Genomic DNA, 57,155 nt, shown 5'->3' on the forward strand with positions numbered 1-57,155 from the left:
GCGGGGTTCTGCGGCTCGCCGTCGCCGGCGTCCGCGCCGCCCCCGGCCTCGGGGCGGTCCTGCACGGTCACCATCGCCGGCCGGAGGACCCGGTCGGAGATCCGGTAGCCCCGGCGCAGCACCGTCGACAGCACGGTGACCGTGGGGCCGGAGCCTTCGGCCGGCTCGTGCTGCACGGCCTCGTGCAGCTGCGGGTCGAAGGACTCGCCCTCGGCCCCGAACGGCTCGAGGCCGAGCTTCGTCAGCACCGCCGTGACCTTGTCGGCCGCGGCCTTGAACGCCCCCGTGAGGTCGCCGTGCTGCTCGGCGCGCTCGAAGTCGTCGAGCACCACCAGCAGGTCACCCGCGAAGGAGACCTTCGCGTCGACCCTGGCCTGCTCGCGGTCGCGGTCGGCCCGGCGCCGGTAGTTCGCGTACTCGGCGCTGACCCGCTGCAGGTCCGCGGTGCGCTCGGCGGCCTCGGACCGCAGCTTCTCGACCTCCGGGTCCTCCCCGTCGGCCGGGCCCGCGACCTGCTCGCCGTCCCCGGCCGGGGCCGCCGCGTCGGCGGCCCCGGTCGTGGTGGCGTCGGTGCGGACCTCGCCGGTCTCCGGGTCCACCTTGCGGCGGTCGGAGAACGTCACCGGCTCCTCCTGCTTCTGCTCGTCTGCCATGTCGACCGTCCTGTCGTGGAGTGGATGGCCGCCGGCCGTCACTTGTCGCCCTTGGCGTCCTTGTCGTCGTCCACGATCTCGGCGTCGACGACGTCGTCCTGCTGCTGACCGGCGGAACCGGACGCACCGGCGTCTCCGGCCGCACCCGCGGCGCCCTCGGCGCCGGGCTGGGCGTACAGGGCGGACCCCATCTTCTGGGACTCGGTGGCGAGCTTCTCCATGGAGGACTTGACGGCCTCGTGGTCGGTGCCCTTCAGCGCCTCCTGGGCCTCGCCCAGCGCGGCGTTGACCGAGTCCTTGACCTCGGACGGGAGCTTCTCGTCGTTCTCCTTGACGAACTTCTCCGTCTGGTAGACGAGGGTCTCCGCCTGGTTGCGGGTCTCGGCCTCCTCACGACGCTTCGCGTCTTCCTCGGCGTGCGCCTCGGCCTCCTTGACCATGCGGTCGATGTCGTCCTTGGACAGCGCCGAGCCGCCGGTGATCGTCATCTCCTGGCTCTTGCCGGTACCCATGTCCTTCGCGGACACGTTGACGATGCCGTTGGCGTCGATGTCGAAGGACACCTCGATCTGCGGGACGCCGCGCGGGGCCGGCGCGATGCCGGTCAGCTCGAACATGCCGAGCTTCTTGTTGTACGCGGCGATCTCGCGCTCGCCCTGGAAGACCTGGATCTGCACCGACGGCTGGTTGTCGTCCGCGGTGGAGAAGATCTCCGAGCGCTTGGTCGGGATCGTGGTGTTCTTCTCGATCAGCTTGGTCATGACTCCGCCCTTGGTCTCGATGCCCAGGGACAGCGGGGTGACGTCGAGCAGCAGGACGTCCTTGACCTCACCGCGCAGCACACCGGCCTGCAGGGCGGCGCCGGCGGCGACGACCTCGTCCGGGTTGACGCCCTTGTTGGGCTCCTTGCCGCCGGTCAGCTCCTTGACGAGCTCGGTCACGGCCGGCATCCGGGTGGAGCCGCCGACGAGCACGACGTGGTCGATCTGGTTCACCGAGATGCCGGCGTCCTTGATGACCTGGTTGAACGGCTGGCGGGTGCGGTCCAGGAGGTCCTGGGTGATCCGCTGGAACTCCGCGCGGGACAGCGTCTCGTCCAGGAACAGCGGGTTCTTGTCCGAGTCGACCGTGATGTAGGGCAGGTTGATGCTGGTCGAGGACGAGCTGGACAGCTCGATCTTCGCCTTCTCCGCGGCCTCGCGCAGCCGCTGCATCGCCATCTTGTCCTTGGTCAGGTCGATGCCCTGCGAGGACTTGAACTTGTCGACGAGCCAGGTGACGATCCGCTCGTCCCAGTCGTCGCCACCGAGGTGGTTGTCGCCGTTGGTCGCCTTGACCTCGACGACGCCCTCGGCGATCTCGAGCAGGGACACGTCGAACGTGCCGCCACCGAGGTCGAAGACCAGGATGGTCTGCTCCTTGTCGCCCTTGTCCAGGCCGTAGGCCAGCGCGGCCGCGGTCGGCTCGTTGACGATGCGGAGCACGTTCAGGCCGGCGATCTGGCCGGCCTCCTTCGTCGCCTGACGCTGCGCGTCCTCGAAGTACGCCGGCACCGTGATGACGGCGTCGGTGACCTCGTCGCCCAGGTAGGCCTCGGCGTCCCGCTTCAGCTTCTGCAGGACGCGGGCGCTGATCTCCTGCGCGGCGTAGGTCTTGCCGTCGATCTCCGGGGTCTTCCAGTCGGTGCCGATGTGGCGCTTGACCGAGCGGAAGGTGCGGTCCGAGTTGGTGACGGCCTGGTTCTTCGCGGACTGACCGGTGAGGACCTCGCCGTTGCGTGCGAACGCGACGATCGACGGAGTGGTGCGGGCACCCTCCGAGTTCGCGATCACCGTCGGCTCGCCACCCTCGAGGACGGCGACGACGGAGTTGGTGGTCCCGAGGTCGATACCGACCGTACGAGCCATGGTGACTGCCTCCGTGGATGTGGGGGTATGAGTGCGTCCGGCTCAAGTTGTACCAGGCCGGGGAGCAGCTCGCGCATCGCCCTTGAGTGGGTCCTGCTCAACTTGCTCTCGTGGCGGTCAACGAGCACCCCCGCAGACTTGTTCCCGGCCGACTCAACTTTTCTCCGGCCGGTTCCCGCCGGCACGCGACGTCGCGCCCCCGGGCCCCGGTTCGCGGCTGCGACGGGTTCGGCCGGACGCCCCACGGCGGCCCGGCCGGCCGCCTACCGTGCCCGCCCGTGAGTCCCGGGAGCACCGCGACCGGCACGCCGTCCCGGCCCCCGAGGAGCCGCACCGATGATCGACTGGACCCGCGCCACCGTCCTGTCCGCCGCCGAGTTCGACGTCGCCCGCGACCTGCTCGACCTCGGCCGCAACCCCGCGGTCCTGGAGCTGCTCGGCCCCGGGGCCACCGACGTCGAGCGGGCCCGGGTCGTGCGGGAGTGCCGCGACTCGCTGGCCGCGCGCGGCCTGTTCACCGGCACCGCCTTCGACGAGGGCCTGGTCGACGACCTGCGCACCGTCGTCGCCCCGGAGTTCCAGCACGACCTCGTCGTCGCGCCGCCCGCCTGGCAGCGGGCGGTCGTCGCGCGGCGCGCCGGGCGGGCCGTGCTCGCCACCCGCATCGACGACGACGTCGCGCTGGTCCGCGTCCGCCCCGACGACGCGGCGGCGGTGCTCGTCGCGCTGCTCGGCGAGGTGGTCCCCGGCCCCGGCGCGACGGCGCGCATCCCCGCCGCGGTGCTGTCGGAGGCCGCCGGGCTCGCCGGCGGCGACGCGGACCGGCTCGTGCACGAGCTGCTGCGGCGCGGGTGCACCGCCGCGGAGGCCGCGCTGGTCCGGCGGATGGGGCACCTGGACGGCATCGCCCAGCTCGGGGCCGGGCGCAAGGGGCCGGACCCGTGCCGGGCGCCGGGTGTCCTGCTGGTCCACGCCACCCCCGAGGGCTGCTACCTCGCGCGCACACCGACCCCGGACGTCGTCGGCGGCCCGCTGCCCGCCGACGCCGTGGTGCACGCCGGGCCGGCCGACGCGGCACGCCTGGTCCGCGAGCTGGACCGGCTCGCGGACGCGGCCCGGTGCCGTCGCGCACCGGTCGGCGCGCACCGGGCGTGGTGACCCGGCTCAGGACAGGACGACGGTCCCCCGCGGCACCTGCCCCGCCGACGCGGGCGGCACCGTGTCGGGGGCCGCGACCCGCACCGGCAGCGAGCCGGGCACGACGCGGTCGTCGGCGTCGCGGTACTCCAGCTCCCCGTCCGGCCCCAGCTCGGTGACGTAGCCGTGCCGGGCGAGCTGGTCGTCGTCGAGCTCGGTCAGCGGCTCGGCCCGCACGGCGGACACGTCGTACTCGGGCCAGACGACGTCGGGGTAGGCGTCGTGCAGGTCGGCGAGCAGGCCGACGAACACCTGCTGCCAGCGCACGGGCATCGACTGGGCCAGCGACCGCGGGACGACGAGGTGGTCCGGGCAGGCTCCGCCCGGGGCGACGGTGTCCAGGTAGTCCGAGAGCGGGGAGCGCATGGCGCCCATGATGGGGCCTGCACCCCGCTCAGGCGGGGTTCGGCGTGGTCCCCGGCCGGGTGGCGAGCGGGACGAGGTCCCCGAAGTCCCACGGCACCGGCTGCACGCGGACCGGGAAGTTCCGGTTCGGCGCCTCGACCATCCTGCCGTCGCCGAGGTACATCGTGACGTGGTAGATCGTCGCCGGGTCCGTGGTGTCGTGGGCGTAGAACAGGAAGTCGCCCGGCTGCGCGTCGCGGACCGGCAGGTGCCCGCCGGAGTTGTACTGGTCGCGCGAGACCCGCGGGATCGTCAGGCCTGCGGCCTCGTAGGCGCGCATGAGCAGCCCGGAGCAGTCGTAGGAGTCGGGGCCGGTCGCGCCCCACACGTAGGGCTTGCCCAGCTCGCCCAGCGCGAACCCGATCGCCGCCCCGGCGACGCCCGGGGGCAGCGCACCGGTGGTGCCGGGCGCGCAGCCGGTCGGGTTGGCGACGTCGCCGATGTTCTCGACCAGCGCCGCGGCCAGGCCCTCCCACTTGGCGTAGGCCAGCGGGAACGCCGAGCGCTGCACCTCCTGCGCGGCGACGGTGACCGGCAGGGACTCCCACCCCTGGATCTCCGTCAGCCGCTCGTAGAAGATCCGGCTGCTGTAGGCGGGGTCGGTGACCTGGGCGGGGGTGCCCCACCCCTGCGACGGCCGCTGCTGGAACAGCCCGAGGGAGTCCCGGTCGCCGTAGTCGATGTTGCGGAGGGTCGACTCCTGCATCGCGGTGGCCAGCGCGACCAGCCACGCCTTGGGCGGCAGCTGCATGTCCTTGGCGACGGAGATGATCGCCGCGGCGTTCTGCTTCTGCTCGTCCGACAGCGTCTCGAAGGTGGCTCCCCCGCCGCCCCGGCCGACCGTCGCGGTGGAGATGCCGGTGTCGCACCAGGCCGCGTTCGAGCGGCCGCCGCCCAGGTTCGGGCTGAACGCGAGGAAGCCGACGGTCAGGAACAGCACCAGCGCCATGCCGATGGCGACGAACGGCAGCAGCAGCCGCAGGGGGCGCAGCGCGCGGGTGAGCGGGGTGCTCATGCGCGGTCGTAGCGGGACACCTTCCAGCCCGCCTCGGTGTCGACGACCAGGACCTTCAGGGTCAGCGTGTCGGTCGGCACGGTCGCCTCGACGCTCTTCGGCGCGACCCGCGTCGCGGTGGCGGGCCCGGTGACCCGGGAGGCGGGCACGTTCGCCGGGTCGACGCCGGCGAGCACCCCGAGGAACTCGTCGGTCGTGTACGGGCGCAGGCCGGCGACCCACTGCTGCGCGGTGCCGCCCTCGGGGTGGTTCACCCAGGCCGACGCCCACACCCGCGCGGTCTCCAGCGCCGCCCGCGGGGCCTGCGCCACCGGCAGGGACTCCGGGGTCAGCTCGGGCACCGGGGGCAGCAGCGTCGGCGTCGGCGTCGCGGCCACGCCGGACGAGCCGCCGTCCCAGCGGTTGCCGCCGGTGGTCCCACCGTCGACGAGACCGCCACCGGCGGTCCCGCTCGCGTTGCCGAGCGAGACCAGGCCGAACACGAGACCGCCCAGGACCAGCACCGTGACGGCGAGGCGGGCCGGTGAGCGCAGCGGCCACTGCCAGATGGCGCGGTAGGCGCCGGCCCGGCCGCGGGAGGACCTAATCGGCACGGTCGCCCCAGACGTCGCCGCCGGTGCGGGCCGCCCGCGGGCGGTAGATCTTGTAGACGGGCACCCCGTCGACCAGCTCCGGGGTCACCGGGGACGGGTCGCCGGGGCGGCGCGGGCCGGTGTCGTCGCGCCGGTAGATCGAGCGGTCGTCGACCTCGCCGGGGTCCACCCGCGGGGCGAACCCCGTGTCCGGGCGCCCGGAGGCCCCGACCGGGAGCGCCCCGCGGCGCGGCTCGGCGATCCGGGCGGCCTCCGGCGCGACCGGGGCGACGGTGCGCCGGCGCGGCAGCCGGGCGCCCGGCCCGGCGACGGTCTCGGCCTCGGGGCGGGCGGCGTCGGTGTCGCCGGGGCCGCCGGGGGTGCCGCGCTCGGACCACCAGCGGGACTGGCGCTCGGCGGCCGGGTCCGGGCCGCGCATCCGGTTCCACACCCGCGACACGGGGCCGTCGCCGATGCCGGGGACGATCCCGCCGAACTGCTCGCGGGTGAGCGTCACCATCGAGACCAGCCGCCGGAACGGCCGCGCCACGGCCCACAGCACGAGCGTCACCACGCCGGTGACCAGCAGCGCGAGCCACAGGTCGACCCCGGAGCCGGGGGCGAACAGCGACACGACGAGCAGCGCGTGCAACCCGGCCAGCGCCCCGACGACCAGCGTGTTCACCACGGCGGCCCCGCCGACCCGCAGGATCGCCGGGACGACGTCGGGTTTCAGCAGCGCGACGACGGCGATGGCGGGCGCCGTCACCACCATCAGCCGGATGATCAGCAGCGCGACCAGCACCAGCACCTTGGACAGGAGCTGGAACAGCGCGATGCACGCGGCCTGGATCAGCGCGAGGGTGCCGGCGCCGATCCGGCTGCCGGACGCGCCGGTGAAGTAGGAGTAGCGGTCGCCCATCCGGTCCGCGAGCGCGGAGTACTCGGACTTCTTGCGCTCGGCCGTCTCGCTCGTGTCCTCGCCGCGGTCGACCTCGTCGATGGTGAACGCCTGCGCCCGCAGCAGGTCACGGCCCAGCTCCCGGGCCTGCGGGACGTCCGGTGCGCCGAAGGTGCCGCGCAGCCAGTTCTGGTAGGCGACCTGGTCGACGAGCACCGTCGGCAGGGTGTCGCGGGTGCCCAGGCCGACCTGGCCGAGGAAGCCCTCCTGCATCTGCGTGACGCCGTCGAGCAGCAGGTCGTCCGCGGCCCGCGACCAGTCCACCGGGGCCAGGTACGCGGCCGAGCCCAGCATGAGCGCGAGCACGGCGATGCCGGTGCGCTGGGCCTGGCGGGCGAGCTCGCCGCGCATCGCGAGCAGCAGCACGATGATCGCGAACCCGAGCAGGGCGAGCCCCACCCAGGTGGTGAACACCGTCTCGTACATCGCCCGGGTCGCGGTGGTGATGACCTGGTCGAGCGGTTCGAACAGGGCCCCGCCGTCGGCGATGAGGTAGTGCGCCCAGTTGACGCCGCCGACGGTCAGCTTGGCGACGTTGAAGACCTGGTTGCCCAGCCAGGTGTCGGTGGTGACCGACGGGTTCAGCACGCCCGACGCGGCGCAGCCCAGGTCGTAGTTGTGCCAGACGAGCCCGGCGTAGCCGACCTCCTCGTAGACCGACCCGGCCTCGCCGTGCAGTGCCGACGGCCGGTCGAGCGACCCGACCAGACCGGTGCCCGGGCGGTCGGGCTCGGGCGGGGTCTTGCAGTCCAGGGCCTGCGCCATCGCCGGGGTGCCGAGCAGCAGCGCGCCGCCCGCGACGGCGGTGACCAGCAGGACCGCCGTCGGGCGGCGACGGCGGCGGGTCGTCTCCGGGGTGTCGGGCCGGCGGGCCCGGCGCGCCCGGCGCACCGAGACGACGACGGCCGCGAGCAGCACGCCCAGCACGACCCAGGGCCCGGCACCGCCGGTGGGGTCGGCGCCCGCCGTCACCGTCCGTCCCCGTCGGGGGGCGGGACCGGGGGGTGGCCGTTCGCGGAGCCGTCCACGGGGGCGGAGCCGTTCACCGGGGCGGAGCCGTTCACCGGGGCGGGTTCGTCGACCACCCAGTCGTCGTCGAGCTCGTCGAGCAGGTCGAGCTGCTCGTCGTCGTAGAGCTCCGCACGCCCGACGGCGGCGTCGGTCGCCGCGACGGACACGACCTGCACCCCACCGGCGCGGATCCCGCCGGACAGCACCGGGTCGTCGTCGCCGGGGCCGATCCGGGTGTCGGTGGTCAGGTCGATCTCGTCGCCGTCGAGGTCGGGCAGGGCCACGGGCACCGGCTCGCGCCGGGCCGGCAGCGGGCTCGGCTCGTCCGGGGCGGTCATCTCCGGGTGCCCGGGCGCGGTGAGCGCCGGGCCGCCGGACCGCGGGGCGGCGACGCGGGCGGCGTCGGGGTTGGTGTCGAGCGCCTCGCGGACGTGCTCCAGGTGCGGGGCCTCGAGGTCGATGCGGACCTTCTCGACGCCGCCGTGGCCGTCGGCGAACACGAACTGGCGGGGCGCGTCGTCGGGCCGGTCGTCGTGGCGGGGGCGCGGGGACAGCGTCCCGAGCATCTCCTCGTAGCCGACGTCGGTCGGCACGCGCAGCAGCCGCAGCGCCTCGGACTGCGCCTCCTCGTCGTCGGTCCGCCCGACGAACACCGCGTTGACCAGCGACGCGAACCCCGACACCCGCAGCAGGTCGCCCGCCAGCTGGGAGGCGAACAGGGCGCGGACGTTGAACTTGCGGGAGTCGCGCGCCAGCCGGTCGATGAGCACCTTGCCGGTGGGCACCTGGGACAGGAAGTGCGTCTCGTCGAGCGCGACGCCCTTGCGCAGGTTGCGGTCGGCGTCGTAGATCGTGCGCTGGGTCAGCCAGGACGCCAGGTTCAGCAGCTCGACGCCGAGCGACTCGTTGTCGGTCCACTCCTCGCGCGGGCTGCCCGGACGCGGCAGCGACAGCCCCTGCATGGTGAGCACGGTGAGCCGGTAGTCGCGGTCGGCGTGCCAGGGGTCGGCGCGGGTCTCGTCCGGGAACAGCAGCGCGGCCTGCGGGAGCTCGCGGCGCTCGTCGAGGAAGTCGGCGACGACGCCCGCGTGGTCCTCGCCCTCGGCCGCGTTGCGGCGCAGCGCGTCGATCACCATGCCGGGGTGGCGGTCCGGGGAGCCGCCGACCTCGCGTACGGCGCGCAGCAGCACGATCCGGGTGTGCGGCTGGCGGGCGATCTCGTACGGCAGCAGCCCGGACAGCACGTCGAGCACGAGCCGGCGACGGGTGGCCGCGGCCAGCGAGCGCTCCCGCTTCCAGGCGCGCTCGGGGTCCTCGTCGTCGGCGAAGTGCTCCGGGCGCGGCTCGGCCACCACCCGGTACGGGTTGAGGATGCCGGGGTCGGCGCGCAGCAGGTTGATGTGGCGGGAGAACGGCGCGAGCTCCGGCAGCCGGGTCAGCTCGGCCAGCGGGCCGGACGGGTCGAGCACCGTCCAGCGGGCGCCCGCGCGCAGCGTCTTGTAGACCACGAGCCCGGTGAGGAACGACTTGCCCGACCCGAGCCCGCCGACGATCGCGGTCAGGCCGGACGCGCGCCGCACCTCCTGCGCGAGCCACGGGTCCCACGCGACCGGGCGCCGGGTCGCGGTGCAGGTCTCGCCGAGCATGATCCCGCGCCGGTCGCCGACGGACGCCGTGGCGGCCGGCACCGCGGCCGCGGCCCAGGTGACCGACCCGCGGCGCCGGTACGCCGTCGACGCGAGCGGCTCGCCGGGGATGAACTCGCGCGCGTAGCGGTACTGGGCCTCGGGGTGCTCGATCTGCACCTTGGGCCGGTACAGGTCGACGACCTGCTGCGCGCGGGTGGTGGCCTCGGCCTCGTCGCGGCCGGAGACGGCGATCCGCCACCAGCCGTAGAGCCGGGTGTTGAGCTGGGTGAGCCCGGTGGTGAGCTCGTCCTCGACCTCCAGCACCCGGTCGGCCTGGCGCGCCAGCGACATCGGCGGGTCGAGGTCGTGGTCGTGGGTGTAGTGCCGGATCTGGCTGCGCACCTTGCCCATCTGGCGCTGCAGCTCACCGGTGACGTCCTCCGGGCGGCGCACGTAGATCCGCGCGGACCACTCCACGGGGAACGGCAGCCGGTCGGAGTGCTGCATCCACGGGTCGTCGATCTCGGGGATGCGCAGGCCCTCCATGAGCCCGACCGACAGCACGGCGACGTTGCGGGTGACGGTCTGGCTGCGCATCCGCCCGACGACCTGCACGGTCGGCGCGTACGGCTCCTGGTGCAGGTCCACGCCCTCGGTGAAGGCGGCGAGGTCCTCCGGCTCCCAGGTCGACACCCCGCGCGGCACCGACGACAGCCCCCGCGGTGCGGGCAGCCCGAGCGCCACCGAGCGGTGCATGAGCCAGGCCATGTCCTCCGCCCCGGCCGGGACGGCGTCGAGCCCGGACCCGGCGACGAGCACGTCGAGGTGGTTGACCTCGGACTCCAGCGCGGCCAGCTCGGCCCGCACCGCCGAGGGCACGATCCGGTCCAGGACGGGTGCGGCGCGCTCCACCCAGCGGTCCAGCAGCCCGCGCCCGGAGACCTCGATGCCGAGGAAGACCTCCTTGTCCGCCATCGACAGGCCCATGAGGTGGCGCTGCTCGCCCTCCAGGAAGCCGTCCCAGCCCAGCGCGCCGGGCACGTCGGGCATCCGGCCGATCGCGTTCTGGTCGAACGACTCGGCCCACATGTGCACCGGGTAGGGCCGGGTGGTGACGCGCAGGTGCAGCCAGCGGCCCTGCAGCTCGCCGAGCTGCGCGGCGATCTGGCGGATCAGCACCTCGCGCTGGTTGTCGCTGCGGAAGCTCCAGGCCTGCGCCGCGAGCCGGTACCAGGCCATGACCTGGCCGTTCGTCCGCGTGAGGTGCCCGTCGATCGAGCGCAGCGCGATCGACGGCGTGTAGTCCGACCCACCCTCGCCGGCCCGGGCCCGGCGGCGCCGCGTCGAGGTGCGGGGGGTGCGCTCAGGTGCGGCCACGGTGGCCACTCCTGCGCCACGGATCGGGGTGGCTGGACCGCGCGGGCGTGCTCACGCCGCGTCCGCGCGAGGCGCCGCGGCCCCGCCGGAACCGTCCGGGACGCGGTGCGCTGCCGGGCTCGGGCAGCGGCGGCACGACCCGCCGCGGTGCGGGGCCGGCCGCGTCCTGCGGGGGCACGGGGACCGACACCACGGGCGTGCCGTCCGCGACGACGGCGGTGGGCAGCGCGGTGCGGCGCGGGGTCCCGAGCGCCCGGGCCGGTCGCGACGACGGCGTGCCCGGCCGGGCGCGGGTCGCGTGCACCCGGACGTGCCCGGCACGCACCGAGCCGCCCCCGGCGCGCCGTCCGGCCCGCGGACCGGTCACCTCGGCCCAGAACTGGCCGAGCACCTGGCCGAGCGGACGCTCGTAGTCGATCTTCTTGCCGAGGACGCGGGTGACCGCGACCGTGCCGACCAGCGCCCAGGCCACGGAGAAGAAGTCCAGGCCGATGCCGAGCCGGCGCTGGACGAACATGATCAGCATCATGACGAGGAGCCCCACGCCGTAGCTGACGTAGCGGGCGCGCCAGGGGAAGGTGGCGCGCGGCGGACCGAGCCAGACGGCGTCGACGCGGTAGACCTCGTCGTCCGTGCGAACGAGCACGGATCAGCCCGGGGTCACGAGCAGGTTGGCCAGTGCCTGTCCGATCGCGGGACCGCTGCCGGTCACCGCGATGCCCAGTGCGATGAGGCCCACGAGCAGGCCGATGCTGCGCCGGGCCACGCCGGCGTTGTCACCACGGCCGCCGATCCACAGCAGGATGACGGCGATCGCGAGCAGGATCAGCGGCACGATGTTGTTCGTGATCCAGTCGCGGAGGTTGACCGTGGTCAGCTGCCCGCCCTGGGCGAGCACCAGCTGGATCGCCTCGAACGAGGTCTTCACAGCTCCTCCTTGCGGCAGTCCGCTTGTCCCGGTCGCTCCCGCAGGCGAGTAGACCACGAGACCCGTACGGGATCCTAGAGCCTGCACCACTCGGCCCACGCGTGCGCCACGCTGGGCGACCGTTCCGACACGGTCGGCCCACCCGATCCGGCGTGACTCCGGTCTCGCCCCGGACACACCCCTGGCCCGGAATGTCATGGTGAGCGCTGGCTACTGTTCGGTAACAAGCCTGCCCGACCACGGGCCGGACCGGACGTGGTGCGGTCGGGCGCACTACCCTTCGCCCGACCGTCGTCGCGTCCCACCACCACAGCGCGACGACGTCGTCCGAGGAGGCACCGCGATGGAGAGGCCCGCCCGGTCCCGGCGGCACGGTTCGCCGTGCCCGCACGGCCGCGCGTCCGCCGCCCCGGTGCCCCGCCGGACCGGTTCCCCGATCCCCGTCCCGACCCGACACGGCAGCACCGCGCTACGGCAGGGACCGCCGGGTGTTCTACAGGGAGGTTCCTCCACATGACCTGGGTGCAGTACACGCTCGGCACCGTCACCGTGCTCTCGGCGATCGTCGCGGTCGTCCTCGTCGCGCTGACGGTGACCCGGATGGTGCGGATCATCCGACTCGGCGAGTCCGACCCGACGCGCACGGGCCCGTTCGGGCCGCGGTTCGCGACGATGCTCAAGGAGACCCTGGGTCACACCAGGATGCTCAAGTGGACGAAGGTCGGCATCGTCCACTGGCTGGTGATGGTCGGCTTCGGCGGGCTGTTCCTGGCGCTGGTCGAGGCGTTCGTCGAGGTGTGGAACCCGACGTTCCACCTGCCGGTCATCGGCCAGTGGTCGGTGTACTCGCTGTTCGTCGAGATCCTCGGCGTCGGCACCGTCGTCGGCATCGCGGCGCTGATCGTGATCCGCCAGGCGAACAACCCCCGCCTGCAGGGCCGCATGTCGCGGTTCTACGGCTCCAACATGGGCCGCGCGTACTTCGTCGAGGCCATCGTGTTCCTCGAGGGCCTGGGCATCCTGGTCGTGCGCGGCGCGAAGATCTCCCTCGGCGCGTTCGACGTGCCGACCTGGTCCGCGCCGGTCTCCGCGGCGCTGTCGGCGGTGCTGCCCGCCTCGACCACCCTGGTCAGCGTGTTCGCCGCGGTGAAGGTGCTGTCGGCGACGGTCTGGCTGATCGTCATCGCGCTCACCCCGACGATGGGCGTGGCCTGGCACCGCTTCACCGCGTTCCCGAACATCTACTTCAAGCGCAACGACGACGGCTACAAGGCCCTCGGCGCGACCCGGCCGATGATGTCGAACGGCAAGCCGCTCGACCTGGAGGAGGCCGACCCCGACACCGACACCTTCGGCGTCGGCAAGGTCGAGGACTTCACCTGGAAGGGCCTGCTGGACTTCACGACCTGCACCGAGTGCGGCCGCTGCCAGTCCCAGTGCCCGGCGTGGAACACCGAGAAGCCGCTGAGCCCGAAGCTGCTGGTCAACGCGCTGCGCGACCACGCCTACGAGAAGGCGCCCTACCTGCTCGCCGGCGGCAGCCGCGACATGGCGGGCGACGAGGTCGGCATCACCGGCGAGGGCGCCGAGGAGCGGCTCAAGACCATCCCGGTCGACGCCCTGGAGGCCGCCGGTCGCCCGCTGGTCGGCGGCGAGGACGTCATGGGCGTCATCGACCCGGACATCCTGTGGTCCTGCACCACCTGCGGCGCCTGCGTCGAGCAGTGCCCGGTCGACATCGAGCACGTCGACCACATCATCGACATGCGCCGCTACCAGGTCCTCATCGAGACCGAGTTCCCCACCGAGCTCAACTCGCTGTTCAAGAACCTGGAGAACAAGGGCAACCCCTGGGGCCAGAACGCCAAGGACCGCCTCGAGTGGACCAAGGGCCTGGACTTCGAGGTCCCGGTCGTCGAGGGCGAGCTCGACGCCGACACCGAGTACCTGTTCTGGGTCGGCTGCGCCGGCGCGTTCGACGACGGCCAGAAGAAGACCATCCGCTCCACCGCGGAGCTGCTGCACCGGGCCGGGGTGAACTTCGCCGTCCTCGGGTCGGGCGAGACCTGCACCGGTGACCCGGCGCGCCGCTCCGGCAACGAGTTCGTGTTCCAGATGCTGGCCCAGGAGAACGTCGAGACGCTCAACACCGTCTTCTCCGGGCGCGAGGCCGGCACCCGCAAGATCGTCACGACCTGCCCGCACTGCCTCAACACCCTGGGCCGGGAGTACCCCCAGCTCGACGGGCACTACGAGGTCGTGCACCACACCCAGCTGCTGAACAAGCTGGTGCGGGAGAAGAAGCTGGTCCCGGTGTCCGCGCCGTCCGCCGACGCCGCCCCGGTCACTTACCACGACCCGTGCTACCTGGGCCGCCACAACGAGGTCTACGAGGACCCGCGGGCCCTGGTCAGCGCGGCCGGCGCGACGCTCTCGGAGATGCCGCGCCACGCCGAGCGGTCGATGTGCTGCGGTGCCGGTGGCGCCCGGATGTGGATGGAGGAGCGCATCGGCAAGCGCATCAACTTCACCCGCGCCGAGGAGGCCGCCGAGACCCTCACCAAGGCCGGGGGCGGCTCGGAGCCGTCCGGGACGCTGGCGGTCGGCTGCCCGTTCTGCCGCACGATGATGACCGACGGCGTCAACCAGACCGCCGGTGAGGCCGTCCAGGTCCAGGACGTCTCGCAGATGCTGCTGGCCGCGGTGAAGCGGGGCGACCCGGCGCCGGAGCCGGCCGCCGAGGAGACGACCGCCGAGGACGCGCCGACCACCGACACCCCGGCCGTCGCGACCGACGGCGCCGAGGTCGCCGCCGAGTCGGCGAAGCAGGAGCCGGCCGGCTCGGACGGGGCGTCGAGCACCGGCACCCCGGCGTCGTCGGGCAACGGCGCGGGCAACGGGTCGAGCAACGGGTCGTCGCCGGAGCAGGCGTCCTCGGAGCGCACCAACGAGAACTGACCCACCGACGACGACGGCCGGGCACCCGCGCAGGGGCCCGGCCGTCGTCGTGTGCGGGGGTGCTCAGCAGGGTGTGAAGGCGCTGACCTGGTAGGTCGTGGTGGCGGTGCGGGTCAGCGTCACCCGGCCCAGCTGCGGGGCCGCCGCCCCCCAGGCCGAGCTGCAGGCGTCGACGACGGTGGTGCCGCCGACCGCGACGTCCGGGTCGGGGCGGCGGTCCGGCTCGGTCACCGCCGCACCGGCGGGCATCCGCCCGTGCAGGACGCCGACGGCGTCCTCACAGGTCGCGGCACCGGTCGCGGCCTGCAGCTGGGCCAGCGCGGCGGGCTGGGCGAGCCGGCAGACCCGCGACGGGTTCGGCGACGCGACGCCGGTGTCGAGCGAGACGAGCGCGAGCTGCGGCCGCGCGACGCCGAGGTCGGTCCGGAACTGCGCGCCGGCCCGGGCGTCGTCGCGGGCCTGCTCCTGGCGGATCTCGGTGGACCGGAACGTCCAGCCGACCCCGGACACGACGAGCAGCACCGCGCCGACGGCCAGGAGCTTCCACCGCGGCAGCAGCAGCGCCCCGGCGACGACCACCCCGACCGACAGCGCGAGCGCCCACGACCAGGGGTTCTGCCGGGTCGCGTCGACCAGCGCGCCGACGAGCACCACGCCGGCGACGTGCGGCGCCCACCCCTGCAGCAGCCGGTCGAGCCGCAGCAGCGCGAGCAGCACGAGCGTGCCGAACCCGAGTCCGACGGGGACCCACCAGCGGTCCGGGTCGTCCAGGAACGGCAGGAGCAGCAGTGCGGCGCCGGCCAGGCCGAGCGCGGTGGCGCCGCGCACGCTGCGCGGGCGCAGGCGCCGCCAGGGCGCCCACGGGTCGCGCCCGCCGGGGTCCGGGTCGCCCGGTCCCGGCGCGACCGGCCCGGACGGCGACGACGCCGGTCCGGGCGGGGGTGCCGCGGGCCGGGCGACGGGGACGAGCTCACCGCCGGGGGACGGCGCCGGGTCCACGGTCCCCTCGACCACCCGGGGCGGCTCGTCGCCGCCGGGGCGCGGGGCGGCGGGGCGGACGCCGCGGTCGGGCCGCCCGCCACGGCGACGGCCGGTGGCCCACGGGTCCGGGGAGCTGCGGTCGTCGTCCATCGCGCCCCAGGGTAGCGACGCCGTCACCCCCGCAGGGCGCTCCCGCTCAGGCCCGCCGGGTGTCGGTGCGGTGGAAGTTGCGGAACGCGCGCGACGGCGTCGGGCCCCGCTGGCCCTGGTAGCGCGAGCCGACGCCCTCGGTCCCGTAGGGCCGCTCGGCCGGGCTGGACAGGCGGAACAGGCAGAGCTGACCGATCTTCATGCCCGGCCACAGGGTGATCGGGAGGTTCGCGACGTTGGACAGCTCGAGCGTGATGTGCCCGGTGAAGCCGGGGTCGATGAACCCGGCGGTGGAGTGGGTCAGCAGGCCCAGCCGGCCGAGCGAGCTCTTGCCCTCCAGCCGTCCGGCCAGGTCGTCGGGCAGCCCGACGCGCTCGAACGTCGAGCCGAGCACGAACTCCCCCGGGTGCAGGACGAACGACTCGCCGTCCGGCGTCTCGACCGGGGTCGTCAGCTCGTCCTGCTGCTGGGCCGGGTCGATGTGGGTGTAGCGCGAGTTCTGGAACACCCGGAAGAAGCGGTCGAGCCGGACGTCCACGCTGGACGGCTGGAGCATCTCGACGTCCCACGGGTCGAGCACGAGCCGGCCGGACTCGATCTCCTTGCGCAGGTCGCCGTCGGAGAGCAGCACGCGGACACCCTATCCAGCGGGCCGGGTCACGCCTCGGACGACTCCTCCGAGTCCGACCCGACCTCGGTCGTGGAGTGCCGGCCGCCGCCGGAGAGGTCGTCGGGCAGCTGGGGGGAGCGGGTCAGCCCGAACATCCAGGCGATGGCCTGCTCGGCGCGCGCGGCCTCGAACCCGTCGGACGCGGCGCCGCGGCGGCCGTGGTCGCTGTCGAGGACCTGGGCGACGGCGGCGGCCGCGTCGTGCGCGGCGATGCTGCGGATCGAGTCGCCCGGCTGCGGCACGTTCGGGCCGTCGACGAGCACCGCGAGGGTGCCCAGGCCGGGGGCGTCGACGACGAGCTCGTGGTCGTCGCTGACCAGCACGGTCGCCGCCGCGAGCACGGCCAGCTGGTCCGGCATCGACGACTCCGCGACGACGGTGACCCGCGGGTGCGCGCCGAGCGAGCGGGCCGGCTCGTCCGCGGCGAGCGGGCCCAGCACGACGACCTCGATCCGCGGGTAGCGCTCGAGCAGGTCCGCCACCCCGCGCAGCACCGGCGCCGACGACGGCCGCGCCAGGTCGACCACGATCAGCCTGCGGTGCTCGTCCTGCACCCGCTGCAGGGCCGCGACGCAGCCGGAGTGCTGCGGGACCGGCAGCGAGTTGATCGTGTCGCCGATGGTCAGCACGTTCGGGCCGAGCGGGCTGCCGAGCGCGGAGCCGCTGGTCGTCAGGAACAGCGACGCGAGCTGCCCGATCACCCGGCGGTGCGCCTCCTGCGGGAACGGGCACAGCAGGTCGTCGGTCCCCATCCCGGCCTGCATGTGCACGATCGGGATCCGCCGCCAGAACGCGACGGTCGCGGCGACGGCGGCGGCCATCCCGCCGCCGTGCACCAGCACCGCGGACGGGTCCTGGTCGACGAGCAGCTGGTCGAGCCGGGTGAGCAGGGCCGCCGCGACGTCGGCGACGCCGTTCCCGACGTCGAGCGGCAGCAGGATCGTGATGTCGGTCGGCACTCCGAGCGCCTCGAACGCCTCGTGGACGGCCATCGGGTCCGGCCCGGTCGCGACGGTGACGCCACGGATGCGGTCGGCCGCGGCGACGGCACCGGCGACCGGGGCGAGGCGGGCGACCTCGGGACGGCTGCCCGCGATGAGCAGGATGTCGTGCTCGTGGTCCGGGGGGAACCCGGACGCGTCGCCCGTGAGCGGGTCGAACACCGTCATGGCCGTCGCCTTCCGGTCGGAGTCTGACCGACACGGAGAGTGTGTGGGGTGGTGGTGCGAAGGTCGAGCGCCGCGCGCCCGGTGGTCGGATCGTGCGACGACCGGAGGGGCGAGTCCCGTGACAGGTCCGCGGAGCGTGGTGCTAGGGTGATCGCAGCACGTGCGGATGTAGTTCAATGGTAGAACATCAGCTTCCCAAGCTGAATACGCGGGTTCGATTCCCGTCATCCGCTCAGAATACGAAGGCCCAGGTCAGCGGCGGGTTTCGCCGCCGCGCCCGGGCCTTCGTCGTATCCGGGAACGGATGCCCGCGCCCACCGGCGGACCCCACGACGAGCGGTCACCCCAGGACGACGTCGAAGCGCTCCGGGGGCATCACGCCGTCGAGGTAGTGGGTCTCGGCCGCTGCCCAGCGCGCCTCCCAGACGGGGTCGTGGTCGTCGCCGTCGCGGGTCGCGAGCCGGCGCCGGCGGACGTCACCGGGTGCGGTCAGCAGGACACGCAGGTCGAGCAGGTCGTGCAGCTCGGGACGGCAGGCGTAGGCGCCCTCCAGCACGACGACCGGGGCCGCCCGGGCGGTCGTGGCCGTCGTCGCGACGGGGGCCCGGTCGTCGTCCCAGCGTTCGTCGTCCCAGTCGAAGGCGTGCCAGGAGGCGGCGCCGCCGGCCCGCAGCCGGGTGAGCACGCTGCGCTGCGCGCGCCAGTCGGTGACCCGGTCCACGCTCTCCGGCGCGCTCCGCCGGTCCCAGGTCCGCGCGCTGCCGCCGCGGTAGAAGTCGTCGCCCTCGATCACCGTCACCACGGCGGGCCCGCCGAGCCGCGTCGCGACCGCGGCGGCGAGCGTCGACTTCCCGGACCCGCTGCGCCCGTCCAGCCCGACGACGAACGACCGGCGGCCGGCTGCCACCGGCACCGCGGGCAGCCGGTCGAGCAGGACGGCGGGCACCGTTCCCCGGCCCGAGCCGCCGGTCACGACGGGGACCCGGCCCCGCCGGCCCCGCCGACGGTGCGGGCCGGCGGGCGGCCGGTCAGGAGTCGACGTCCTCGATCCGCGCACCGTCGGCGGCACGCTGCACGGCCTCGCAGCCCTTGTGCGCGGCGGACTTCGTCGGGTAGCCCTGTCCGGAGGCGACGACCTCGCCGTTGCCCGCCTTCAGCCGGAACCGGAACTTCCCCGCCTGGTCCTCGTAGACCTCGAACTTGCCGGCCATGTCGCCCTCCCTGAACTGCGTCGATCGTCGGACAGGGGCGGACCGTAGCGGCTCCGCGGGGTGCGCACGGGGTGGGCACGCCCCCTGACGGGTGACGCGCGCGCCGGTTCCGGACCTTCGTCGCGCCCGGGGAGCATCCGGGCGGAGTCAGAGCGCGCGCGGCGTCTCGCGACGGCCGACCCACCACGCGCCGGCCCCGGCGGCGGTGAGCAGCGGGACCAGCACCAGCACGGCGGGTCCGGCGAACACCGCGGCCACCCCGAGGCCGATCAGCGCGACGCCCGCGCCCAGCCCGCTGGACACCGCCAGCGCCGTCGCCCGCTCCCCGACCGGCTCACCGGCCACCCAGGACAGCGTGCGGGCCACCCCGGCGACGAACACCGCGAGCACGATCCCCGCGACCACCGCGGCCGTCGGCAGCGCGGCACCCGCCGCGAGCACGATCGGGATCGCGAGCCCGGTCAGCACGGCGGAGAGCAGGACGCGCAGGGACCGCCGCAGCGGCAGGACGTGGGGTGTCACGTCTCCCCATTGTGCACGGTGTGACCTGCGGTTCCGATGTAATCTGCACGACCCCTAGTAGAGCTTCGCGGCGTAGCCGGAGCCGTAGTACTGCTCGATCTTCTCCAGCGGCTCGTCGGGCCGCGCGAGCCGCTTCGCGAGCTGCGCGGTGGACGGCAGCGCGTCCGGGGCGGGCCAGCTCGCCGTCGCCCACAGCTCGGAGCGCAGGAACGCCTTGGGGCAGTGGAAGTAGACCTGGTCGATCGTGACCTCGCAGGCGAGCAGCGGGCGGCGGCCCTTCACCGCGAGCTCGTCGAAGTACGGCGCGTCGCGCACCAGCCGGGCCCGGCCGTTGATGCGCAGGGTGTCGTTCCGCCCGGGGACGAGCAGGATCAGCCCGACGTGCGGGTTCTCCAGCACGTTGCGCCAGCCGTCGACGCGGCCGTTGCCGGGACGCTCGGGCACCGCGACCGTCCGGTCGTCGAGGACGTGGACGAACCCGGCCGGGTCGCCCTTGGGCGAGACGTCGCAGGTCCCGTCGGCGCCGGACGTCGCCAGCAGCAGGAACCGCGACGCGGCCAGCCAGGCCCGGTGCACGTCGACGAGATGGTCGCGCTCCTTCGCCAGCGCCGGGGCGATCGGTTGCCCGGTGATCTCCTGCAGCTCGGCGAGGCTGTCGATCGCGGTGCCGTGCGCGGTGGAGGTCATGGGGTTCACGGTAGGCGTGCGCGGGCCGCGGGTCAGGGGTTTCCGGTCACGGACGGCGGACGACGGGCAGGCGCCGGGTGGGGAGGTCGGGCGCGAACCGATGCCCCGGCGGGCGCGGGTCCGGGCCCGCCGGGGTCCCGGCCCGTGCGGGCGGGGCCGTCGCCGGGGTCGGGTGGCTCGCGATGAGACCGATGCGGGCGTACCCGAACAGGAGCGCTGCGCTGAGTCCCTGGACCGCCGCCCAGACGGGGCCGTTCTCACCGGCGACCCAGTTGTTGAGCCCGTGCAGCACGGCCGGCAACGCGATCCCGATCCCGGCCAGCGCGAGCCACGGTCCGGCGTCGCGGTAGCGCGACGCCAGTCCGAGGAAGTAGCCGGACAGGCCGGCCCAGCATGCGTGGACGATCGGGCCGGTCAGCAGCCGCCAGGCGAGGGTGAGTCCGGAGTCGGCGTCGTGGATGGCGAAGGCGTTGGCGTAGCCGACCGCCTCGACGGCGCCGAACACCAGTCCGCTGGTCGCTCCGAGGAACAGGAACTCGCGGGGGACATCACTTTCCAGGCCCGGCGGCGGACGAGGAGCACGATCGACGGGAGCAGGATGTCGTCGCTGCCGGTGGTCGGCAGCGTCGTGGCCAGCGGCGGGACCGCGATCAGCGCGACGAACACCCACGTCGTCGTCGACCGGAACCACGGGTGCCGCGTCCACGCCCGCCACGGGAACAGCACAGCCACGTCGGGCAGCGCGGCGCGCGGCCGCGGCCCGTACGCCGCGCTCACCGGTGCACCGTCGATCCCTGCGGGCCCTCGGTGGCCGAGAGCTTCTTGGCGAAGCAGTCGTCCGCGCCGAGGCCCTGCGCGTCGCACCAGGCGTTGGCCCCGGCCGCGGTGGTGAAGGGCTGGGCGACGACCACGACCCAGTAGTCGCCGTTGCGGAACACCGGCCAGTCGCCGGACCACAGCAGGGCCGCGCCCGGGTACCGCGCCGCCAGGCCGCGGTAGTGGTCGAGGATGGCCGGCTCGTCGTAGGTGACGCCGCCGTCGCTGGTCCCGGCGCGCTTGGACGACAGCTGCGGCACCCAGTAGCCGGTGGTCGCGGCGACCCGGGCGCTGTCCGCGGCGACCTGCTCGGCGAGCGACGCGGCGGCGGTCGGGATGTAGGTGGGTACCCAGCTCGTCGGCGGGACGACGACCGGGGCCGCGGCCGGCGCGACGACGACCGGGACGGCCGCCGGGGCCGGTGCCGCCGACGCGCTGGCCTGCAGCAGGCCGGGACGCAGCACGAGCAGCGCGGCACCCGCCAGGATCGCGGTCACGAGCACCAGCGAGGCCACCATCCAGGGCGTCCGCGACGGCGTCGCCGGGGCGGGGCCCCAGCTGGCGGGTGCCGCCCACGGCGGCGGGTACGCCGGGGCGGCGGCCACGTGCGGCCGCGGCGGCGCGGGCGGGGCGGGCGACAGGGACCGGCCGTCGGCGCGGCCGGCGACCGCCCCGGCCCGCTGCCGCGCGAGGACCGGCGGGCGCTGCTGCCCGCACCGGACGCAGAAGTGCAGCGAGCCCAGCAGCTCCGCCCCGCACCGGCACCGCTCGACCATGACGACCCTCCCCGACGACGCGCGGCCGGTCGCTCCGGCCGTGACGTGCGGTCCATCGGGCGCACCACCCTGTCGTTAACGACGATCCTGCTCCGAACGGCGCAGTTCATCTCTTCTGTGGAGTGGGCGAAACGGCGCAGCCCGCCGGGCCGACAGCCGTACGTCGCGGGCGCACCGGGTGCCCGCCGTCGTCGGGGACGTGAGGACATGACCAGCACCGCGGAGCGGAACAGCAGTGGACCGGAGCAGCCGTGGTGGGACGCGCCGGACGTCCCGGCCGGGCTGCGTCCCGCGTACGGCCCGGTGCCGCCCGCGTACGGCCCCGTCCCCACCGGACACGGCCCGGTGCCCGCCGGGTACGGCCCGGCCGGGTGGCCGGCCGCGCCGCGCACCGGCCCGCGTCGCGGGTGGGTCGTGCTCGGGCTGGTCGGGGCGGTGCTGGCCGTCGCGCTGCTGGGCTCGGCGCTGTCGGCGAAGGGGACGATGGACGTCACCGGCACCGTGTCGGTGACCAGCACCTACCCGACGCTGGGCCCGTTCACCGCGTGCGAGGGCCGCGGCCTGTACAGCTGGCTGCACGACGGGACGAGGGTGACCGTCCGCGACGCCGACGGCGCGGTGGTCGGCACCGGGTCGCTCGGGGTCGGCGTGTCCGGCGCGGCGACCGGCTACTACGGCCTGTCCGACACCTGCACCTTCTCCTTCACCGTCGACGCCGTCCCCGCCCGGGGCGACACCTTCCGGATCGCGGTGGGCACCGCCGACGGGACGGGCGTGCTGTTCAGCAGGACCGAGCTGGAGAACGGCGGGGCCCACCTCACCTACTGACCGAGGACCGGCACCATCCCCGGCTCCCGCCCGGTGGCGGCGAGCGCGAGGGCGGTGTCGTCGTCCCACCCGGCGACGGCGTCGCGCCCGGCCGGCCGGGCCACGGTCTCGCGCACCAGGGCGAGCCCCGACGCCGGCGGGGCGGGGACATCGGGCAGCGCGACGGTCATGTCCAGGTGGTGCACCGCGACCTCGACGACCCAGGTGCCGACGAAGTCGGCCACCTCCAGCACGTGGCCCTGGAACTCCAGCCGGTACGGCGCGTCGAGGTCGGCCACCAGGCGGCGCAGGCCGCGCACGGTCCTCGCGACGTGCGCGAGCTGCCCGGACGGGCGGGCGTAGGCGGCGGCGACGGCCCGGGCGAAACGCTCGTGCGCCCATCCGGGCTGTGCCGCGCCCGGCGGCGGGGCGCTCCAGTAGGTCGCGAGGTCGACGTCGGCGGGTCGGACGGTGCGGGCCGGGAACCCGGCGAGCATCTCGACCAGCCCCAGGTGCAGGTGGGCGAGGACGTCGGCGGCGAGCCGGCCGTGGCAGCGGCTGCGGGCGTGCAGCGTGGTGTCGTCGAGGTGGCGCAGCAGCGCGGACAGCCCGTCGAGGGTGTCGGCGAACGCGGCCCGCGCGACGGGCAGGGGCAGCGGGGCCGCCGTCACGGCAGCGCGGCGAGCACCGTCGCCGCGGTGCGCGACGCCGGCGGCTCCCCGGCCGCGGCCATCTGCTCGGCCACCCGGACCAGCTCGGTGTTGACCGGGGTGGGGATCCGGTGCGCCGCGCCGAGGGCGGTGATCTCGCCGTTGAGGTAGCGGGCCTCGATCGAGCCGGTCCCGCGGGACAGGCTCTGCCACGACGACGACCCCCGCCGCGTCGCGCCCGCGACCGGCCGCTCGGTGAGGATCCCCTCGCGGCGCACGCGGTCGTCGTCGCCGGTGCGGGGCGTGATCCCGGCGGCGGCGAGCGCGGCCTCGCCCTCGGCCGTCGCGGCGTCGAGCAGGCGGCGGGCGTCGGGGTCGTCGAGCCCGCAGATCGCGTCGACGGCGTTCCCGAGGTTGGTCAGCAGCTTGCCGTACTTCGCGGCCATGACCTCCGGGTCGGGCCGGGAGGAGAACCCGGCCGCGGTCAGGTCGGCGGCGATCGCCTCGCTGGTCGCGTCGGTGCCGGTGGGGAAGCGGCCGACGTCGAGCACGCCCGGCACCGGCGACGACGACGCCACGACGACGCCCGGCTCGTAGTGCTCGGCGGGCAGGATGACCAGCATCGCCTGCACCCGGTCGGTGCGGCGGGCGGCGAGGCGCTCGTTCGCGACGCCGTTCTGCGCGCAGGCGACGGTGATGCCGGGCGCCGCCTTGAGCAGCGCGGCCAGCGGTGGCGGGGTGTCCTGCGACTTCACGGCGAGGATCGCGACGTCGTCGGGGGTGGGCCGGGCCTCGCCGACCGTGCCGACGGCCGGGACCCGGTGCGTGTGCGACCCGTCGGGGGTGTCGAGCCGCAGCCCGCGCTCCCGGATCGCGTCGAGGTGCGCGCCGCGGGCGACGAGGACGACGTCGCGTCCCGCCCCGTGCAGCCGTGCCCCGATCGTCCCGCCGACGGCCCCTGCCCCGATCACCACGTAGCGCACGCCCACGATCCTCGCTCAGCCGTCGTGCCGGCGCAGCACCGTGGCGGGGGCCCTGCGCCGCCACGCCTCCTCGACGAGCTCGGCGAGCTGCTGCGGGTCGACCCGGTCGAGGTCGACGAGGACCGACCCGTGGCCGTCGTAGTGGGCGGTGGTGAAGAACGCCGGGTCGCCGGAGGCGAGCAGCGCCTCCTTCTCCGCGAGCGAGCACATCAGCACCAGCCCGCCCTCGGCCTCGGTGCGCAGCCGGGCGAACCCCCTGCCGCGCACCTTCAGCGCCGGGGTCCGGTACCAGGTCGACTCCTCGACCTCGGGCAGCGCCGATCCGATCCGCACGACGTCGCTCCAGTCCGGCACGGGGACAGGATGCGCGCCGGCGGCGGATCAGGCCAGGTGCTCGGCCAGGAACCGGTCGACGGCGGCCCGGCCGTCCGCGACGTCCGCGGGCGCCTTCCAGCGCTCCACCAGCTCGGCGCCGGGCGCGAGCTCGGCGAGGCGGCGCGACACCGGCTCGGGGTGGAAGGCGTCGCCGCCCATCAGGACCTGCCACGGCGTCGTCATGTGGGCCAGCGCCCCGTCGGGCACGGAGTAGAGCATCCCGCCGCCGCCCCACATGTTCGCGCGGTAGGAGGCCCAGTCCTCGCCGGACGCCTCGGGGTGGTCGGCCTCGATGCCGGCCCGCCACTCGTCGAACTTCTCCTCGAACATCGCCTGGTTGTCCGCGCGGCCGATCGGCTGCAGGGCGACGGCGGCCCGGACCCGCTGCGGGGCGGTGGCCAGTAGGTTCGCGATGTAGGCGCCGCCGATGCACATGCCGACGACCGCGCACCCGTCGACGCCGAGGTGGTCGAGCAGGGCGAGCTGGTCGGCGGTGTGGACGTCCCAGCCGTCGGTGCCGCGCACCTCGGCGACCGAGGACCCGGCGTTGCGCTGGTCCATCGCGATCACCCGGTACCGCTGCGCGAGGTGGGCGACCGGGTCCCAGGGCGCGTTGCCCCAGGCGGCGATCTCGGACCGCATCCCGCCGGGGGCGATCAGCAGGACCGGGGCACCGTCGCCGTGCTCCTCGAAGTGCAGCGTGACACCGGGACGCTCGAACCAGGCCATGCGGCGGAACCTAGGTCACCCGCGGGGGTGTGCGCTTCTCCGGACGGCGGCGAGCCAGGATCGAGGTGCCGTAGACGACGAGCACGAGCCCCAGCACCAGCAGCCAGGCGAAGCCGGGGCGGACGGTGTCGTCGAGCAGCGTGATGCCGACCATCCCCGGCACCACGACCTGCACGACCATGTAGATCGCGGTGACCGTGGCGACGTCGCCGAGCTGCAGCGCCCGGGCGTAGTTGTAGAGCCCGGTGACGGCCATGCCGAGCAGGATGTAGACCAGCGGCTCGCGGATCAGGCCGGCGAGGTCGACCCCCTCGGCGATGTGCATCGCCCGGATGCAGACGGCGCCGCCGCCCAGCCCGAGACCGGCGAGCACCGCCGACGGCCACGGCTTGGTCGCGCTCGTCGTCCACAGCGTCACGGCCATGACCACGACGAGGGCGGCGACCAGTACGGCGACCGTGGTGCCGTGGCCGGAGAGGGCCTGCTTGCGCTCGGTCCCGGCGCTGGCGGCGACGAGCGCGAGCCCGACCATGCTCGACGCGATCGCCAGCCGGTGCACCGGGCGCAGCCACTCGCCGCGGAAGTAGCGGGCGTAGAGGGCGGTCATCGCGATCGCCCCGGCGAGGGTCGCCTGCACCGCGAAGATCGGGATGAACTGCAGCGCGACGACCATGCAGAGCCACGTCACGATGTCCATCCCGATCCCGCCGACGAAGCGGGGCCGGGCGAGCACGGCGCTGGTCCGGCCGCCCTGGCGGGCGGCGTCGGCCTGCAGGATCGCGGCGACGGTGCTGCACAGCATGGCCAGCACCGCGAAGATCATCCCGATCAGCACGGGCGGTCCCCGGTCACGGCGCGGACGGCACGCGGGAAGATCGGCACCGCCCGATTGTCACCTATGGCTACCGGGTGCCGGCGGCGCGGGCGTCCGAGGGCGCGGGGCGCTGCTCGGGCAGGGCGGCCGCCGGGGCCGGGATCTCGAAGAAGCCGCTCATCAGCCCGCCGGTCGGGGTCTCCGCGCGCGCGGCGGCCGCGGCCCAGGGGGAGGAGACGTCGCGGGTCGCGCGGCGCTCGGCGAGCAGGGCCCGCGGGCGCTCGGTGAGGACCAGGACGCCGACCGTGAGGGCCACCCCGACCAGCAGCGGCCCGCCGACCACCAGGATCGGCCAGCCCACCACGACGTACGCGAGCACCAGCGCCACCGTCGCCATACCGATGACCGCCCCCGCCAACCGCGTCACCACGCGCTCCCCTCGCACCGTTCCGTCACTGTGGGTACGCAGTGTTTTACCACGTCGGAGGGGGTGCGCCCGGGCGACGCGACGCGGTGGCGGTCACACCTTCGGGCGCGCGGGTGTCACATTCCGGTCCGGGGCCGAGCCGGCGTGGGGGCTCCCGTGTCCACGCCGGCCCGGCGGTCCGAATCATCCCGCTCCGGTGTCCGGAGGGGACGGGGTGGGGGTCACCCGACGCTGTCGTCGCAGCGCAGAGCGTGATCGGCGCGCGGGGACGACCGCCGGGCGACGGTCACGCGGGCGTCCCGGTAGCCGTCGCCGGCGGGGCCGGGACGGTGGTGGTCGTGTCCGCGGGCGGGGTCGTGCCCGCCGGCGGCGTGGTGGTCCCCGCCGGGGGCGTGGTCGTGCCGGCCGGCGGGGTGGTGGTCCCCGCCGGGGGCGTGGTCGTGCCGGCCGGCGGCGTGGTGGTGCCTGCCGGGGGCGCCGTCACCGGGCCGCCCTCCTTCGCCGGCGGCGTCGCCGCGGGCGGGGTCGTGACGGGCGCGGCCGGAGCGCCGGCGGCCGGGGCCGGGACGGCCGCGATCGGTGAGGCCACCGCGCCCGGGGCGGGGCGGGCGGCGGCGCCCGGGCCGGTCCCGGCCGTCGAGCCGGTGCCGCCGGTGGCGGTGCCCGTCCCGTCGGTGGCCGCGCCGGTCCCCGCCGCGGGGGCGGGTGCCCCGGGGACGACGGGCGCGGGTGCCACGGCAGGGGCGGTCTGCACCGGTGCGGCGCTCAGCTCGCCGATGCCCGGGGTCTGTGCGGGCCAGAACAGCAGCGCCCCGGCGATCGCGGCGGCCCCGGCGACACCACCGGCCCCGACGAGCAGGCGCTGCCGGGTGACCGCGCGGCGCGCGGCGGGCGGGCGGGGTGCGTCGCGGGTGACCAGGCTGTCCGGGACGGGCCGCTCCGGGACCGGGGGTGCGCCCGCGGGCAGCGGCCGGTCGGTGGCGAGGAGGGAGGTCCGCGCGGGGGCGGGGGGCTGCGCCGGACGGGTGCGGGGGGCCGCGACGGGCCCGGTCGGCGGGTCGAGCAGCGCGACCGCGGTCGCCGCGGGCTGCTCGGGCGTCCGGGCGGAGCGCTCCCGCTCGCCGCGGGTGGGCCAGACCGGGACCTCCCCGGACGGCCGGTCCCACGGGCTGCGCGTCGTGCGCCCGGGGCGGTCCTCGCCCCGCGGGGGCCCGACCGGCTCGCGCGGCGCGGGGACGGTCAGCGGGGCCATCCGCACCCCGGGCCACGACGTCCCGGCACCGGGGGCGACGGCCAGCGCGGCGCCCCGGGCGGCGTCGGCGACCGGGTCGGCCGCGACGGCGACGGGGCGGCCCAGCGCCGCCGAGACGGCCTGCACCGCGACCGGCATCCGGGCCGCGCCGCCGGCGAGCAGCACCTCGGCCTCCGGGGTGGCCTCGACGACGTCGGCGACCAGCTCGGCGACCGGCTCCAGCAGCGGGCGGGCGAGCTCGTCGAGGTCGGAGCGGTGCACCCGGACGGCGGTGCGCAGCCCGGGCACGTCGACCCGGACGGTCGCGACCGTCTCGCGGGACAGCAGCTGCTTGGCGGCGCGGCACTCGTCGCGCAGGGTGGTCAGGGCGGCGACGGTCCGCGGGTCCTCGGTGTCGAGGCCGTCGAACGCGGCGGCCGTGGCCGGGGAGGACGCCCGGACGAAGGCGAACAGGGCGTCGTCGACGTCGGCGCCGCCGGCGCGGCAGGTGACCGTGCGGCCGACGGCCTCGGGCAGCACCCCCGGCGCGGACGGTGCCAGGACGGTGGCGGTGGTGCCGTTGCCCCCCAGGTCGACGACGGCGAGCGGCCCGCGGCCCGGCGCGACCGTGCGGTGCGCGAGCGCGACCGCCTGCGGCGCGGTGACCAGGGAGACCGTCAGCCCGCGGCGGCGCAGCGCGGCGGCCAGCAGGTCGCGCTTGTGCCGGCCCCAGCCGACGGGGCAGGTGACCCCGATCCGCGACGGCGGCCCGCCGTGCCGGGTGGACACCTCGTCGACGAGCACCCGCACCAGCCGGGCGCACAGGTCCTCGGCGGCGAAGGCGAACCCGCCCAGCGACAGCGGCGTGGGGTCCCCGACACGGTCGAGGAACCCGCGCGCGACGCGGTCGGGCTCCGCGGGGGCGCGGCGCCGCGCGGCCTCGCCGCACAGCAGGTCCCCACCGGGCGTCGCGACGAGCACCGCCGGCAGAGTGTGGCCGTCGTCGTGCCCGCTCAGGCGCACCGGCTCCGCGGCACCGCCCGTGCGCAGCACGGCGGCCGTCACCGAGGTCGCCCCCAGGTCGATCCCGAGCAGATAGGACATCGCTGCTCCCCCCTCCGTCGCCGGCGTGCCGGCGGAGTCCTCTCCCGACCCCATCGACGGCGGGGCCCGCCGCGTTAGCCCGTGCGGCGCACACGATCGAGGTTGGGGACCGATCCCCTAACGGCCCCCCGGGGGACCCGGAGCGATCCCCGATGGCCGGACCGGCCGGCGTCCCTAGCTTTCGTTCCCATCACCGGTCGTCGCCGACGGGCCGGTCACACCCCGAGTCACCCGGAGGCCGTGATGGCTGACCACAACCTGTCGCTCGTCGACTTCATCAAGCTGCTGCTCGGCAAGGACTCCGAGAGCATCCAGGTCCGCGACTGGTTCCAGAAGGACCCGAACGCCGTCCTGCAGCACTACGGCCTCGCCGAGCTGTCCTCGGAGGACATCCGCGACGCGATCGTCATCGCCCAGGACAACGACACCGTGTCCTTCGACCGCCACTACGACACCGGCTTCGACTGGGACGGCGGCAAGGGCGGCTGGGGCGAGGGCCACAAGGACGGCGGCCACCACGCCGCGGCGACCCACGAGAAGGTCCACGTCAAGGACGTCTGGCACACCCAGAACATCGACGACCGCGACGTGACCGTCGACAACTCGGTGAACCAGAACATCGACACCGACGGCGGCGACTTCCGCCAGGACGTCGACATCACCTCCACCACCGCCTCCGGCGACGGTGCGGTGGCCGTGGGCGGCGACAACAACGCGCCCGTCACCACCGGCAACGGCAACGTCGTCGGCGACGGCAACCAGGTCGTGGCCGGCAACGGCAACACCACCGCCTTCGGCGAGGGCTCGGCCTACAAGACCGGCGACATCTCCGCGGACAAGGGCGGCGCGGTCTCCCTCGGCGGCGACGCGAACGGCTCGCACGACGCGACCAACTCGTTCAACAAGACCTGGAACGAGACCAACACCTCGACCGAGGTCCACGACTCGTACAACACCGACGACAGCACCCACACGGTGACCGACGTGGACGACCACAGCCACACCGACATCGGGTCGCACAACGACCTCGACCTCAACGTCGGCTGACCCACCGCACCGCCCGGTGACCGGACCGGGCCGCCCCCGACCCCGGCCCGGTCACCACCTCCCGCACCACCCCACCTCCCGCCGCGCGCCCGAGCCCGGCGGCACCCGCAGAGGAGAACGCCATGTCCGTCGAGAAGTCGCTGCTCCAGTTCATCCTGGACCTGCTGAAGGACCCGAAGCTCGCCGCCGAGTTCAGCAAGGACCCGCAGGGCGTCCTGTCGCAGTGCGGCCTGTCCGACGTGTCCGCCGAGGACGTCCGCGACGCGATCGTCCTGGCCCAGGACAACGACGACGTGTCCTTCGACCGTGACTACAACACCGGCGGCGGCCACCACGGCCACCACACCCCGCCGCCGCCCGTGCACCACGGCGAGGACCCGGTCAAGTACCTCGACAAGTACGTGACCAACAACCACTACACCTACAACGTCGACGACCGCGACACCATCGTCGACAACTCGATCAACCAGAACATCGACACCGGTGGCGGCGACTTCCGCCAGGACATCGACACCAAGTCGACCGTCGCGTCCGGCGACGGCGCGGTGGCCGTCGGCGGCGACAACAACGCCCCGGTCACCACCGGCGACCACAACGTGGTCGGCGAGGACAACCAGGTCGTCTCCGGCGACGACAACACCACCTCCTTCGGGTCGGGCTCGGCCTACAACACCGGCGACATCGACGCCGACCACGGCGGCGCCGTCTCCCTGGGCGAGGACGCGACCGGCTCGAACGACGCGTCGGGCTCGTTCAACGACACCCACACCGAGGTCAACACCTCGACCGACGTCGACGACTCGTACAACACGGACTCGAGCAGCTACGCCGAGACCAACGTCGACAACCACAGCCACACCGACGTGCTCTCGCACAACGACGTGAGCGCGGACGTGGCGCTCTGATCGAGTAGCGCTGCTCCGGGCGGACCAGTAGGTTCGGCCGCCCGGATCGACCGGCCCCGGTCACCCACCCGTGGGTGACCGGGGCCGCCGTCGTTCGTGTATCCATGTCGTGAAGGTGACGGGCGGTGCAGGACACCCCCGCGGGAAGTGACGGGGGGAGCGGTCTCGTGGCAGTGCCGGAGGCGGTCGCGCTCGTCGACCTGGCCCTCAAGGCGGTCACGGCCTACGACCGCCCGGACCTCGCACCGCGGCTGCGCCAGACCAAGGCCCGGCTCAGCGACCCGGTGGTCCGGGTGCTGGTCGTCGGCGAGTTCAAGCAGGGCAAGAGCCAGCTGGTGAACGCCCTGGTCAACGCCACCGTCTGCCCCGTCGACGACGACATCGCCACCGCCGTGCCCACGCTGGTGCGCTTCGGCGAGGAGACCTCGGTGACCCTCGTGCGCGAGGAGCCCGGCGCCGACGGGACGGTGGCCGAGCGGGCCGAGAAGGCCGTCGTCGGGCTGGAGCAGCTCGCCGAGCACGTCTCCGAGGCCGGCAACCCGGGCAACCGGGCGCGGCTGACGCGGGCCGAGGTGACCCTGCCCCGCAAGCTCCTGCAAAGCGGGCTGGCGCTCGTCGACACCCCGGGCGTCGGCGGGCTCGGGTCCGCGCACGGCGCCGCGACCATGTCGGCGCTGCCGTCGGCCGACGCGGTCCTGCTCGTGTCCGACGCCAGCCAGGAGTACACCGCGCCCGAGCTGGACTTCCTGCAGGCCGCGCGCAAGCTCTGCCCGAACGTCGCCTGCGTGGTCACCAAGACCGACCTCTACCCGCACTGGCGCCGCATCGTCGAGCTCGACGAGCAGCACCTGCGCACCGCCCGGATCGACGCCGAGCTGCTGCCGGTCTCCTCGGCGCTGCGCCTGCACGCCGCCCGCACCCAGGACCTCGACCTCATCGCCGAGTCCGGGTTCCAGGCGCTCACCAGCTTCCTGCTGCGCCGGGTCGTCTCCGCCGCCGACGACCTGGACCGCCGCTCCACCAGCCAGGACGTACTCGTCACCTGCCAGGCGCTGGAGTCGACGATGCGCGCGGAGCTGATGTCGCAGAGCGACCCGGAGCGCGCCGGGCAGCTCGCCCGCGAGCTGGAGGGCGCCCGCGGGCGCGTCGAGGCGCTGCGCCAGCGCTCGGCGCGCTGGCAGACCACGCTCACCGACGGCGTCGCCGACCTGATCGCCGACATCGAGTACGACCTGCGCGACCGCCTGCGCGCCGTCTCCCGCGACGCCGAGCAGCTCCTCGAGGACGCCGACCCGGCCGACATCTGGGAGCAGTTCTCCGAGTGGTTCCACAAGCAGGTCGCGCACGCCGTGGCGCAGAACTTCGTGTGGACGACCGAGCGCGCCCGCTGGCTCGCCGAGCAGGTCGCCGACCACTTCGCCGAGGCCGTCGACGTCACGCTGCCCGAGCTGCGCGTCGCCGGCGGGTCGGTGGCCGGGCTCGTCGACCCGCTGGAGATGCCCGCCGACGAGAAGTTCGGCGTCGGCCAGAAGCTGTTCGTCGGGCTGCGCGGTGGCTACAGCGGCCTGCTGATGTTCGGGCTCGCGTCCAGCCTGGCGGGGTTCTTCCTGCTCAACCCGGTGTCGGTCGGCGCGGGTCTGCTGTTCGGCGCGAAGACCGTGCGCGACGAGAAGAAGCGCATGGTGCAGCGCCGCCAGGCCGACGCGAAGAACGCGGTGCGCCGCCACATCGACGAGGTCACCTTCCAGGTCGGCAAGGACTCCCGGGACAACCTGCGGCGCATCCAGCGCGACCTGCGCGACCACTTCACGACCGTCGCCGACGAGCTGTCCGAGGCGCTGAAGGAGTCCGTGGCCGCCGCGCAGACCGCCCTGAAGGACGACGCGGAGCGCCAGAAGCGGGTCTCGGACCTGGAGGCGGAGCTGGAGCGGGTGGCGGGCCTCGCCGAGCGGGCCCGGGCGCTGGCCGCGGCGGTGAGCACGGGGGTGTCGCGGTGAGCGCGCTGACCGAGCAGACCCGCGCGCTGCTGCGCCGCACCCTGGACGCCTACGGCGACTCGCCGCAGGCCGCCGGCTGGCTGCGCCACCACCTCGACCGGTTCGACGAGCCGCTGCGCGTCGCGATCGCCGGGAAGGTCAAGGCGGGCAAGTCGACCCTGCTCAACGCGCTGGTCGGGGAGCGGATCGCCCCCACCGACGCGGGCGAGTGCACCCGCATCGTCACCTGGTACGCCGACGCGCACGCCCCCGCCGTGCGGATGCAGCCGCGCGGCGGCGGGCCGGAGCGGCCGCTGACACTGTCGCGGCGCGACGGCGCGCTGCAGATCGACCTGCAGGGCACCCGCGTCGAGGACGTCGACCGGCTGCTCGTCGACTGGCCCTCGCAGCACCTGCGGCGCACCAACCTGATCGACACCCCCGGCATCGGGTCGCTGACCGCCGACGCCGCGGGCCGCGCCGGGGAGTTCCTCACCCCGGAGGACACGCCGTCGCCCGCCGACGCCGTCGTCTACCTGATGCGCCACCTGCACGCCGGTGACGTGCGGTTCCTGGAGGCCTTCCACGACCGCGGCGTCGCGCGCGCCACCCCGGTCAACACGATCGCGGTGCTGTCGCGGGCCGACGAGATCGGCGTCGGCCGGCTCGACGCGCTCATCTCCGCCCGGCGGATCGCCCGCCGCTACCGGGGCGACGACAAGCTGCGCGGGCTGTGCCAGACCGTCGTCGCGGTCGCCGGGCTGCTCGCCGAGACCGCCCGCACCATGCGCCAGGACGAGTACGTGGCGCTCACCGAGCTCGCCGCGCTGCCGCGGGCCGACGTCGAGGCGCTGCTGCTGTCCGCGGACCGCTTCGGCCGCACCGACCTCGCCCGGCCCGACGCCGCGACCCGGATCGCGCTGCTGGAACGCTTCGGGCTGTTCGGGGTGCGGCTGGGCACCACGCTGATCCGCCAGGGCGTCACCGATCCGACCGCGCTGGCCGACGACCTCGTGCGCCGCTCCGGGCTCGACGAGCTGCGCGCCGTCCTCGACACCCAGTTCTCCGAGCGTCGCGACCTGCTCAAGGCGCGGTCCGCGCTGCTGGCGATCGACCTCGTGCTCACCCGCGAGCCCCGTCCCGCCACCGCCGCGCTGCGCGCCGAGGTCGAGCGGATCCTGGCCGGGGCCCACGAGTTCGTCGAGCTGCGGGCGCTGGCGGACCTGCGTGCCGGGAAGGTCGTGTTCCCGCCCGAGGCGCTCGCCGACGCCGAACGCCTGCTCGGCGGCGACGGCGGCTCGGCGTCGGCGCGGCTGGGCCTGGAGGCCGCGGCCGGCCCGCGCGAGGTGCACGACGCGGCCGGTGAGGCGCTGCGCCGCTGGCGGCGCCGGGCGGAGAGCCCGCTGACCGGGCGGGCGTCGGCGGAGGCCGCGCGGATCGTCGTCCGGTCCTGCGAGGGGCTGCTCGCGGCGGCCGCACGGCCGCACGTGCACCACTGAGCCGGGCCCGGTCCCCCGTCAGGCGCGGTCGTCGAGGATCCGCCGCAGCTCGTCCATCAGCTCGCTGCGGCTGCCGACGCCGAGGCGCTGGCGGATCCGGGCCACGTGGTGCTCGACGGTCTTCGCCGAGATGAACAGGGCCTCGCCGACCTCGCGCTGCGTCCGTCCCTGCACGACCAGCTCGGCGACCTCCAGCTCCCGCTCGGACAGCAGGCCGGTCCCCGTGCCCTCGGCCGGCTCGGGGGCGGGCGGGGCCGGTGGCGCGGGCGCGGCGTCCGGCGTCCCCGGGCCCGGGGCGGGGTCCTCGGCCGGGGCCGGGGCGCCCGCGCGCAGGTCGGTCCCGGCCGCCTGCAGGGCCCGCGCGCAGGCCAGCAGCGCCGACACCGCACGCCGGTCCGCGGTGCGCAGGGCGGCCTGCCCGGCGAGCCGGCCGCCGTCGAAGGAGAGCCCGACGGCGTGCAGGCCGCGGGCGGCGGCCTCCACCCCGGCGGCGTCGACGCTGCCCTCCAGCACCCCGACCCAGTGCGGCGCCGCGGTGGCCATCGCGTGCGCGAAGCGGCTGCCGCAGGCCGCGCGCCCCAGCTCCTCGGAGCAGGCGCGGGCGGCGTCGACGTCGTCGGTGAGCACGGCGGCCTGCAGGCGCGCCCAGTGCAGCGGCGCCGTCCACAGCGCGGGCCGGCCGAGCCGGTCGAGCAGCGCCTCGGCCTCGGCCAGGTGCGGCGCGACCCAGCTCTGCTCGCGCAGCCGGGTCGCCGCCGTCACCAGCTCGCCGAGCGGCTGCAGCACGTAGAGGTCCACCGGGTGCCGGACGATGGCCTGCCGCGCCCGGGTCCAGGAGCGCATGAGCCCGCCGACGTCGGACTGCCGGCGGGCGATCGCGACCTGCAGCGCGGCGGCGAGGAACTCGTCGCGGGGCTCCAGCGGGCCGTCGCCGGCGTCGACCGCGGCGAGCCGCTCCGAGGCGAGGCCGGTGGCGCCGCGCAGCAGCGCGATCCAGCCGAGCAGCAGGCGGTGCCGGGCCCGTGCCGGGGCGCCGCCCAGCCCGGTCCGCAGCGCGCGGTCCAGCACCGACGCGGCGACGTCGAACTCCCCGGTGTGCACCGCCACCAGCGCGGCGAGCGCCGCGGGGGTGTCGGGCAGCAGGGCGGCGCCGTGCGCGGACTCCAGCAGCCCGGCCGCGCGGGCCAGCCCGGACAGCGCGGCCGTCGGCGAGCCCTCCACCGAGTCGAGCATCCCGCGGGCGGTCAGGTCGTCGGCGCCGTCGACGAGGGTGGGCGCGCGGCCGGGGACGAAGGCGGCGCCGTCGCCGTCGACGACGGCACGGGCCTCCTCCAGCGCCCCGGTCCCGATGAGCACGGGGACGGCCGCCGCGGGCGGGCGTTCCCCGGACACCGCGGCGGTCCAGCGGTACAGCTCGGCGCTGCGGGCCAGCAGCCCCCGGCGGGCGAGGACCGCGGCGGCCACCGACCCGGCCCGCACCGCGTCGTGGGGTTCGACGGCGTCGGTCGCGGACAGCACGGCGTCGGCGTGGCCGAGCGCGCCGTCGAGGTCCCCGGCGACGAGGTGGGCCTCGGCGCGCGGCGCGGCGACGGTCAGCGGCGACACCCCGGCCGCGACGGCCTCGGCGTAGAACCGGACGGCGTCACGGCTCTCGGCGCGGGCGGCCTCGGCCGCGGCCGCCACGAACACCGCGGCGGCCCGTTCCCCGGTGGCACCGGACCCGCGCAGCGTCCGCGCGACGGCCAGCACGCTGCCCCCGCGGTCGAGCTCGATCTCGGCGAGGTGGCGGCGCAGCTCGGTGCGCCGGGCCGGCGCGACCCGGGCCCGGACGGCCTCGGCGACCAGCGGGACCACCCGGCCGTCCGGCGTGCAGAGCCCGGCGGCGGCGGCGCGGGCGGACAACTCGTCGAGCTCGGTGATGTCGGCGCCCACGCCGATCCCGGCCGCGTCGGAGATCCCCAGCAGCGGCACCAGCACCTCGGCGTCGACCGGGGCGCCGAGGGCGAGCGCGGTGACCAGCTCGACGACCCGCGGGTCCTCCGCGTCGACGGCGTAGCCGATCTGCTCGGCGAGCTGCGGCGGCACCGGGCCGCCGATCCGGCCGGTCGCGAGCAGCCGGTCGACGAGCATCGGGGAGCCCGCGGTGCGCTCCAGGACCGCGCGGACGGCCTCGTCGCCGAGCCGGGTGGTGGTCACCCGGGCGGCCCGGGCGGCCACGCCCGCCGCGTCCAGCGCGCCGAGCACCAGCGGGGGCGTGCCGGACGCCAGCGCGGCGCCGAGCCGGGCCAGCTCGCGGCTGCGCGGCCACGGCCGGAACGCGACGACCAGCCGGGTGCCGGGGGTGCCGGCCAGGGAACGGATCCGCCCGAGGGTCGCGTCGTCGAGCAGGTGGGCGTCGTCGACGACGACGACCGCGCCGGGGGCCGCGTCGTCGGCCCCGTGCACCGCGTCGGCGCCGGGGGCCGCGGACCACACCCGGACCAGCTCGCGCAGCAGGGTGGACTTGCCGGACCCGGCCGGGCCGGTGACCGCCGTCGCGCGGCCCGCGTGCGGGTCCTCGGCGACCGCGCGCAGCAACGCGAGCGACGCCGGTCCACCGGCCAGTGGTCCGGTGGTGGGCGACACGGGTGCCGCTGCCGTCACGTGACCCCCCTCTCCCCCGTTCGGGGTGCCCGCGAGGCTATCGGGTGCGCCCCTGTGCCCGGCCGGGGGTCCGGCAGGATCACCGGTGTGAGCGACAGCGGCGACGGTGACCACGGCACGCCGGCCGGCGAGGTCTGGGCGATCGTCCTGGCCGGCGGCCGCGGCCTGCGCTACGGCCGGCTCAAGCAGCTCGACCGGCTCGGGCCCGCGCGCCTGGTCGACCACACCGTGGCCGCCGCCCGCCGCACCTGCGACCGGGTCGCGCTGGTCCTGCCGTCCGGTGTGGACTGGGACGGCGAGCCGGTCGACGCGCTGGCCGTCGGCGGCGACCACCAGTCGGAGTCGCTGCGCGCGGGCCTCGCGGTGGTGCCCGCCGACGCCGGGATCCTCGTGCTGGCCGACCCCGCGCACCCGCTCGCGGCCGACCGGATCTTCACCGACGCGGTCGCCGCGGTCCGGGCCGGCGCCGACGGCGCGGTGCCGGTCGTGCCGCTGCTGGAGGTGGTGCAGCGGGTCCGCGACGGCGTCGTCGTCGAGACGCTGCCCAAGCAGGACACGGTGATCGCCCAGTCGCCGCAGGCGTTCCGGGCCGGGGTGCTGCGGGCCGCGCACGCGGACGCGCCGCGCCCGGTGGAGAACTCCGGGATGCTCGCCGCGCTCGGGTACCGGGTGGTGACGGTGCCGGGCGACCCGGCCAACCTGCACGTCGCGACGGCGGAGGACCTCGCCGTCGTCGCGCGGCTGCTCAGACCGCCAGCAGCTCCGTCGAGCTGAGCCCCAGCTCGTCCAGGGTGGAGCGCACCTCGCCGGTGTAGACCGGGTTCATCAGCAGCACCGACCGCGGCGGCGAGTCGAGCAGGTCCTTGGGCGAGCGGATCGGCAGGCCGAGCCCGCCCATGTAGCGGCCCTGCAGACCGGGGTTGATGTCGACGACGGCGCCCACCGCGCCGGTCCCGTCGGCGCCGCCCTCGACGATGTTGAGGAACGTCAGCCCCTTGGCCCCGCCGCCCCAGACGACGACCTCGTCGCCCGTGGCCGCCCGCCCGCCCAGCCACTCGCGCCAGCGGGCGACCTGGTCGCCGACCCGGGTCGCGAAGTCGCGGCAGGCGCCGGCGAGCGCGTCGCGCAGGTGCGGTGCCAGCCCGGGGGTGCCCGGGGTGCCGTCCGGGCCGGCCTCGGCGACGACGTACTGGTCGGCGTAGGTCAGCCGGACCCGCGGGTCCGCGAATCCGGTCCCGGTCAGGAACGCGCCCATCGTCGCGGGGGTGAAGTAGGAGCAGTGCTCGTACTGCAGGTCCCAGAACGCGCCCTCGTCGAGGATGCGGCCGAGGTCGGGGACCTCGGCGAGCAGCGCGCGGGCCCCGCCGCGGCGCAATCCGGCGTGCAGCTCGGCGCCGAACACGGCGAGGTCGGGGATGTGCTCCAGGGTGTGCCGGCAGACCAGCGCGGCGGTGCCGGGCTCGACCTGGTCGCGCGCGAACTCCGCGGGCACGGCCGTCAGCCGCCCGGCCAGCTCGGGCCGCACCCGCTGCGGGACGAAGTGCGGGTCGATGCCGGTGACCCGGCCGACGCCGGCGCCGAGCAGCTCGGCGGCGAAGTCCCCCGACCCGCACCCGACCTCGACGACGTGCTCGTCCGCGAGCCCGAACCGCGCGACCCAGTCGGCGGTGATCTCCGCGGCGTAGGCGGCGAAGCGGGGCGAGTGGTGCTGGGACTCCTCGTGGTCGCCGGTGTAGTCGAGCAGGGCCGGGTCGAAGTCGCGGTTGAACACGAGTCCGCAGCGGTCGCACAGCACGAGGACCTGGTCCCCGACCGCGACGGCGCGCGCCGAGGCCGGGTCGGGCAGCACCGCGGTGCCGTGCACCGGCAGCCCGGTCACCGAGAAGAACGGGTCGCTCGCGGGCGCGTCGCACGCGGGGCAGCGGTTCAGCACGCGGGCGACACTAGCGCCCGGCCGTCACCCGTCCGTGCGCGCGCCCGGGGCGGCTCAGCGGTTCAGCACGCCGTGGGGGTCCTGCGCGTCCGGGACGGCGGCGCCCCCCGTCCCCAGCAGCTTCTGCCACTGCGGGTGGTCGACGACGTCGGGCACGCTCTCCACGCGTCGGGCCGCCGCGAGCACGGCGACCGCGCGGGCCGCGTCGCCGCCGCCCTCCGGCCGGACGGTGCGCGCCAGCTCGGGCCAGGTCTCCCCGCCGAGCAGCCCGTTGACGTCGTCGGCGCGGTGCGCCCGCTGGAACCCGGTGACGGCGGCGGCGGTGCGGTCGTCGTAACGCCCGTCGGGCTCGCCGCGCAGCGACCCGGCGTCGCGCAGCAGGTACTGGGCGGCCTCGACCAGCGGCCCGCGGTCGCCGGTGCGCAGCAGCGGCCAGCCCGCCTTGACGGCCTCGGTGCGCGAGAGCCGGCGGCCGAGCAGGCCCGCGACCTCACGGCGCAGCCGGGGCAGCGCCGCGTAGAGCCGGTCGCCGGGGCAGATGGTGTTGCGGTAGTCGCGGTGGCCGTAGAGCTCGGTCGGCGCGATGCCGTAGCGCAGGCAGATGTAGGCGCAGGTGACGCGCAGCGAGTTCCACAGCGCCGGGGTGGGGTCCACCCCGATGTAGGTGCCCTCGTTCTCGATGCCGATGGCGATCACGTTCTGGCCGGGCGAGTGCGCGCCCTCGACGACGCGGCGGCCGCCGTTGAGCTCGCCCAGGCTGAACAGCCTGCCCTCCATCACGTGCCCGCCGCGCGAGATCGTGAAGTGCTGGCCGGAGTCGAGCCAGCCGTTGCGGTCCATGTGGTAGTTCTGGATCGCCCGGGCCATCCGGTGCGCCGCGCCCACGCTGTAGTCGGTGGTGTTCGCCCCGGCGGTGTGGTGGACCAGGATCCGGATCGGGCGGCGGTCCCAGATCTTCGGCGGGATCTTCGGCCTGCGCGCGCCCCACTCGGCGCAGCGCGCGATGTAGGGGATCGGCGCGCCCTCGTCGAGCGGGCCCGCGCCGGCCGGGCCGGGCAGCCCGTCCGGTCCCGGGACGGCCTCCGGTCCCGGTACCGCACCGGGCCCCGGGACGGTGCCCGGCGGAGCGGGGTCGGTGGTCGGCGGCGGTCCGGCGAACGCCTGCCCGGGCAGGACGAGGCCGGCCCCGGCGACCGCCCCGCCGACGAGCACGCCGCGCCGGCTCCAGCCCTGTCCCTCGCCCATGGCCCGCCCTCCCGCCGACGCCGGGGTGGCGCCACCTGCCGTCACAGATGTCACGTCGGCCCCGTGCGTCACCGCATTCTCGTGGGTCACACATCGGTCACCGCGCTGGCGCGCCGGGCGGGTGCGTCACACGGCCGGGCGTTACCGCGGGTCCGAACACGCCCTTGCCCGGGTTACCCGCGAGTAATACTCTGGAGTCAGTTACCGGCCGGTAAGCGAATCGGCCCTGGCAGGAACGGCGGTGAGGGACGGATGGGCCACTACAAGAGCAACGTGCGCGACCTGGAGTTCAACCTCTTCGAGGTCTTCGGCGTGCAGGACCACCTCGGCACGGGCCCCTTCGAGGACGTCGACGTCGACACCGCCAAGGGCGTGCTGTCCGAGCTGTCGACCGTGTGCACCGGCCCGCTGGCCGAGCACTACGCGACGATCGACCGCAACCCGCCGGTCTTCCACCCCGAGGACCACACCGTCACCACGCCGCAGGAGCTCAAGGACGCCTACAAGGTCCTCTGGGACGGCGAGTGGTGGCGCCTGGGCCTGCCCAACGAGCTGGGCGGCATGGGCATCCCGCCGTCGGTGCAGTGGGCGGCCGCCGAGCTGATGTGCGGCTCCAACCCGGCCATCTTCATGTACATGGCCGGCCCGAACTTCGCCTCGATCCTCTACAGGAACGGGACCGAGGAGCAGCAGCGCTGGGCCCAGCTGATGATCGACCGCGGCTGGGGCGCCACCATGGTGCTGACCGAGCCCGACGCGGGCTCCGACGTCGGCGCGGGCCGCACCAAGGCCGTCCAGCAGGACGACGGCACCTGGCACATCGAGGGCGTGAAGCGGTTCATCACCTCGGCCGAGCAGGACTTCACCGAGAACATCATGCACCTGGTGCTGGCCCGCCCCGAGGGCGCGAAGGCCGGCACCAAGGGCCTGTCGCTGTTCCTCGTGCCGAAGTTCCACTTCGACACCGGGACCGGCGCCCCCGGTGAGCGCAACGGCGCCTTCGTCACCAACGTCGAGCACAAGATGGGCCTGAAGGCCTCCACCACCTGCGAGCTGACCTTCGGGGCGCACGGCACCCCGGCCGTCGGCTGGCTGCTCGGCGACACCCACGACGGCATCGCCCAGATGTTCCAGGTCATCGAGTACGCCCGGATGATGGTCGGCACCAAGGCCATCGGCACCCTGTCGACCGGCTACCTGAACGCGCTCGAGTTCGCCAAGGAGCGCGTGCAGGGCGCCGACCTGACCCGGATGACCGACAAGACCGCGCCGCGCGTCACGATCACCCACCACCCCGACGTCCGCCGCAGCCTCATGCTGCAGAAGGCCTACGCCGAGGGCATGCGCGCGGTCTACCTCTACACCGCGACCTTCCAGGACAAGGTGCGCCTGGGCGGCGAGGGCGCCGAGCTGGCCGAGAAGGTCAACGACCTGCTGCTCCCGATCGTCAAGGGCGTCGGCTCCGAGCGCGCCACCGAGCAGCTCGTGCAGTCGCTGCAGACCCTCGGCGGGTCCGGCTTCCTGCAGGACTACCCGATCGAGCAGTACATCCGGGACGCCAAGATCGACTCCCTCTACGAGGGCACCACGGCGATCCAGTCCCTGGACTTCCTGTTCCGCAAGATCGTCCGGGACAACGGTCAGGCGCTCGCCCACGTGGCCGGCGAGGTGCAGGCGTTCATCGACTCCGACGCGGGCAACGGCCGGCTCAAGGAGGAGCGCGAGCTCCTGCGGACCGCGCTCACCGACGTCCAGGGGATGCTCGGCTCGCTGACCGGCTACCTGTACTCCTCGGCCGAGGACGTCACCAACCTCTACAAGGTCGGCCAGCACACGGTGCGCCTGCTGCTGGCCGTCGGCGACCTGCTCGTCGGCTGGCTGCTGCTGCGCCAGGCCACGGTCGCGCTGGCCGCGCTGGGCACCGACGGCGTCTCGGCGAAGGACAGGTCCTTCTACGACGGCAAGGTCGCGGTCGCGTCGTTCTTCGCGAAGGCGGTGCTGCCCCGCCTCACCTCGGACAAGGCGATCATCGCCGCCGCCGACAACGACCTCATGCAGGTCGACGAGGCCGCGTTCTGATCCGGCCCCACGGACGGAAGGGCCCCGGGCGCGGACTCCCCGCCCGGGGCCCTTCCCCGTTCCGGCACCTCCGTCACTGGGAGATGTAGCTCTCCAGCTGCTCGCGCTCCTTCTCCAGCATGTCCATGCGGGCCTTGACCAGGTCGCCGATCGACACGATCCCGGCGAGCTCCCCGTCGACGAGGACGGGCAGGTGCCGCACCCGCCGGTCGGTCATGACCCGGGCCAGGTCGCCCACCGAGTCGTCGGGCGAGCAGGTGACGACCTCGGCGGTCATCACGTCGGACACCCGGGCGCCGAGCAGCGCGTCGCCCTGCTCGTGCAGCCGGCGCACCACGTCGCGCTCGGAGACGATGCCGACCAGCCGGCCGCCGTCGACGACCGGCAGGGCGCCGAGGTTCCGCTCGGCGATCGCGCGGAGCACCACGGTCACCGGTTCGTCCGGCGCCACGGTGCTGACCGCGCTCCCCTTGCTCCTCAGAACGTCCGCGATGCGCATGGCGTACCCCGATCCCTCGCTGTCCGACGGCAGGAGGGACCAGGGTAGGTATGTGACGCGGCTCTCGTCAGCCCCTGACGGTGACGATCACCGGATCAGCCGCCGCACTGCACGATCGGCTGAGGGTTGTACTTCACCGTCCGGGTCTTGCTGGTCGTCTCGCCGGTCTGGACGTTGCGCATCGTGCGGGTGTCGGTGGCGGTGAACCCGGGCGAGCCCTTGCTGGGGCTGCAGGGCTGGCCGGCCGGGATGTTGACGACCTGCGGCTGCGTCGGGTTGGTCCGCGGCCCGGTCGCCGAGGTGACGTCGTAGACCTTCTGGCCGAAGAACGACACCGTCACGTTGCTCGGCGTCCACGAGGTCCGGATCAGCACCGGCGACGGCCCGTCGTTGCGGAACTTGACGTCGATGAGGTCGTTGAAGACCGTCGCCTCGCGGGCCACCGGGTAGCGGCTGATGTAGTAGCTGTGCTCCTTGTGCTCGACGTCGGTCATGCCGGCGAAGTACGACGCGTTGTACAGCGTCGTCGCGAGCTGGGAGACGCCGCCGCCGACGCCGCGGGCCGGGTGCCCGTCCTCGATGATGCCCGCCTCGACGTAGCCGTTGGCCGCGTTGCGCGGGTTGCTGACGGCGTTGAGGCTGAACGTCTCGCCGGGCGCGACGATCTTGTTGTTGACCGACTCGGCGGCGCGCTTGATGTTCAGGCCCGAGTCGGCGGCGAACCCGCCGGTCGTGAACGTGGAGATCTCGGTGGCGTTGCCCAGCGACTCGAGGTCGGCCGTGGTGATCTCGGCCGGCTCGTTGGCGTAGATCGCGGCGACCGTGCGCTCGCCCTGCCCGGTGAGGATCGGCAGCACGTTGGCGAAGGTGGCCTCGTAGTCGATGCCCCGGCCGTCCTGCGACGGGACGACCCGCGGCGGGTTCGCGGCGAAGTCGAGCTGGGCGTCGACACCCGGCTTCTCGGTGCTCGCCAGCTGCGGCGACACCGAGTCCTCCAGCGTCTTCACCGCGATCACCGGCTTGAGCCGGACCGCGCCCTCCGGGTCGGCGGTGAAGCTCAGTGCCTTGGTGATGTCCTCGGGCGTGATCGTGGCGTTCGCGCCCTCACCGGTCACCGTCAGCGGGCCGGACACCGCGGGCAGGGCGACCTCGTCGATCGCCTTCTGCACGTCGGCCGGGGTGGTGACGGCCTGCTCCACGATCAGCGGCAGCTGCACCGGCTCACCGGAGGCCCACTGCTGCTCGACGACGCCGACGGCCGCGTCGACGTCGAGCTGCTGGCCCGGCTCCGGGGCGACCGGCGTCGGGGTGACGCCCTGCCACTGGATCGACCCCTCCTTGGGCTCCTTCATCACCAGCGGCGCCATCTGCTCCAGGGCGGTGCGCACGGCGCGGTCGTCGGCGGAGTTGACGACCCCCACCTCGCGGGTGGTGAAGAACGACGCGACCCGGGTGAACGGGTTGAGCGGCTGCTCGCCCGCCTCGTCGAGGGTGCGCGCGTAGTCGATCTGCAGGCCGGCGGCCTTCGGGTCGATCTCGGTACGGACCTCGCCCGCCTGCACCGGCACCGGCGCGGACGAGCGCGGCTCGATCGCCGACTGCAGGGCCTCGGTGGCCTGCGCGCGCGACATCCCGCCGATCTGCTGCCCCGCGACGACGACGCCGCGCGGGACGCTGCCCGAGCTGAGCGCCAGGTCCCCGACGTAGCCGAGGACCAGGACGCCGAGCGCGGCCGCGGCGACGATCAGCCCGACCGGGCGCCTGCGGCCGGAGCCGCGGCCCTCGTCGCCGTCGCCACCGCCGTCGCCACCGCCGTCGCCACTGCCGGGGCCGCCGGGGTCACGGGGGCCGCCCGGGCCACCGGGGCCGGGGGCGCCGGCGCCCAGGACGGCGGTACCGGAACCGGCACCGGTGTCGATGCGGGCGGTCTGCTCGGACGCGCCGCCGGCGGGCGTCGCGTTGGCGGCCGGGGTCACCCGGGACATGACCTGGGTGCGCTGCTCGCTCAGCGGGGGGACGCGGACGGTGTCCTCGGCGTCGGGGGCCGCCGGGGCCGGACGCGGCGCGCCCTGCGGCGCGGCATCCGGCTGCGGGCCACCCGCGGGCCGGCCCGGACCGGACTCGACCTGGCCGGGCTGGACCTGGCCGGGCTGGACCGGATCCGGCTGGACCGCGCCGGACGGGGCCGCGCCGGATGGGTCACGCGGCGCGGGGGACGGCGCCTGCGGGGCGCCCGACCGGACCGGTGCCGCGGACGCGGCGGGACCGGCCGGCTCGGCCGTGGTGGCCTGGCCGGCGACGGCGCGGGCGGCGGCCGACTCCGGCGGCGCCTGCGCGGCGGCCTCGGCCGGGTCCGCCGGCGCGGACGGCGCGTCCTGCTGCGCGGCCGGTCCCGGCGACGGACGGCGGGCGGGCATCACGGGGCGGCCGGCCTGGTCCGGCGACGCTCCCGCCTCCGGTGCGGGCGTCACCGGCTGCTCGTCGGTGTCCCCGGACGAGGATGGGCGCTCGGACATGGGGTGGGTCTTCCTTTCCGCACTGCCGTCGACACTGGGAGCCGCCGCGCCGGAGGGGCCACCGCGGTCCGCGGTCCGGCGCGACGGACGGTCAGAGATAGAGACCGGTCCCGTGCTGGGTGGCCTCCGAGGCCACCGCGTGCAGGTCCCGCTCGCGCATGACCAGATGCCCGACGCCGCCGATCTCGACCTCGTACTGGTCCTCCGGCGCGAGCAGCACGCGGTCGCCGGCCTTCACCGTGCGCACGTGCTGTCCCACCCCGACCACCTCTCCCCAGACGAGACGCTTGGCGACCTGTGCGGTTGCCGGGATGACGATTCCGGCCGAGCTCCGTCGCTCACCGGCCCCCTCGACCTTCTTGATCATGACCCGGTCGTGGAGCATCTGGATCTCGAGTTTGGGCTCGGCCACCCGCCCGATGCTACGGGTGGCCCCCGAGGCCCCCGGCAGCGCCCGGGGCAGGCGAGACCGTGCCCCGAACGTGGAACGCCCCGCGGCGCTACCGAGTCGGGGGTCCGATGGCGCCGCGGGGCTCAGCTGGGACTTCGCCGCACCCGCGAAGCGCGTTACGCCGCAACCGGTTTTCACCCGTCCGGAGTAGACGGGATCAGGTGCTCGCGAGCAGGTACCGCCCGAAGTGCGGCACGGTGAACGCGATCTGGCCGCGCTGGGCCGAGAACACGAGGCCCTTCTTCAGGAGGCTGTCGCGGGCCGGCGACAGCGACGAGGCGCGCCGGTCCAGGTGCTTGGCGACGAGCGAGGTCTCGACGGGGTGGTCCTCGCCGTCGGTCAGCTCCGCCATCGCGCGCAGGTACTCCCGCTCGGCCGGAGTCGCCCGCTCGAAACGGGACCCGAAGAAGCCGACGGCCAGCTCGGCCTCCGCCTCGGGGGCGGCCATCTCGACGTCGCGCACCCCGATCGGGCTGGTCGGCGCGGCGTCCCACGCGGCCTTGCCGTAGGCCTGCACGAAGTAGGGGTAGCCGCCGGAGCGCAGGTAGAGGTCGTCGAGGGCCTCCTGGTCGAACGTCGCGTCCTCGCGCTCGGCCGGGGCGAGCAGCGCGAAGTCGGCGTCCTTGCGGTCCAGCCGGTCGATCCGGGAGTACTTGAACAGCCGCTCGGAGTAGGACTTCGAGGCCGACAGCACCGCGGGCAGGTGCGGCAGCCCCGCCCCGACGACGACCAGCGGCACCCGCGCCTGGGAGAGCTCGTGGCAGGCCGCGCAGAGCGCCGACACGTCCTCGGCCTTCAGGTCCTGCATCTCGTCGATGAGCAGCGCGATGCCCGAGCCGACGTCCTGGGCGAGCTCGGCGACCTCGGTGAACAGCTCGACGAGGTCGATCTCGATGTCCCCGGAGTCGGCGCGCCCGTTGCGCACCGGGACGTCGATCCCGGGCTGCCACCGCTCGCGCAGCTTGGTCCCGTCCGGGGAGGAGCGCAGGGCGAACGCCTTGAGCACGCCGAGGACCTCGTCGATGCGCTCCGGCGCCCGGTGCCGGACGGCGAGGTCGCGGATCGCGCGGTGCAGCGCCGCGGACAGCGGCCGGCGCAGGTCGGCGTCCGGCCGGGCCTCGATCTTCCCGGCACCCCAGCCGGCGTGCATGGCCATCGACCGCAGCTCGCCGAGCAGCACGGTCTTGCCGACGCCGCGCAGCCCCGTCAGGACCAGGCTGCGCTCGGGACGCCCGCGGGCCACCCGCTCCAGGACGATCTCGAACGCGTCGACCTCGCGGTCCCGGCCGGCCAGCTCGGGCGGGCGCTGCCCGGCACCGGGGGCGAACGGGTTGCGCACCGGGTCCATGCGGGGACGGTATCCGCCGGTCTTCCGATTTCCGTAGACGAGCGCGACGGCCGGACGGCGTGTCGCGCGGCACCACCCGCACGGACCAGCGACGATGCCGGTCACTCCGAGTGACCGGAGCGGGCCCACGGACCGGTTCCGGGGACGCCCGCGCGGTCATCCGGGGACGCTGTGTACGACCGCGGCGGATGAATCACACCCGTGTGGTCACGATCCGGTGGCCCGTGTCGGCCGACCTTCCCGAACCGCCTCCGACCAGCGACACTCGTGGACGTGCACCACCCTGTCGCAGGTGATTCGCTCCGGGAGGAGAGTGCTGTGGGACGACGTCGTGGACGGCACCGGGCCGACCGGATGCATCACTCGACGCTGCGGATGAAGCCCATCACGCTGCGTCGCCGGCGGCTCGAGGCCCTGCGCACCCTGCTCGCGGGAGCGCGCCCCGGCTGGTGACGGCGCGGCGGGGGCGACCCCCGAACGCCCCCGCCGCCCACCTCCGTGCGGGTCCGGAACCGACCGGGCCGGCCGCGCCCGGCGGAACCCGCGTCAGCGGTCGCGGCCGTCGGTGTCGACGACCTCCCCGTCCACGACCTCCCCGTCCACGACCGGCCGCGTGTGGCCCGGGCCGGGGCGCTCCGCCGGGCGGGGCCCGGCGGGCCGGCCGGTGACGGCGGGGAACTCCCGGCCGGGTCCCGGCTCGGTGACGGTCTCGCCGTCGACGACGGTCGCGCCGTACCGGATCCGGGCGGTCCGCAGGCCGGGCGCGGCCCGCTCCGCCGCGCGCAGCATCCGGCGCCGGGCCAGCACCCGGGTCGGCGGGAACACCAGCGCGAGCCCGAGGACGTCGGTGATCAGGCCGGGCAGGAAGAGCAGGATGCCGCCGATCGCGACGAGCAGGCCGTCGGTGGCCTCCTCGTGCGCGAGCTTCCCGCGCTGGACCGCGGAGGCCAGCGCCCGGGCGGCGCGGACCCCCTCACGGCGGGCCAGCAGCAGGCCGAGCACCGACCCGGCGAGCAGCACGAGCAGGGTCCAGCCCAGCCCGATCCAGGCGATCAGCCCGGCGATCGCCACCACCTCGAGCACGACGTAGAGCAGCACGAACGGCATACCGCGACAACGCGCGAGGACGCCGTTCTGCTCCCGATCCGCCCGGATTCGCCGGATCGGCCCTGCGCCGCCGGGGTCACCAGGTGAAGGCGACCCCCGGGTCGTGCAGGAGGGCACCGACGTCGGCGAGGAACCGCGAGCCCTCGGCGCCGTCGACCAGGCGGTGGTCGAAGGACAGCGCGAGCCGGCAGACCGTGCGGACGGCCAGCTCGCCGTCGACGACCCACGGCGCGGGCCTGATCGACCCGACGGCCAGGATCGCCGCCTCGCCCGGGTTGAGGATCGGGGTCCCCGAGTCGACGCCGAGCGCACCGACGTTGGTGATGGTGATCGTGCCCCCGACGAGGTCGGCGGGCGCGGTCCGGCCCGCGCGGGCGGTGTCGGTGAGCGCGGCGAGCGCCTCGGCCGTCGCCCGCAGGTCGAGGGTGTCGGCGTCGCGGATCTTGGGGACGACGAGGCCGCGCGGGGTGGCCGCGGCGATGCCGAGCTGGACGCGCCCGTAGTAGACGATCTCGCCGGCGCGCTCGTCCCAGCTGGCGTTGACCGCCGGCGTGCGGGCCGCGGCGAGACAGACCGCCCTGGCGACGAACGCGAGCGGCGTCAGCTTGACCCCGGCGTACTCGCGCGACGCCCGGAGCCGCTCGCGCAGGTCCATCATCGCGGTGACGTCGACGTCGAGGAACTCGGTGACGTGCGGCGCGGTGAACGCACTCGCCACCATCGCGGCGGCCGTCGCCTTGCGGACGCCGCGGATCGGCTCGCGCCGGTCGACGCCGCCGGCCGGGGTGGACGCGACGGCTCCCGCGGCGGCGGTACCCGGCGCGGACGGGGCGGCTCCGGTGGCGGGGCCGGAGCCCGCGTCGGTCACGCGGGCGGCGGTGGCGGCGGTCCCGGCGGCGGTGCTGTGCCCACCGGCCGGACCGGCGGGCGCCCGGCCGGACGCCCCGGTCGCCGGCACCGGGCCGGCGGCGGCCGCGTCGACGTCGTCGCGGGTGATCCGGCCGTGCGGGCCGGAACCGGTGACGCCGCGCAGGTCGACGCCGAGCTCGCGGGCGTGGAGCCGCACCGGGGGCGGGGCGACCGGCCCGAGCGCCGGGCTCCGCCCCGTCCGCGGCCGGAGCGGTGGGGGCGGGCTCGGCCGGGGCGGACGGCTCGGCGGGGGGAGCGGGCTCGACGGGCGCCGCGTCCGCCCCGGGAGCGGACGCCGGGGCGGGCGGCACCGGGGCATCCGGGTCGGCCGCGCGCCGCGGGCGGCGCCGCGACGAACCCTGCCGCGGCCCGTACCCGACCAGCGTCGCGATCCGGCCGTCCTTGCCGGCCTCGCCGATCTTCGCGCCGCCCTCCTCGGCCGGCGCCGCGTCCGGCGCGCCGGACCCCGTGTCGATCGCGATGATCGGTGTCCCGACCTCGATCGTGGCGCCCGGCTCGGCCAGCAGCTCGCCGACCGTCCCGGCCCACGGCGAGGGCAGCTCGACCGCGGCCTTGGCCGTCTCGATCTCGACGATCACGTCGTTCACGGCGACGGTGTCACCGGGCGCCACCCGCCACTCGACGATCTCGGCCTCGGTCAGCCCCTCGCCGACGTCGGGCAGCTTGAAGTGCTCACGCATCAGTGGTCCTCACCAGGCCAGGGAACGGTCGACGGCGTCGAGCACCCGGTCCAGGTCCGGCAGGTACTCGTCCTCCAGCCGCGACGGCGGGTAGGGGGTGTCGAAGCCGGTCACCCGCAGCACCGGGGCCTCCAGCGAGAAGAAGCACTCCTGCTGGATCCGGGCGGCGACCTCCGAGGTCACCGACGACTCCGACGGCGCCTCGGACACCACGACCAGGCGCCCGGTGCGGCGCACCGAGTCCTCGACCGGGCCCAGGTCGAGCGGCGACAGCGACCGCAGGTCGATCACCTCGAGCTCGTGCCCCTCCTCGGCGGCCGCACCGGCAGCGTCGAGGCAGGTCTTCACCATCGGGCCGTAGGTGGCCAGCGTGAGCGTGGAGCCCGGCCGCACCACCCGCGACGCGTGCAGCGGGTACGCCGACGCCAGGTCGGAGCCCGCGTCGACCTCGCCCTTCTCCCAGTAGCGCCGCTTCGGCTCGAAGAAGATCACCGGGTCGTCGGAGACGATCGCCTGCTGGATCATCCAGTGCGCGTCGGCCGGGGTGGAGCAGGTGACGACCTTGAGCCCGGCGACGTGCGCGAACAGCGACTCCGGGGACTCCGAGTGGTGCTCCACGGCGCCGATCCCGCCGCCGTAGGGGATCCGGACGACGACCGGCACCGGCACCCGGCCCTGCGTCCGGTACCGCAGCTTCGCGAGCTGGGACACGATCTGGTCGTAGCCGGGGAAGACGAAGCCGTCGAACTGGATCTCGCAGACCGGGCGGAACCCGCGCACGGCGAGCCCGACGGCGGCCCCGATGATCCCCGACTCCGACAGCGGCGTGTCGAGCACGCGCTGCTCGCCGAAGTCCTTCTGCAGCCCGTCGGTGATGCGGAAGACCCCGCCGAGCCGGCCGACGTCCTCGCCCATGATCAGGACCTTGGGGTCGCGCTCCATCGCGGCGCGCAGGCCGTCGTTGAGCGCCCTGGCCATCGTGGTCGGCACGGTTCAGCCCTCCCCGTCGGCGAACGACGCGTGGTAGGCGAGGTACTCCTCGCGCTGGCGGTCGACGGTGGGGGAGGCGTCGGCGTAGACCTCGGAGAACATCCGCTCCGGGCCGGGCTGCGGCATCGCGCGGCAGAACGCCCGCATCCGCTCGCCGAGCTCGTCGGCCTCGGCCTCGACGGCGTCGAAGAAGTCCGCGCCGACGCCGTGGCGGCGGGCCAGGTGCACCCGGACCCGCTCGATCGGGTCCTTCAGCTTCCACAGCTCGACCTCGTCGGCGAGGCGGTAGCGGGTCGCGTCGTCGGAGGTGGTGTGGGAGTCCATCCGGTAGGTGAACGCCTCGATCAGCACCGGGCCGTTGCCGGTGCGGCACTCGTCGAGCGCCCAGCGGGTGACGGCCAGGCAGGCCAGCACGTCGTTGCCGTCGACCCGCACGCCGGGGAAGCCGTAGCCGCGGGCGCGCTGGTAGAGCGGCACCCGGGTCTGGCGGTCCAGCGGGACCGAGATGGCCCACTGGTTGTTCTGGCAGAAGAACACGAGCGGCGCGTCGTAGGCGGCGGCCCAGACGAAGCCCTCGTGCACGTCGCCCTGGCTGGTGGCGCCGTCGCCGAAGTAGCAGATCGTGGCCTCGCCGGTGTCGCGGTCGCCCACCCTGGACTCGAAGCGCTGCCCCATCGCGTACCCGGCGGCGTTGAGGCACTGGTTGCCGATGACGATCGTGTACGGGTGGAACCGGGTCGCGACCGGGTCCCAGGTGCCGTGGTCGGTGCCGCGGAAGATCCCCAGCAGCTCGGTCGGGTCGACCCCGCGGCACCAGGCGACACCGTGCTCGCGGTAGCTCGGGAAGCACATGTCCTCCGGCGCGAGCGCGCGCCCGGAGCCCACCTGCGCCGCCTCCTGCCCGAGCAGCGGGACCCACAGCCCCAGCTCGCCCTGGCGCTGCAGCGAGTTGCCCTCGCGGTCGGCCCGCCGCACCAGGACGAGGTCGCGGTAGAGCGAGCACAGGTCCTCGGCCGTGATGTCGGCGGCGTAGCGGTCGAAGCGCTCGTCGGGGACGCGCTCACCCTCCGGGGTCAGCAGCTGCACCAGCTCGGGGCCGCCCTCGTCGACGCCCTTGAGCCCGGCGACGACCTGGTCGTGGCTGGGCCGCGACCGCGGGTCGGTCGGTATCCACGCCTGCGGTTCGTCCACGTCGGCCTCCTCGGTCGCGCCGGGCGGGGTGCGGCCCGGGTGCGTCGGCACCGGGCCGCACGGGTGCGGCGGGCCCGGGACGCGGCGGGCGCGTCACCGCCGATCCTGGCACGGCGCCCACCCCGAGGAGAACCGGAGACCCGCAGGTCGACGGCCGGACGACGGACCGTCGGACGTCCACACACGACGGCCCCGGCACGGATCTCCACCGTGCCGGGGCCGTCGGGCGGGAGATCACGCGCCGTGCGGGCGCCCCGGGTCCGGCGGCGGGAACGCGGGCGGCTGCTGCGGGGTGCGCTGCGTGGGCGCGTCGGGCCCGCCCGCCGGGTACGGCGGGCTCCCCGGCGCCGGCGGGGTGGTGCCCGGCGCGCCGTAGCCGTAGCCGGGCTGCGGGATGCCCGCGGCGTCCTTCGCCTTGCGGGCGGCGCCGGCGATCTGGTTCGTGTACTTGCCCTTGGTCTGCTTGTCGACGAACTGGGCGGCGGAGTCGAGGGCCTTGCCCGCCTTGTCCGGGTTGGACCGGGCGTAGCGGCGGGCCGCCTCGACCGCCCCGGCCAGGACGGTGAGCCTGCGGAACAGCGACATCGTGGGGACCTCCGTGACGGTGGTGCGCCGCACGGGACCGGCGGCGCTCGCTCGTCGCACCAACAGTAGGCGAACGCGCACGGACCGGCGCGGGTTCCGGGCCCGGCGCGACGGGCGTGTAACGGATCGGCCGGTCCGGGGGCGGAACCCGCTCCCGAAGTGGCAGGATCCCGCCCGTTCGGCCCGGCCTCACCTGGAAGGCAACCGCATGACGACCGCGCGTACCCGCAGTGTCCGATCCCTGACCGGGATCGCGCTGACCGCACTGACCGCCCTGGTCCTGACCGGCTGCGGAGCCGGTGGCGACGGCAGCGGCGGTTCCGGCGCCGCCACCGGCACCGACGAGCCGGTCCCGGCCGTCGCGAAGGACGACCGGCTCGCGGCGATGGTGCCCGCCGAGGTGCGCCAGGACGGCACCTGGGTCGTCGGCACCGACCCGACCTACCCGCCGAACGAGTTCACCGCGCCCGACGGCACGACGATCATCGGCATGGAGGTCGACCTCGGCAACGCCGTCGCCCAGAAGCTGGGCCTGACGGCGAAGTTCGAGCAGAGCCAGTTCTCCGGGATCATCCCGGGCATCACCGGCGGCCGCTACGAGGCCGGCATCTCCTCGTTCACGATCAACGCCGAGCGCACGAAGGTGCTCGACATGGTCGGCTACTTCTCGGCCGGCACCAGCCTCGCCACCCGCAAGGGCAACCCGGACGGCATCGACCCGAACGACCTGTGCGGCAAGGCCGTCGGCGTCCAGCAGGGCACCGTGCAGGTCGAGGACGTGCAGGCCCGCACCAAGAAGTGCACCGACGCGGGCAAGCCGGCGATCCAGGTCACCGAGCTGCAGGCGCAGACCGACGTGACGCTCGCGCTGAACTCGAACCGGATCGTCGCGATGCTCGCCGACTCCCCGGTCGCCGCCTACGCGCAGACCACCACCAACGGCGCCGTCGAGGTCGTGGGGCAGCCCTACGACACCGCGCCGTACGGCATCGCGCTGAAGAAGAACGACGGTCAGTACGCCCAGGCCGTGCAGGGTGCGGTCCAGTCGCTGATCGACGACGGCACCTACACGAAGATCCTCGACAAGTGGAACGTCGCCAACGGCGCGGTGCCCACCTCCTCGATCAACGGTGGCTGAGCCGGCGACCACCGGCGCCCGCCCGGAGCCCCGCGACGCGGCCCCCGTCCGGCACCCCGGACGGTGGGTCGCGATCGCGGTGCTCGCGGTCCTCGGGGCGATGCTGGTCAACACCCTGCTGACCAACGAGAACTTCGGGTGGCCGACCGTCGCCCAGTACCTGTTCTCCGCGCCGGTGCTGAACGGACTGGCGAACACCCTCGTGCTCACCGTGCTGTCGATGCTGATCGGCATCCTCGGCGGGATCGGGCTCGCCGTGATGCGGCTGTCGCCGAACCCGGTGCTGTCCGGGGTGGCCGGTGGCTACCTCTGGCTGTTCCGGGGCACCCCGCTGATCGCCCAGCTGCTGTTCTGGAGCTTCCTGTCCGCGCTGTACCCGAACCTGTCGCTGGGCATCCCGTTCGGGCCGTCGTTCGTCGTGTTCGACACGAACTCGCTGATCACGCCGTTCCTGGCGTGCCTGCTGGGCCTCGGGCTGAACGAGGCCGCCTACATGGCCGAGATCGTGCGCGGCGGCATCCAGTCGGTCGACCACGGGCAGAGCGAGGCGGCCGGGGCGCTCGGCATGACCCGCGCCCAGACCCTGCGCCGGGTGGTGCTCCCGCAGGCGATGCGGGTGATCATCCCGCCGACCGGCAACGAGACGATCGGGATGCTGAAGACGACGTCGCTGGTCGTCGTCATCGGCTACACCGAGCTGCTGACCTCGGTGCAGCGGATCTACTCGACGAACTTCCAGACCATCCCGCTGCTCATCGTGGCCGCGGCCTGGTACCTGCTGCTGACCTCGCTGCTCACCGCCGGGCAGCGCGTCATCGAACGCCGCTACGGCCGCGGTGTGGCCGGCGCGGTCACCGAGGCGACCCCGCTGGTGCGGCTGTTCTCGTTCCGGACCGGAGGCAAGACCGCGTGACCCCGATGGTGGAGGCCGAGTCGGTCGGCAAGAGCTTCGGCGACGTCGAGGTGCTCCGGGGCGTCGACCTCGTCGTCGAGCCCGGGCAGGTGTGCTGCGTGATCGGGCCGTCCGGCTCGGGCAAGTCGACGCTGCTGCGCTGCATCAACCACCTGGAGACCATCGACACCGGCCGGCTGCGGGTGGGCGGCGAGCTCATGGGGCTGCGCGAGGAGAACGGCAGGCTGTTCCGGCTGCGCGACTCCGCGCTGGGCCGCCAGCGCCGCGACATCGGCATGGTGTTCCAGCGGTTCAACCTGTTCCCGCACCGCACGGCCGCGGAGAACGTGATGGAGGCGCCGGTCGTCGTCCGGCGCGAGCCGCGGGCGGCCGCCCGGACGCGGGCCGTGGAGCTGCTCGGCCGGGTCGGGCTGGCCGACCGCGCGGACGCCTACCCCGCGCAGCTGTCCGGCGGGCAGCAGCAGCGGGTGGCGATCGCCCGGGCGCTGGCCATGCAGCCCAAGCTGATGCTGTTCGACGAGCCGACCTCGGCGCTGGACCCCGAGCTCGTCGGCGAGGTGCTCGACGTGATGCGCGAGCTGGCCCGCGAGGGCATGACGATGGTCGTCGTCACCCACGAGATGGGCTTCGCGCGCGAGGTCGGCGACGCGCTGGTGTTCATGGACGAGGGCCGGATCGTCGAGTCCGGGGACCCGCGCACGGTGCTCTCCGACCCGAAGGAGGAGCGCACCCGCGCGTTCCTGTCGAAGGTGCTCTGAGCGCCTAGCGGGGCAGCCGCCCCATCAGGAAGAACTCCGGGTTGGGGCGCAGCGCGGTCAGGTGCGCGAGCCGGTTGGACATCGCGAACAGCGCGGTGATCGCGCCGACGTCCCAGATCTCGTCCTCGGTCAGGCCGGCCTCGCGGGCGTCGTCGAGGTCGGCCTCGGTCAGCGACTCGGAGCTGCGGGCGACCAGCAGCGCGAGGTCGACGATCGCGCGCTCGCGCCCGGACAGCTCCACCGCGTAGGGGTTGGTGGCGACCCGGTCGGCGATCTCGGGGTCCTTGTAGCGGATCCGCAGGATCGCCCCGTGCGCGACGACGCAGTACGTGCAGTTGTTCGCCCCCGAGGTCGCGACGACGACGAGCTCCCGCTCCGCCTTGGACAGTCCGTCGTCGCTGTCCATCAGCGCGTCGTGGTAGTCCAGGAACGCCCGCAGCTCGCGCGGGCGGCGCCCCAGGGCGCGGAAGACGTTCGGGACGAACCCGGAGCGTTCGGCGATCGCGCCGATCCGCTCGGCCAGGTCCGGGGGCAGCCCGTCGACGTCGACGTGGCCGAACCTGCTCACCTCGTGTGCCATGGCCCGGACGCTAGCGGTCCGGCCCTTCCGTCCGCGCCCCGCGATCCGGGACCATGTCGCGCCATGGGAGTCCCGGAGCAGGTCCGCGTGCAGCTCGCGACGTGGTGCACCGAGCAGGTGCCCGACGACGCGAGCGACCGCCGCCGGATCGCCTACACCACGGCGGGCAGCACCGTCACGATCCTCGACCGGCGGCCGCCCGCGTTCCCCGAGCTGGGTGCGGCGTGGTCGTCGACGTCGCTGGCGCAGCTGCGGTGCGACGACCCCGCCCCGGGCGAGTGGACGCTGTACCTGCCCGCCGAGCCCGGGTCCGGACGGCGCTGGGAACGGTCCGAGCCGTCCGGTGCGGACCCGTTCGTGCTGCTCGGCCGGGTCGCCACCGCGATCCGCGCGAGCAGCTGAGGCTCAGTCCTCCCGGCCCCCGGTGACGGCCGGGCGCGGGCCCGGGGCCATCGCCGACGGCGCGGACGGGCGGAACGGCTCGTCGCCGCGGGGCTCCGGGGCCGGGCGCGGCGCGGGCCGCGGGGCCGGCACCTCGGTCGCCTGCGGCGCCGGGGTCTCCGCCGACGCACGCGCCGCCGGGACCGACGACAGCGGCGGGACGGCCGGGACCGCGGGCTCCGGTGCGGGCGTCGCGGCGGTGCGGTCGCCGGTGCCGCGCAGGAAGCGCGCCGAGGCCTGGTTGAGGACCTCCAGCAGGGTCGTGCCCGAGGACGCGGCGCGCGGCTCGTCACCGACGACGGCGAGCATCCGCGGGGCGGCCGCGGTGAGCAGCAGCCCGTCGGCCTGCATGGCCCCGGCGCCGAGCACGACGACGAGGTCGGCGGTGTCGCTGCCGGGCAGCTCGGCCAGCACGTCGTCGAGCGGGGTCGTGACGACCATGCCGAAGCCGGGGACGCCCCTGCCGGCGTCGGCGGCCCAGGTCTCGGCGAGCGTCGGGTGGGTGGCGGCCAGCTCGGCGAGCAGCCGGTCCAGCTCGTCGTGGTCGGCGACCTCGCGCCGGGCGCGGTCCAGCTCCTCCAGCGCGGCGGTGTAGGCCGCCGCGTCGTGCGCGCGCAGCGCCGCGACCACGGCCTCGTGCTCCGGGGTCCGCTCCGCGTCGGGCACCGCGCCGGCGCAGGCCGCGGCCAGGCGCTCCAGCTCGTCGGCGGCCTCGGCCGGGTCGCCCTGCTCGTCGTAGTCGACGATGGCGCGGGCGACCCGCTCCGCGGCGGCCAGGTCGGGCACCGACACCGGCGAGTCCTGCTGCAGGAACAGCACGTCGTGCCGCAGCGCGCCGACCGACCGTGCGGTCGCCGCGACCCGGTCCAGGGTCGCGACCAGCGCGGGCAGCTCGGCGGCGTCGCGCGGGATCGGCAGCCCCAGCACCGCGCACAGCCGGGCGATCTCGTCGTCGCGGCGGGCGAGGTCGAGGTGGTTGACGACCGC

The 57,155-nt window shown here is 75.0% G+C and carries 52 protein-coding genes, 1 tRNA gene and 1 pseudogene (1 of these 54 running past the window's edge); 15 read left to right on the forward strand and 39 right to left on the reverse strand.

The genetic code is table 11. The annotated features are described in order from the left end of the window. Both grpE and dnaK read right to left on the reverse strand, forming a co-directional pair. On the reverse strand, positions 1–653 hold a 653-nt coding region (grpE, locus tag WJX68_RS22565), incomplete at its 3' end, for a nucleotide exchange factor GrpE (protein WP_340294407.1). A 38-nt stretch (positions 654–691) separates the two neighbouring features. Next, a complete protein-coding gene (dnaK, locus tag WJX68_RS22570) occupies positions 692–2,560 on the reverse strand; it encodes a molecular chaperone DnaK (RefSeq protein ID WP_340294409.1) in 1,869 nt (622 codons plus the stop codon). A gap of 336 nt (positions 2,561–2,896) precedes the next feature. Between dnaK and WJX68_RS22575 the strand changes: the two genes are divergently transcribed. Next, positions 2,897–3,718 carry an ESX secretion-associated protein EspG gene (locus WJX68_RS22575; protein ID WP_340294411.1) on the forward strand — a complete coding sequence of 274 codons (822 nt, stop codon included), beginning with the start codon at positions 2,897–2,899 and terminating at the stop codon, positions 3,716–3,718. 6 nt (positions 3,719–3,724) lie between these two features. On the opposite strand, the gene WJX68_RS22580 is transcribed toward WJX68_RS22575, so the two are convergent. Genes WJX68_RS22580 through WJX68_RS22610 form a run of 7 tightly spaced genes read right to left on the reverse strand, consistent with a single transcriptional unit; the run spans position 3,725 to position 11,654 of the window. Next, positions 3,725–4,123 (reverse strand): hypothetical protein, encoded by a 399-nt coding sequence (locus WJX68_RS22580; RefSeq protein ID WP_340294413.1) that lies wholly within the window; start codon positions 4,121–4,123, stop codon positions 3,725–3,727. 28 nt (positions 4,124–4,151) lie between these two features. Then, positions 4,152–5,177 carry a C40 family peptidase gene (locus WJX68_RS22585; protein ID WP_340294415.1) on the reverse strand — a complete coding sequence of 342 codons (1,026 nt, stop codon included), beginning with the start codon at positions 5,175–5,177 and terminating at the stop codon, positions 4,152–4,154. Further along, entirely contained in the window at positions 5,174–5,770 is a 597-nt protein-coding gene (locus tag WJX68_RS22590) for a hypothetical protein (RefSeq protein WP_340294417.1), read from the reverse strand. Before WJX68_RS22590 ends, WJX68_RS22585 begins: the two co-directional genes overlap by 4 nt. Next, a complete protein-coding gene (locus tag WJX68_RS22595) occupies positions 5,760–7,682 on the reverse strand; it encodes a hypothetical protein (protein ID WP_340294419.1) in 1,923 nt (640 codons plus the stop codon). The genes WJX68_RS22590 and WJX68_RS22595 overlap by 11 nt, the downstream gene beginning before the upstream one ends. Further along, the gene (locus WJX68_RS22600; RefSeq protein ID WP_422785758.1) at positions 7,679–10,726 is read right to left on the reverse strand and encodes an ATP-binding protein; all 3,048 of its coding nucleotides are present in this window, start codon (positions 10,724–10,726) and stop codon (positions 7,679–7,681) included. The genes WJX68_RS22595 and WJX68_RS22600 overlap by 4 nt, the downstream gene beginning before the upstream one ends. After that, entirely contained in the window at positions 10,713–11,372 is a 660-nt protein-coding gene (locus tag WJX68_RS22605; RefSeq protein WP_340294421.1) for a hypothetical protein, read from the reverse strand. Before WJX68_RS22605 ends, WJX68_RS22600 begins: the two co-directional genes overlap by 14 nt. Before the next feature lie 3 nt (positions 11,373–11,375). Continuing rightward, positions 11,376–11,654: a hypothetical protein gene (locus tag WJX68_RS22610; RefSeq protein ID WP_340294423.1), complete on the reverse strand. Its 279-nt coding sequence runs from the start codon at positions 11,652–11,654 to the stop codon at positions 11,376–11,378. 513 nt (positions 11,655–12,167) lie between these two features. On the opposite strand from WJX68_RS22610, the gene WJX68_RS22615 reads away from it, so the two are divergent. Next, on the forward strand, positions 12,168–14,612 hold the full coding sequence (locus WJX68_RS22615; protein WP_340294425.1) for a heterodisulfide reductase-related iron-sulfur binding cluster: 2,445 nt from the start codon (positions 12,168–12,170) through the stop codon (positions 14,610–14,612). 63 nt (positions 14,613–14,675) lie between these two features. On the opposite strand, the gene WJX68_RS22620 is transcribed toward WJX68_RS22615, so the two are convergent. From WJX68_RS22620 to WJX68_RS22630, 3 genes are read right to left on the reverse strand one after another with little or no spacing between them, the layout of a single operon-like run. Beyond that, complete coding sequence (locus WJX68_RS22620; RefSeq protein WP_340294427.1) at positions 14,676–15,743, reverse strand: hypothetical protein; 1,068 nt, start codon at positions 15,741–15,743, stop codon at positions 14,676–14,678. A gap of 46 nt (positions 15,744–15,789) precedes the next feature. Further along, on the reverse strand, positions 15,790–16,374 hold the full coding sequence (gene dcd / locus WJX68_RS22625; protein ID WP_340294429.1) for a dCTP deaminase: 585 nt from the start codon (positions 16,372–16,374) through the stop codon (positions 15,790–15,792). Between the two features lie 26 nt (positions 16,375–16,400). After that, the gene (locus WJX68_RS22630) at positions 16,401–17,582 is read right to left on the reverse strand and encodes a UDP-N-acetylglucosamine 2-epimerase (RefSeq protein WP_340294431.1); all 1,182 of its coding nucleotides are present in this window, start codon (positions 17,580–17,582) and stop codon (positions 16,401–16,403) included. A gap of 162 nt (positions 17,583–17,744) precedes the next feature. Here WJX68_RS22630 and WJX68_RS22635 point away from each other — a divergent pair. Then, positions 17,745–17,815 (forward strand) — tRNA-Gly (locus tag WJX68_RS22635). Between the two features lie 107 nt (positions 17,816–17,922). Here WJX68_RS22635 and WJX68_RS22640 read toward each other — a convergent pair. The 6 genes from WJX68_RS22640 to WJX68_RS22665 form a co-directional block, all read right to left on the reverse strand. Continuing rightward, positions 17,923–18,555, reverse strand: a complete 633-nt coding sequence (locus tag WJX68_RS22640) for a uridine kinase family protein (protein WP_340294433.1) — start codon at positions 18,553–18,555, stop codon at positions 17,923–17,925. Between the two features lie 55 nt (positions 18,556–18,610). Next, positions 18,611–18,793 (reverse strand): YegP family protein, encoded by a 183-nt coding sequence (locus WJX68_RS22645; RefSeq protein ID WP_340294435.1) that lies wholly within the window; start codon positions 18,791–18,793, stop codon positions 18,611–18,613. Between the two features lie 147 nt (positions 18,794–18,940). After that, positions 18,941–19,315, reverse strand: a complete 375-nt coding sequence (locus WJX68_RS22650; RefSeq protein ID WP_340294437.1) for a hypothetical protein — start codon at positions 19,313–19,315, stop codon at positions 18,941–18,943. Between the two features lie 54 nt (positions 19,316–19,369). Then, complete coding sequence (locus WJX68_RS22655; RefSeq protein ID WP_340294439.1) at positions 19,370–20,002, reverse strand: pyridoxamine 5'-phosphate oxidase family protein; 633 nt, start codon at positions 20,000–20,002, stop codon at positions 19,370–19,372. 46 nt (positions 20,003–20,048) lie between these two features. Then, positions 20,049–20,717: a PrsW family glutamic-type intramembrane protease gene (locus tag WJX68_RS22660; RefSeq protein ID WP_340294441.1), complete on the reverse strand. Its 669-nt coding sequence runs from the start codon at positions 20,715–20,717 to the stop codon at positions 20,049–20,051. 58 nt (positions 20,718–20,775) lie between these two features. Then, entirely contained in the window at positions 20,776–21,594 is an 819-nt protein-coding gene (locus WJX68_RS22665; protein ID WP_340294443.1) for a hypothetical protein, read from the reverse strand. Positions 21,595–21,801: 207 nt separating this feature from the next. Between WJX68_RS22665 and WJX68_RS22670 the strand changes: the two genes are divergently transcribed. Next, entirely contained in the window at positions 21,802–22,422 is a 621-nt protein-coding gene (locus tag WJX68_RS22670) for a hypothetical protein (RefSeq protein WP_340294445.1), read from the forward strand. Here WJX68_RS22670 and WJX68_RS22675 read toward each other — a convergent pair. The 7 genes from WJX68_RS22675 to WJX68_RS22705 all read right to left on the reverse strand — a co-directional run bounded on the left by WJX68_RS22675 (position 22,416) and on the right by WJX68_RS22705 (position 28,714). After that, positions 22,416–23,072: a maleylpyruvate isomerase N-terminal domain-containing protein gene (locus WJX68_RS22675; RefSeq protein WP_340294447.1), complete on the reverse strand. Its 657-nt coding sequence runs from the start codon at positions 23,070–23,072 to the stop codon at positions 22,416–22,418. The two genes, WJX68_RS22670 and WJX68_RS22675, sit on opposite strands and share 7 nt — an antisense overlap. Continuing rightward, the gene (locus tag WJX68_RS22680; RefSeq protein WP_340294449.1) at positions 23,069–24,034 is read right to left on the reverse strand and encodes a ketopantoate reductase family protein; all 966 of its coding nucleotides are present in this window, start codon (positions 24,032–24,034) and stop codon (positions 23,069–23,071) included. The genes WJX68_RS22675 and WJX68_RS22680 overlap by 4 nt, the downstream gene beginning before the upstream one ends. A gap of 15 nt (positions 24,035–24,049) precedes the next feature. Then, a complete protein-coding gene (locus tag WJX68_RS22685; protein WP_340294451.1) occupies positions 24,050–24,388 on the reverse strand; it encodes an MmcQ/YjbR family DNA-binding protein in 339 nt (112 codons plus the stop codon). A 27-nt stretch (positions 24,389–24,415) separates the two neighbouring features. Then, positions 24,416–25,138 (reverse strand): alpha/beta fold hydrolase, encoded by a 723-nt coding sequence (locus WJX68_RS22690; RefSeq protein ID WP_340294453.1) that lies wholly within the window; start codon positions 25,136–25,138, stop codon positions 24,416–24,418. Between the two features lie 10 nt (positions 25,139–25,148). Beyond that, positions 25,149–25,973 (reverse strand): hypothetical protein, encoded by an 825-nt coding sequence (locus WJX68_RS22695; protein ID WP_340294455.1) that lies wholly within the window; start codon positions 25,971–25,973, stop codon positions 25,149–25,151. 67 nt (positions 25,974–26,040) lie between these two features. Further along, positions 26,041–26,382, reverse strand: coding sequence for a hypothetical protein (locus WJX68_RS22700; protein ID WP_340294457.1), 342 nt, complete (start codon positions 26,380–26,382; stop codon positions 26,041–26,043). Between the two features lie 283 nt (positions 26,383–26,665). Beyond that, positions 26,666–28,714, reverse strand: coding sequence for an Hsp70 family protein (locus tag WJX68_RS22705; RefSeq protein WP_340294459.1), 2,049 nt, complete (start codon positions 28,712–28,714; stop codon positions 26,666–26,668). Positions 28,715–28,957: 243 nt separating this feature from the next. On the opposite strand from WJX68_RS22705, the gene WJX68_RS22710 reads away from it, so the two are divergent. The 4 genes from WJX68_RS22710 to WJX68_RS22725 all read left to right on the forward strand — a co-directional run bounded on the left by WJX68_RS22710 (position 28,958) and on the right by WJX68_RS22725 (position 34,141). After that, positions 28,958–29,761: a hypothetical protein gene (locus tag WJX68_RS22710; protein WP_340294461.1), complete on the forward strand. Its 804-nt coding sequence runs from the start codon at positions 28,958–28,960 to the stop codon at positions 29,759–29,761. Between the two features lie 122 nt (positions 29,762–29,883). After that, positions 29,884–30,666, forward strand: coding sequence for an IniB N-terminal domain-containing protein (locus tag WJX68_RS22715; RefSeq protein WP_340294463.1), 783 nt, complete (start codon positions 29,884–29,886; stop codon positions 30,664–30,666). A gap of 167 nt (positions 30,667–30,833) precedes the next feature. Next, positions 30,834–32,663, forward strand: coding sequence for a dynamin family protein (locus WJX68_RS22720; protein WP_340294465.1), 1,830 nt, complete (start codon positions 30,834–30,836; stop codon positions 32,661–32,663). Beyond that, on the forward strand, positions 32,660–34,141 hold the full coding sequence (locus WJX68_RS22725; RefSeq protein ID WP_340294467.1) for a dynamin family protein: 1,482 nt from the start codon (positions 32,660–32,662) through the stop codon (positions 34,139–34,141). The genes WJX68_RS22720 and WJX68_RS22725 overlap by 4 nt, the downstream gene beginning before the upstream one ends. Positions 34,142–34,159: 18 nt before the next feature. Here WJX68_RS22725 and WJX68_RS22730 read toward each other — a convergent pair whose 3' ends face one another. Then, positions 34,160–36,766: a helix-turn-helix transcriptional regulator gene (locus WJX68_RS22730; RefSeq protein WP_340294469.1), complete on the reverse strand. Its 2,607-nt coding sequence runs from the start codon at positions 36,764–36,766 to the stop codon at positions 34,160–34,162. A gap of 105 nt (positions 36,767–36,871) precedes the next feature. Between WJX68_RS22730 and WJX68_RS22735 the strand changes: the two genes are divergently transcribed. Further along, positions 36,872–37,558, forward strand: a complete 687-nt coding sequence (locus WJX68_RS22735; RefSeq protein WP_340294471.1) for an IspD/TarI family cytidylyltransferase — start codon at positions 36,872–36,874, stop codon at positions 37,556–37,558. On the opposite strand, the gene WJX68_RS22740 is transcribed toward WJX68_RS22735, so the two are convergent. Together WJX68_RS22740 and WJX68_RS22745 are read right to left on the reverse strand one after the other, a co-directional pair. Next, a complete protein-coding gene (locus tag WJX68_RS22740; protein ID WP_340294473.1) occupies positions 37,530–38,717 on the reverse strand; it encodes a class I SAM-dependent methyltransferase in 1,188 nt (395 codons plus the stop codon). The genes WJX68_RS22735 and WJX68_RS22740 overlap by 29 nt on opposite strands. A gap of 54 nt (positions 38,718–38,771) precedes the next feature. Further along, on the reverse strand, positions 38,772–39,962 hold the full coding sequence (locus WJX68_RS22745) for a peptidoglycan recognition protein family protein (protein WP_340294475.1): 1,191 nt from the start codon (positions 39,960–39,962) through the stop codon (positions 38,772–38,774). 252 nt (positions 39,963–40,214) lie between these two features. On the opposite strand from WJX68_RS22745, the gene WJX68_RS22750 reads away from it, so the two are divergent. Further along, on the forward strand, positions 40,215–42,041 hold the full coding sequence (locus tag WJX68_RS22750) for an acyl-CoA dehydrogenase (RefSeq protein ID WP_340294477.1): 1,827 nt from the start codon (positions 40,215–40,217) through the stop codon (positions 42,039–42,041). Positions 42,042–42,114: 73 nt separating this feature from the next. Here the strand turns inward: WJX68_RS22750 and WJX68_RS22755 are convergent, their stop codons facing one another. The 4 genes from WJX68_RS22755 to WJX68_RS22770 form a co-directional block, all read right to left on the reverse strand. Next, positions 42,115–42,540, reverse strand: a complete 426-nt coding sequence (locus WJX68_RS22755) for a CBS domain-containing protein (protein WP_340294479.1) — start codon at positions 42,538–42,540, stop codon at positions 42,115–42,117. A gap of 95 nt (positions 42,541–42,635) precedes the next feature. Next, on the reverse strand, positions 42,636–45,056 hold the full coding sequence (locus WJX68_RS22760; RefSeq protein ID WP_340294481.1) for a VanW family protein: 2,421 nt from the start codon (positions 45,054–45,056) through the stop codon (positions 42,636–42,638). 91 nt (positions 45,057–45,147) lie between these two features. Beyond that, positions 45,148–45,468 (reverse strand): GroES family chaperonin, encoded by a 321-nt coding sequence (locus WJX68_RS22765; protein ID WP_340294483.1) that lies wholly within the window; start codon positions 45,466–45,468, stop codon positions 45,148–45,150. 196 nt (positions 45,469–45,664) lie between these two features. Further along, the gene (locus WJX68_RS22770) at positions 45,665–46,855 is read right to left on the reverse strand and encodes an ATP-binding protein (protein ID WP_340294485.1); all 1,191 of its coding nucleotides are present in this window, start codon (positions 46,853–46,855) and stop codon (positions 45,665–45,667) included. 318 nt (positions 46,856–47,173) lie between these two features. Here WJX68_RS22770 and WJX68_RS22775 point away from each other — a divergent pair, with 318 nt between their 5' ends. After that, positions 47,174–47,308, forward strand: coding sequence for a hypothetical protein (locus WJX68_RS22775; RefSeq protein ID WP_340294487.1), 135 nt, complete (start codon positions 47,174–47,176; stop codon positions 47,306–47,308). Positions 47,309–47,401: 93 nt separating this feature from the next. Here WJX68_RS22775 and WJX68_RS22780 read toward each other — a convergent pair whose 3' ends face one another. From WJX68_RS22780 to WJX68_RS22800, 5 genes and pseudogenes are all read right to left on the reverse strand, one after another. Next, positions 47,402–47,962 carry an FxsA family protein gene (locus WJX68_RS22780; protein WP_340294489.1) on the reverse strand — a complete coding sequence of 187 codons (561 nt, stop codon included), beginning with the start codon at positions 47,960–47,962 and terminating at the stop codon, positions 47,402–47,404. A gap of 76 nt (positions 47,963–48,038) precedes the next feature. Continuing rightward, positions 48,039–49,572 (reverse strand): annotated as a pseudogene (locus tag WJX68_RS22785) (dihydrolipoamide acetyltransferase family protein). A 9-nt stretch (positions 49,573–49,581) separates the two neighbouring features. Then, positions 49,582–50,550 (reverse strand): alpha-ketoacid dehydrogenase subunit beta, encoded by a 969-nt coding sequence (locus tag WJX68_RS22790; protein ID WP_340294576.1) that lies wholly within the window; start codon positions 50,548–50,550, stop codon positions 49,582–49,584. 15 nt (positions 50,551–50,565) lie between these two features. Then, positions 50,566–51,753, reverse strand: a complete 1,188-nt coding sequence (gene pdhA, locus WJX68_RS22795; protein ID WP_340294491.1) for a pyruvate dehydrogenase (acetyl-transferring) E1 component subunit alpha — start codon at positions 51,751–51,753, stop codon at positions 50,566–50,568. Between the two features lie 234 nt (positions 51,754–51,987). Further along, complete coding sequence (locus WJX68_RS22800) at positions 51,988–52,398, reverse strand: antitoxin (protein ID WP_340294493.1); 411 nt, start codon at positions 52,396–52,398, stop codon at positions 51,988–51,990. A gap of 148 nt (positions 52,399–52,546) precedes the next feature. On the opposite strand from WJX68_RS22800, the gene WJX68_RS22805 reads away from it, so the two are divergent. The 3 genes from WJX68_RS22805 to WJX68_RS22815 are packed head-to-tail and all read left to right on the forward strand — an operon-like array spanning position 52,547 to position 55,147. After that, a complete protein-coding gene (locus tag WJX68_RS22805) occupies positions 52,547–53,476 on the forward strand; it encodes an ABC transporter substrate-binding protein (RefSeq protein ID WP_340294495.1) in 930 nt (309 codons plus the stop codon). Next, the gene (locus tag WJX68_RS22810; protein WP_340294497.1) at positions 53,469–54,389 is read left to right on the forward strand and encodes an amino acid ABC transporter permease; all 921 of its coding nucleotides are present in this window, start codon (positions 53,469–53,471) and stop codon (positions 54,387–54,389) included. Before WJX68_RS22805 ends, WJX68_RS22810 begins: the two co-directional genes overlap by 8 nt. Positions 54,390–54,394: 5 nt before the next feature. Beyond that, complete coding sequence (locus tag WJX68_RS22815; RefSeq protein WP_479692289.1) at positions 54,395–55,147, forward strand: amino acid ABC transporter ATP-binding protein; 753 nt, start codon at positions 54,395–54,397, stop codon at positions 55,145–55,147. A gap of 4 nt (positions 55,148–55,151) precedes the next feature. On the opposite strand, the gene WJX68_RS22820 is transcribed toward WJX68_RS22815, so the two are convergent. Beyond that, on the reverse strand, positions 55,152–55,727 hold the full coding sequence (locus tag WJX68_RS22820) for a peroxidase-related enzyme (protein ID WP_340294501.1): 576 nt from the start codon (positions 55,725–55,727) through the stop codon (positions 55,152–55,154). Positions 55,728–55,790: 63 nt separating this feature from the next. On the opposite strand from WJX68_RS22820, the gene WJX68_RS22825 reads away from it, so the two are divergent. Beyond that, the gene (locus WJX68_RS22825) at positions 55,791–56,129 is read left to right on the forward strand and encodes a DUF3024 domain-containing protein (RefSeq protein WP_340294503.1); all 339 of its coding nucleotides are present in this window, start codon (positions 55,791–55,793) and stop codon (positions 56,127–56,129) included. Between the two features lie 3 nt (positions 56,130–56,132). Here WJX68_RS22825 and WJX68_RS22830 read toward each other — a convergent pair whose 3' ends face one another. After that, positions 56,133–57,155 carry the final stretch of a hypothetical protein gene (locus WJX68_RS22830; RefSeq protein WP_340294505.1) on the reverse strand. It continues 1,023 nt past the right edge of the window, so only the last 1,023 of its 2,046 coding nucleotides appear in the window; the start codon falls outside the window, past its right edge; it ends in the stop codon at positions 56,133–56,135.

This window comes from Pseudonocardia spirodelae, assembly GCF_037727765.1.
GTDB lineage: Bacteria > Actinomycetota > Actinomycetes > Mycobacteriales > Pseudonocardiaceae > Pseudonocardia > Pseudonocardia spirodelae.

Bases quoted from the DNA above. Each gene is read 5' to 3' on its own strand.
- dnaK (WP_340294409.1), bottom strand. From the start codon at position 2,560: ATGGCTCGTACGGTCGGTATCGACCTCGGGACCACCAACTCCGTCGTC.
- WJX68_RS22575 (WP_340294411.1), top strand. From the start codon at position 2,897: ATGATCGACTGGACCCGCGCCACCGTCCTGTCCGCCGCCGAGTTCGAC.
- WJX68_RS22580 (WP_340294413.1), bottom strand. From the start codon at position 4,123: ATGCGCTCCCCGCTCTCGGACTACCTGGACACCGTCGCCCCGGGCGGA.
- WJX68_RS22585 (WP_340294415.1), bottom strand. From the start codon at position 5,177: ATGAGCACCCCGCTCACCCGCGCGCTGCGCCCCCTGCGGCTGCTGCTG.
- WJX68_RS22615 (WP_340294425.1), top strand. From the start codon at position 12,168: ATGACCTGGGTGCAGTACACGCTCGGCACCGTCACCGTGCTCTCGGCG.
- WJX68_RS22620 (WP_340294427.1), bottom strand. From the start codon at position 15,743: ATGGACGACGACCGCAGCTCCCCGGACCCGTGGGCCACCGGCCGTCGC.
- WJX68_RS22630 (WP_340294431.1), bottom strand. From the start codon at position 17,582: ATGACGGTGTTCGACCCGCTCACGGGCGACGCGTCCGGGTTCCCCCCG.
- WJX68_RS22645 (WP_340294435.1), bottom strand. From the start codon at position 18,793: ATGGCCGGCAAGTTCGAGGTCTACGAGGACCAGGCGGGGAAGTTCCGG.
- WJX68_RS22655 (WP_340294439.1), bottom strand. From the start codon at position 20,002: ATGACCTCCACCGCGCACGGCACCGCGATCGACAGCCTCGCCGAGCTG.
- WJX68_RS22665 (WP_340294443.1), bottom strand. From the start codon at position 21,594: ATGGTCGAGCGGTGCCGGTGCGGGGCGGAGCTGCTGGGCTCGCTGCAC.
- WJX68_RS22670 (WP_340294445.1), top strand. From the start codon at position 21,802: ATGACCAGCACCGCGGAGCGGAACAGCAGTGGACCGGAGCAGCCGTGG.
- WJX68_RS22690 (WP_340294453.1), bottom strand. From the start codon at position 25,138: ATGGCCTGGTTCGAGCGTCCCGGTGTCACGCTGCACTTCGAGGAGCAC.
- WJX68_RS22705 (WP_340294459.1), bottom strand. From the start codon at position 28,714: ATGTCCTATCTGCTCGGGATCGACCTGGGGGCGACCTCGGTGACGGCC.
- WJX68_RS22710 (WP_340294461.1), top strand. From the start codon at position 28,958: ATGGCTGACCACAACCTGTCGCTCGTCGACTTCATCAAGCTGCTGCTC.
- WJX68_RS22715 (WP_340294463.1), top strand. From the start codon at position 29,884: ATGTCCGTCGAGAAGTCGCTGCTCCAGTTCATCCTGGACCTGCTGAAG.
- WJX68_RS22745 (WP_340294475.1), bottom strand. From the start codon at position 39,962: ATGGGCGAGGGACAGGGCTGGAGCCGGCGCGGCGTGCTCGTCGGCGGG.
- WJX68_RS22750 (WP_340294477.1), top strand. From the start codon at position 40,215: ATGGGCCACTACAAGAGCAACGTGCGCGACCTGGAGTTCAACCTCTTC.
- WJX68_RS22755 (WP_340294479.1), bottom strand. From the start codon at position 42,540: ATGCGCATCGCGGACGTTCTGAGGAGCAAGGGGAGCGCGGTCAGCACC.
- WJX68_RS22760 (WP_340294481.1), bottom strand. From the start codon at position 45,056: ATGTCCGAGCGCCCATCCTCGTCCGGGGACACCGACGAGCAGCCGGTG.
- WJX68_RS22770 (WP_340294485.1), bottom strand. From the start codon at position 46,855: ATGGACCCGGTGCGCAACCCGTTCGCCCCCGGTGCCGGGCAGCGCCCG.
- WJX68_RS22780 (WP_340294489.1), bottom strand. From the start codon at position 47,962: ATGCCGTTCGTGCTGCTCTACGTCGTGCTCGAGGTGGTGGCGATCGCC.
- WJX68_RS22790 (WP_340294576.1), bottom strand. From the start codon at position 50,550: ATGGCCAGGGCGCTCAACGACGGCCTGCGCGCCGCGATGGAGCGCGAC.
- WJX68_RS22805 (WP_340294495.1), top strand. From the start codon at position 52,547: ATGACGACCGCGCGTACCCGCAGTGTCCGATCCCTGACCGGGATCGCG.
- WJX68_RS22815 (WP_479692289.1), top strand. From the start codon at position 54,395: ATGGTGGAGGCCGAGTCGGTCGGCAAGAGCTTCGGCGACGTCGAGGTG.
- WJX68_RS22820 (WP_340294501.1), bottom strand. From the start codon at position 55,727: ATGGCACACGAGGTGAGCAGGTTCGGCCACGTCGACGTCGACGGGCTG.
- WJX68_RS22825 (WP_340294503.1), top strand. From the start codon at position 55,791: ATGGGAGTCCCGGAGCAGGTCCGCGTGCAGCTCGCGACGTGGTGCACC.